The sequence below is a fragment of the Sabulicella flocculans genome (genome assembly GCF_045449635.1).
Lineage (GTDB): Bacteria > Pseudomonadota > Alphaproteobacteria > Acetobacterales > Acetobacteraceae > Roseococcus.
Genome location: NZ_JBJJBR010000019.1, coordinates 1 through 55,047 on the forward strand (window position 1 = coordinate 1; position 55,047 = coordinate 55,047).

The following is a 55,047-nucleotide window of genomic DNA, read 5'->3' on the forward strand; positions in this document are numbered from 1 at the left end:
GCCGCGCCGCCCAGGCCGCCGCCGCCGCTGCCGCCGCAGCGGCCGCCGCCGCCGCCGCCCAGGCCGCGCCGCCCCAGCCCGTCGCCCCGCCCGAGCCGGTGCAGACCACCGGCCCGGTCACCGGCCTGCCCCTGCCGCGCTTCTCCGCCCTGCGCTCCAACGACGTGAACCTGCGCGTGGGGCCGGAGCGGCGCTTTCCGGTGGAATGGCGCTACCAGCGCTCCGACCTGCCGGTGCAGATCGTGCGCGAGCACGACCAGTGGCGCCGCATCCGCGACCCCGAGGGGGCGGAGGGCTGGGTGCATTCCTCCAACCTGCAGCCCGGCCGCCGCACCTTCATGGTCCGCGCCGAGGGGGGCGCGGAGGTGCCGCTGCGCCGCCGGCCGGAGGACGCCGCCGCCCCGGTGGCGCGGCTGAAGCCCGGCGTGATCGGCCGGGTGCGCGGCTGCGACGCCGGCTCGCCCTGGTGCGAGGTGCAGGTGCAGGACCGCCGCGGCTACATCAAGCGCACGGAGATCTTCGGCGTGATGCCGGAGGAGGAGATCCGATGACCGACCTGCCCCTGCAGCACGACCTGGGCGGCCACCCGCGCTTCCGCTGCACGGCGGTGGAGCCCGCGGACGACGCCCCGCCCAGCGCCTTCGACAAGCGGGTGGACGCGGTGCGCGCCCTGCTGCGCGAGAAGGGCCTGTTCACCGTGGACGAGATGCGCCTGAACATCGAGCGCCTGCACGAGACGGAGTATTTCGGCCTCACCTACTACGAGAAGTGGCTGCGCTCCGTGGTGGCGGTGATGGTGGCCAAGGGCGTGGTGACGTGGGAGGACCTGGCGTGAACGCCGCTGCAGGCAGCGGCTTGGGCATGAACGCCGCTGCAGGCAGCGGCTTGGGCGTGAACGCCGCCACGGGCGCCGGCGCGGGCGTGAACGCCGCCGCGCCCCTGGCCCCCGGCACGCGCGTGCGCGTGCGCGGCGCCTGGCCGGAGCGCCACGCGCCCATGCACATCCGCACCCCGCACTACCTGCGCGGGCGCCAGGGCACGGTGGCCCGCCACCTGGGCAGCTTCCCCAACCCCGAGGCCATCGCCTTCGGCCGCCCCGGCGAGCCGCGCGACCTGTACCACGTGGTGTTCGACCAGCCCGCCCTGTGGAACGAGGGCACGGCCGGCGACACGGTGATGGTGGAGGTCTTCTCCCACTGGCTCGAGGAGGCCTGACGGTGGCCGGCACCCCCACCCCGGAGAGCGAGGCCCTGCTGGAGAAGCTGGTGGCCGCCCTGGTGCGCGGCGGCGTGATGACGGAGGCGGAGATCGCCGCCAAGGCCGCCGCCACTGACCGCGCCTCGCCCGAGACCGGGGCGCGCATGGTGGCCCGCGCCTGGGTGGACCCCGCCTTCCGCGCCCTGCTGCTGCGCGACGGCACCGCGGCGGCCGAGGCCTTCGGCGTGGCCATGGCCGGCCAGCCGCCGCTGGGCGTGCTGGAGGACACGGAGCGCCTGCACCACCTGGTGGTCTGCACCCTGTGCTCCTGCTACCCGCGCGCCGTGCTGGGCTATCCGCCGCACTGGTACAAGTCCGCCGCCTACCGCGCGCGGGCGGTGCGCGAGCCGCGCGCCGTGCTGGCCGAGTTCGGCACCGTGCTGCCCGCGGGGGTGCAGGTGCGCGTGGTGGACAGCACGGCGGACTTCCGCTGGATGGTACTGCCCGCGCGCCCCGCCGCCACCGAGGGCTGGCCGGAGGACCGGCTGGCCGCGCTGGTGCGGCGCGACCACCTCATCGGCGTCGCCCTGCCGCACGTGGCGTGAGCGGCGCGGCGACGGACGGCCTGCCGCCCGGCCGCCGGGCGCTCGCGGCCGTCGCCATCGCCGCGGCCATCGCGGTGACGGTGCTGGACGCCGCCATGATCAACATCGCCCTGCCCGAGGCGGCGCGCGCCCTGCGGCTGCGCCCGGCGGAATCGGTGTGGGTGGTCAACGCCTACCAGATCGCGGTGGTGGGGCTGCTGATCCCCATGGCCGCCCTGGGCGAGATCGCGGGCTTCCGCCGCGTCTGGGCCGGGGGGCTGCTGGTGTTCTCGGCCTGCGCGGCGCTGTGCGCCCTGGCGCCCGCCTTCGAGTGGCTGCTGCTGGCGCGCGTGGCGCAGGGCGCGGGCGGGGCGGCGGTGATGGCGCTGACGGCGGGGCTGGTGCGCCACACCTACCCGCAGGCCATGCTGGGCCGCGCCATCGGCACCAACGCCATGACGGTGGCGGCGTGCTCGGCGCTGGCGCCCTCGCTGGGGGCGGCGGTGCTGACGGTGGCGCCCTGGCCGGCGGTGTTCGTGGCGCACCTGCCGGTCGGGCTGGCGGCGCTGCTGCTGGGCTGGCGCGTGCTGCCCCGCGTGCCCCGCCAGGCGCGCGCCTTCGACGGCGCGGCGGCGGCGCTGAACGTGCTGGCCTTCGGCGCGCTGTTCCTGGGGCTGGACCTGCTGCTGCACGCCCCCCTGCCGGCGCTGCCCTGCCTGGCGCTGGCGGCGCTGGCCCTGTGGGCGCTGGTGCGGCGGGAACTGGGCCGGCCGGTGCCCATGCTGCCGCTGGACCTGCTGCGCCTGCGCGAGGTGCGGCTGGCCGTCTGCGCCTCGGCCTGCATGTTCGGGGCGCACATGGCCTGCGTCATCGCGCTGCCCTTCCACCTGCATGCCGCCGGCATGCCGGTGTGGCAGGTGGGGCTGGTGATGACGCCCTATCCCATCGTGCTGGGGGTGCTGGCGCCGCTGGCCGGGCGCTGGGCGGACCGCGGCGGCGCCTCGGCCTGGCCCTGCGCGCTGGGCGGGGTGCTGCTGGCGCTGGCGATGGCCGGGCTGGCGCTGTGGCGGCCGGAGGGCCCGCTGGCGGCCGGCGCGCTGCTGGCCCTGGCCGGGCTGGGCTTCGGCTGCTTCCAGTCGCCCAACAACCGCACCATGCTGGCCTCCGCCCCGCGGGCGCGGGCCGGCGGCGCGGGGGGGATGCAGGCCACCGCCCGCGTGCTGGGGCAGAGCCTGGGCGCCACCCTGGCGGCGGCGGGCTTCACCCTGGCCGGGCCCTGGCTGGCCTTCGCCGCCGCGGCGGGGCTCGCGCTGGGCGGGGCCCTGTTCAGCGCGCTGCGCCGTTGAACCGCGCCGGCGGCGGGGCCATGTGCAGCGGCGTCGCAACAGAGCGGCCCGCCTGCCGCGCCCCGGGCATGCCGCCCGGGCCGGCCCGCGCGCCCGAACCGAAAGGAGGTGATCCGGTGTCTCATCACTCGTCCAGCCTGACCCTGTCCCGCACCGGCACCGCCGCCCGCAAGGCGGCCCGCTGAGGCGCATCCGGGCCAGGCCCGATTGATGCGGGGCCCCGCCGGGAACGGCGGGGCCCTTTTTCATGGGCGCCCCTACCGCAGCAGGATCGGCGTCAGCCCGTGCCGCGCCGCCGCGCGGGCCAGGGTGCCATCGGCGCGCGAGGCGGACTGGAAGTTGTTCACCTCGGCCAGCCAGGCGGGGTCGTGCAGGGGCAGGGCCCAGCCGTACAGCGTCTCGCCGAAGCGGTCGGGCGGCTCGATCACCACGGCCCAGTCGTGCTCGTGCACCAGGCGGCGGGTGTAGGGGAAGTCGCTCATGAAGACGTCCGCCCGGCCGGCCAGCAGCTCGGCCTCGCGCGTGCGGGGCGGCGTCACCACCATCAACTCGGCCCGGCGCAGGGTGCGGTTCATCAGCGGCTCCATCACCGTGCCGGCCGCCACTGCCACCACGTTGCCGGGGTGGTCGATGTCGGCCCAGGCGCGCACGCGGGTGTTGCCGCGCTGCGTCACCGCGAAGACCGGGCTGGCCATGTAGGGCCGGCTGAAGGCCACCCGCTGGGCGCGCGCCCGGGTGATGCCCACCGCCATCATCGCGATGTCGCACGCCCCGGCCTCCAGCAGGTCCATGAAGCCGGCGAAGCTGGTCTCCACGAAGGTGGGCCGCAGGCCCAGCCGCTGCGCCAGGGCGCGGGCCATGTCCACGTCCATGCCCTCCAGCTCGTTGGTGCGGGGGTTGCGGAAGGTGACGGCGAAGTAGTCCGGCCAGATGCACACCCGCAGCTCGCCCCGCGCGCGCATCGCCTCCAGGCGCGGCGGCTGCGGCGTCGGCGGCGGCGACTGCGCCGGGGAGTCGCCTATCCCGCCCAGGGCTGCGATGATGGCCGCCGCCATGCTGAGAAACCTGCGCGCCAGCATCGTCACCTCCGAACCTTCCCTTCCCGGCGCGGCCGCGGGGGCGCCCGCCGCCATGGCCGGGCCGCGCTCCTGGCGGCCCTATGCCGCCGTCGCCGGCCTGGTGCTCCTCTGCCTCGTCGCGGTGTTCGCCATGGTGATGCGGCGCAGCGAGGCGGAGGCGGTCGCCGGGACCGAGCGCCTGGTGCAGTCTGTGGCCGACGCCCTTGCCGATCAATTGACGCGTGCGGCCCAGACGGTGGACGTGGTGCTGCTGGACATGGGCGAGCGCGCCCTGGCCCGGCGCGCCGAGGCCTTCGACAGCCAGATGCAGGGCGTGCTGCGCGACGTGTCCCACCTGCGCGCCGTGTTGCTGCTGGATGCGCGGGGCGTCGTCGTGCAGTCCAGCGTGGAGGGCCTGGTGGGCGCGAACCTGGGCGACCGGGACTGGTTCCGCCAGCTGCGCCTGGGCGGCAGCCAGCTGCGGCTGGGCGCGCCGGAGGCCGGGCGCTTCCTGGCCAGCGACCCGCCGCGCCCCATCGGCGAGACCGGGCTGTGGTCCATCCCGATGGCGCGCGGCCTGCGCGGCCCGCGCGGCGAGTTCGAGGGCGCGGCGGTGGCGCTGCTGAACCCGGACTACCTGGTGGCCATCTCCCGCCGGCAGGCCGAGGCCTTCGGCGCCACCATCCGGCTGCACGGCCTCAACGGCGCGCTGCTCGCGCGCTCGGATGGCGGGCGGCAGGGCATCGGGCTGATCCACCCCAACGCCTGGCCGTTCCGCAACTTCCTGCCGCGGCAGGAGCGCGGGACCTTCCAGGGCACCGACCAGGACGGCGTGCCGGCCATCGGCGGCTTCGCCGTCACCCGCCAGGGGCTGTTCGTGGTGGAGGCGGTGCGCGCGCGCGACGACGCGCTGGCGCCGGTGCGCGCCCTCGCCCTCGTGCTCGGCCTGTCCATGGGGGCGGCGGCGCTGTTCATCCTGGCCGCGCTGGGGCTGCTGCTGCGCCAGGCCCAGGCGCTGCGCCGCCAGGGGCAGCGCCTGGCGGGGTCGGAGGCCGCGGCCCACGCCGCCTCGCGCGCCAAGGAGGACTTCCTGGCCTCCATGAGCCACGAGATCCGCACGCCGATGAACGGCGTCATCGGCATGACCGGGCTGCTGCTGGACACCCGGCTGGAGCCCATCCAGCGCCGCTACGCCGAGACCATCCAGAACAGCGCCGAGCACCTGCTGATGGTGCTCAACGACATCCTCGACTTCTCCAAGCTGGAGGCCGGCGCGGTCGAGCTGGAATCGCTGCCCTTCGTGCTGGAAAGCGAGATCGCCACCATCGTGGAGCTGTTCGCCCCGAAGGCGGCGGCGCGCGGGGTGGAGATCATCGTCTCGCTGCCGCCCGGCCTGCCGCCGCGCGTGGTGGGCGACCCCGGGCGCTTCCGCCAGGTGCTGTTCAACCTGGTGGGCAACGCGGTCAAGTTCACCGAGGCCGGCTGGATCCAGCTGCGGCTGGAGGCGGAGGCCCTGGGGCCCCAGCCCAGCCCCCGGCGCGGCTGGCTGCTGTCCTGCCACGTGGAGGACACTGGCATCGGCATCGAGCCCGCCCAGGTGCCCCACCTGTTCGAGCGCTTCACCCAGGCCGACGCCTCCACCCGCCGCAAGTTCGGCGGCACCGGGCTGGGGCTGGCCATCTGCCGGCGGCTGGCGGAGGAGATGGGCGGCGGCATCGAGGCCGGCCCGCGCGACCCGGAGAAGCCGCGCGGCGGCGGGGCGCGCTTCACCTTCCGCGTCCGGCTGGCCGCCCCCGCCGGCCCGGCCGAGGCCCCCGCCGGCCCCGCCCTGGCCGGCACCCGCGTGCTGGTGGTGGACGACCTCTCCCTCAACCGGGAAATCCTGGCCCGCCAATTGGCGGCGATGGGCGCCGAAGCGGTGACGGCGCCCGACGGGCCGATGGGGCTGGGCCAGCTGATGGCGGCGGCGGCGGAAGGCCGGCCCTTCGCCGCCGCCGTGCTGGACGGCCAGCTGCCCGAGGGCACGGGGGTGGAGCTGGCGCGGCGCATCCGCGCCACCGCCGGGCTGCCGCAGCCCGCGCTGGTGCTGTGCACCTCCGGCGCCGGGCTGTCGCGCGCGCGGCCGGAGCCGGGGCTGGTGCAGGCCACCCTGCTGAAGCCCGCCCTGCCGGCGCGGCTGCGCGACGCCATCCTGCATGCCCTGGCCCCGCCCGCCGCCGAGCCGGAGCAGCCCGCCCCCGCCCCCATGCCCGCCGCCACCGGCGAGCCGGTGCGCCGCGTGCTGCTGGTGGAGGACAACGCCACCAACCAGCTGGTGATGAAGACCATCCTGGCCCGCGCCAACTGCCACGTGGACGTGGCCGCCGACGGCCAGGAAGGCGTGGGCGAGGCGCAGGCGCGCCCCTACGACGTCATCCTGATGGATCTGCAGATGCCGGTGATGGACGGCCTGGAGGCGACGCGCCGCATCCGCGCCGGCCAGGGCCCCAACCGGCGCACCCGCATCATCGGGCTGACGGCCGCCGTCGGCCCGGTGTTCGAGCAGCAATGCCGCGCCGCGGGCATGGACGACTACCTGGGCAAGCCGGTGCAGCGCGCCGCCCTGCTGGAACGGCTGGGGCTGGCGCTACCCCCCGTGGCCTGACACCGCCATCACCGCCGCCGCCAGGTCCTCGCCGGCCCAGCCGACCGACTTGAACAGCGTCACCTCCTCCGCGCGCGTGCGGCCGGGATGCGCGCCGCGGCACAGATCCGCCAGTTCCGCCGCCACCTGCGCCTCGGTCACCGCGCCCTCGGCGATGGCCTGGACCACGTCGCCGCCCTCGGCCAGCACGCCGGCGCGGGTGTCGGCCACCACCAGGGCGCGCGCCACCGCCGCCGCGTCGGCCTCGCGCATGCGGGCGGTGAAGGCGCCCACCAGGTCCAGGTGCTGGCCGGGCGCCAGGTCCTGGCCGCGGATGATGGGCTGCGTGGCCAGGGTGGCGCTGCTGACGATGTCGAACCCCGTCGGGTCGGGCGTGGCGGCGGCGCGGGCCGGCACGCCGTGCGCGGCCAGGCGGCGCGCCAGCGCCTCCGCCTGTTCGGCCCGGCGCGCCCAGATCGCGACCTCGGCGAGGCCGAAATGCGCGTGGTGCGCCTCGGCCAGGGCGGCCGCCACCTTGCCCGCGCCCAGCACCAGCAGCCGGCGCGAATCCCCGCGCGCGAGGAAGGAGGCGGCGAGCACGGAGGCCGCGGCGGTGCGCCGGTCCGTCAGCTCGCCGCCGTCGAGCAGGGCGATGGGCACGCCGGTGCGCGAATCCGAGAGCAGGTAGCTGGCCGCCACCGCCGGCAGCCCGCGCGACGTGTTGGCCGGCGCCACGTGCACCAGCTTCACCCCGGCATGGGTGTCGTTCCAGGCGGGCATCAGCAGCAGGGTGCCGCCCTCGGGCATCGGGTGGCGGTGGCGCAGCGGCGCGTGACAGCCGGCGGCGAAGGTGGCGCGCAAAGCGGCAACCAGCCCGCCCCAGGGCAGCGCCGCCGCCACCGCCGCTCCGTCCAGGTGTCGCATCCCCGCACTCCCCCATTGCAAGATTGATCCCCTGTCGGTCATAGCGCAGCATCATGCGGCGAACGACCGGCCCGGCGACGGGACGGCTTCGAAACGGATACTGGGGAGACTTCAAACGTGACGACGCCCAAGCGGCCCATTTCCAAGCAACGCCTCCTGGCCGGCGCCTTCGGCGCGGCCGCCATCCTCGCCACCACGCTGCCCGCGGGCGCGCAGACCACGCCGGCGCGCCCGGCCGCGCCCGCCACGCCGGCGCCCGCCGCCGCGCCCGCCGCCGCGCCGGTCAGCGGCTCCACGCTGGACGCCATCCGCTCGCGCGGGACGCTGATCTGCGGCGTGAACACCGGCCTGGCCGGCTTCGCGGCGCCCAACAGCCAGGGCGTGTGGCAGGGCTTCGACGTGGACTACTGCCGCGCGCTGGCCATCGCCATCTTCAACGACGCCAGCAAGGTGCGCTACGTGCCGACCACGGCGCAGAACCGCTTCACCGCGCTGCAGTCGGGCGAGGTGGACATCCTCAGCCGCAACACGACCTGGACGCTGTCGCGCGACACCTCGCTGGGCTTCGACTTCGCGGCCACCAACTTCTATGACGGCCAGGGCTTCATGGTGAAGCGCAGTCTGAACGTGAACAACGCCAACCAGCTGGACGGCGCCACGGTGTGCGTGCAGCCCGGCACGACGACCGAGCAGAACCTGGCCGACTGGGCGCGCGGCGCGCGCATCCAGATCCGCCCGGTGGTGATCGAGCGGCTGGAGGACAACATCGCCGCCTACATCGCCGGCCGCTGCGACGCCTACACCACCGACGTCTCGGGCCTCGCCGCCACGCGCGCCGTGCAGCAGAACCCGAACGACCACGTGATCCTGCCGCAGGTGATCAGCAAGGAGCCGCTGGGCCCGCTGTTCCGCCACGGCGACCAGCGCTTCGGCGACCTGGTGCGCTGGCTGCACTTCGGCCTGGTCGGCGCCGAGGAGTTCGGCATCACCACCGCCAACGTGGACCAGATGCTGGCCAACGACCCGCGGCCGGAGGTGCAGCGCATGCTGGGCCGCACCGGCGGGCTGGGCCAGATGCTGGGCGTGGACAACGCCTGGATGGTCAACGTGCTGAAGGGCGTGGGCAACTACGGCGAGATCTTCCAGCGCAACCTGGCGCCCATCGGGCTGCAGCGCGGCCCGAACGCGCTGTGGACGCAGCCCGGCGGGCAGCAGTACGCGCCGCCCTTCCGGTGAGCCTTCCCCGGGCCGCGCGGCGCCGCGCGGCCCGGACCCACCCCGGGCCGCCGGGCAAGAACGAGACACAGGGACAGGCTGGACAACATGTCGGATTCCACCGCCGATCCGCGCTTCGCCCGCAAGGCCCCGGGCCGGCCGCTGCGCCTGTCGTGGTCGGACGAGCGCGTGCGCAACATCGTGTGGCAGGTGCTGGTGGTCGGCGCCATCCTGTCCGTTTTCTGGTGGCTGTACCGCAACACCTCCTACAACCTGGAGGTCCGGCGCATCGCCACCGGCTTCGGCTTCCTGCAGCGCGAGGCGGGGCTGCCGATCGCGGAATCGCTGATCGAGTACGACCCTTCCATGACCTACCTCCGCGCGCTGACCGTCGGCGTGCTGAACACGCTGAAGGTCGCTGTGGTGGGCATCGTGCTGGCCACCATCCTGGGCACGCTGCTGGGCATCGCGCGGCTGTCGCGCAACTGGCTGCTGGCGCGCATCGCCGGCGCCTATGTCGAGCTGGTGCGCGACCTGCCGCTGCTGCTGCAGCTGCTGTTCTGGTACGCGCTGCTGCAGGCCCTGCCGGGGCCGCGGCAGGCGATCAACCCGATGGACGGCGTGTTCCTGTCCAACCGCGGCCTGAAGCTGCCGTGGTTCCAGTGGGAGCACGCGCATTCGATGGCGCTGCTGGCCTTCGCCGTGGGCGCCATCGCGTTCTGGCTGCTGCGCCGGGCGGCGCGCGCGAAGCAGATGGCCGACGGCCAGCCGCGCAAGGTGTGGCCCGCCGGGGTGGGGCTGATGCTGGCCCTGCCGCTGGCGGTGTGGGCGGCGCTGGGCGCGCCCTTCACGCCCGACGTGCCCTTCCTGCGCGGCTTCAACTTCCAGGGCGGCCTCACCGTCAGCCCGGAGTTCTTCGCGCTGCTGCTGGGTCTGACGCTCTACACCGCCGGCTTCATCGCCGAGATCGTGCGCGCGGGCATCCTGGCGGTGAACCAGGGCCAGTGGGAGGCGGCGCAGGCGCTGGGCCTGCCGCGCGGGCGCGTGATGTCGCTGGTGGTGCTGCCGCAGGCGCTGCGCGTCATCATCCCGCCGATGACCAGCCAGTTCCTGAACATCACCAAGAACTCCTCGCTGGCGGTGGCCATCGGCTACCAGGACATCGTGAGCATCGCCAACACCACGCTGAACCAGACCGGCCAGGCCATCGAGGGCATCGCCATCATCATGCTGGTCTACCTGACGATCAGCCTGAGCATCAGCCTGTTCATGAACTGGTACAATTCCAAGATCGCCCTGGTGGAGCGCTGAGGCCATGAGCATCACCGCCGAGAACGCCGCCAAGATCCCCGACGACGCCCTGCCGCGCACCGCGCCGCGGCGGCTGGTGGGGCCCACGGCCTGGGCACGCGAGAACCTGTTCGCCAACTGGTGGTCCACCGCCATCACCCTGGCGCTGGGCTACCTGCTGGTGCGCTACGCCCTGTCCTTCGTGGACTGGGCCTTCATCAACGCCGTCTGGACCGTGCCGCACAACGCCGCCGGCCAGCCCGACACCACCGCCTGCCGCGAGGCCAAGGGCGTGGGCGCCTGCTGGGCCGTGGTGACGGAGAAGCACCGCTTCATCCTGTTCGGCACCTACCCCTTCGAGGAGCACTGGCGGCCGCTGGTGGTCTGCCTGCTGTTCATCGGCCTCTACGTCGTCTCCGCCATGCGGCGCTTCTGGAACTGGCGGCTGGCGGTGATCTGGGCGGTGGTGCTGACGGTGATCGGCGTGCTGATGTGGGGCGGCGTGCTGGGCCTCAGCTACGTCCCGCAGGAGAAGTGGGGCGGGCTGCCCATCACGCTGATCCTGTCCACCTTCGGGCTGGCCTTCGCCTTCCCGCTGGCCATCCTGGTGGCGCTGGGGCGGCGCTCCAGGCTGCCGGCCATCAAGGCGATCTGCGTGCTCTACGTGGAGCTGATCCGCGGCGTGCCGCTGATCTCGCTGCTGTTCATGGCCTCCGTCATGTTCCCGCTGTTCCTTCCCGAAGGCGTGAACATCGACAAGCTGCTGCGCGCGCAGGTGGCCATCATCCTGTTCGCCGGCGCCTACCTGGCGGAAGTCGTGCGCGCCGGGCTGCAGGCGCTGCCCAAGGGCCAGTACGAGGCCGCGGACGCGCTGGGGCTGAGCTACTGGAAGAAGACCGGCCTCATCATCCTGCCCCAGGCGCTGCGGCTGGTGATCCCGCCGCTGGTCAACACCTTCATCGGCTTCTTCAAGGACACCTCGCTGGTGCTGATCATCGGCATCTTCGACCTGCTGACCGCGGGCAAGACCGCCATCATCGAGCCGATGTGGCAGGGCTTCGGCGTGGAGGTCTACATCACGCTCGCGCTGATCTACTTCTGCTTCTGCTTCGCCATGTCCAAGTACAGCGCGGGGCTCGAGCGCGAATTCAACGCGCACCGCCGGCGGTAAGACCGGGACCCGCGGCCGGCGCCCCCGGCCGCGACGACGCAGGCAAAGGCACGCAACGCAACCGCTGGGAGACTTGAGAACAATGTCCGCCGCCGCCGAGACCCTTTCCTCCGCCGTCCGGGCCGACGCCCCGCCGGCCATCAGCCTGCAGAAGGTCAACAAGTGGTACGGCTCGCTGCACGTGCTGCGCGACGTCTCGCTGGACGTGGCGCTGGGCGAGCGCGTGGTGGTCTGCGGCCCCTCGGGCTCGGGCAAGTCCACCCTGATCCGCTGCATCAACCGGCTGGAGGAGCACCAGGAGGGGCGCATCGTGGTGGACGGCATCGAGCTGTCCGACGACGTCAAGGCGCTGGACTCCATCCGCCGCGAGGTCGGCATGGTGTTCCAGAGCTTCAACCTGTTCCCGCACCTCACCATCCTCGAGAACTGCACCCTGGCGCCCATCTGGGTCCGCAAGATGCCCAAGAAGCAGGCCGAGGAGCTGGCGATGGAGTACCTGACGCGGGTGCGCATCCCCGAGCAGGCGGGCAAGTATCCCGGCCAGCTCTCGGGCGGGCAGCAGCAGCGCGTCGCCATCGCCCGCGCCCTGTGCATGCAGCCCAAGATCATGCTGTTCGACGAGCCGACCAGCGCCCTGGACCCGGAGATGATCAAGGAGGTGCTGGACACCATGGTGATGCTGGCCGACACCGGCATGACCATGATCTGCGTGACGCACGAGATGGGCTTCGCCCGCCAGGTGGCCGACCGCGTGGTGTTCATGGACCGCGGCGAGGTGGTGGAGCAGGGCGTGCCCGAGACCATCTTCGAGAACCCGCAGACCGACCGCCTGAAGCTGTTCCTGTCCCAGATCCTCCGCGGGCATTGAGCAAACGCAACCCTGACCCGCGCCGGCCGCTGCTAGAAGCGGGGACGGCGCGGGACTAACCCGCGCCGTCCCGACCCCCCCCCGACGAGGCGCCGCGTGTCCGCCGACCCCCCACGGAAAATCACCCTGGCCGCGCTGATCGGCGTGCTCGGCGTCGTCTATGGCGACATCGGCACCTCGCCGCTCTACGCGCTCAAGGCCGCGCTGCTGCACTTCGACGAGGGCGGCATCGCCGACTGGGAGGTGCTGGGGATCATCTCCCTCATCTTCTGGTCGCTCATGCTCACCGTCACGGTGAAGTACGTGCTGTTCGTCATGCGCGCCGACAACCGGGGCGAGGGCGGCATCATGGCGCTGATGGCGCTGGCCCAGCGCACGGCCGAGACGCCGCGCGGCCGCATGGCGCTGGCGATGATCGGCATCGCCGGCGCCGCCCTGTTCCTGGGCGACGGCATGATCACGCCCGCCATCTCCGTGCTCTCGGCCGTCGAGGGGCTGGAGGTGATCGAGCCCGGCTTCCGCGCCGCCGTCATCCCCATCACCCTGGGCGTGCTGCTGGCGCTGTTCCTGGTGCAGTGGCGCGGCACCGGCGCCATGGGCGCCTTCTTCGGGCCCATCTGCGCCATCTGGTTCGGCACGCTGGGCGTGCTGGGGCTGGCGGAGGCGCTGCACAACCCGGCGGTCTTCGCCGCCGTCTCGCCCTGGTACGCCATCAACTTCTGCATCCACTACCACCTGGCCGCCTTCATCGCGATGGGCTCCGTCGTGCTGGCGGTGACGGGGGCGGAGGCGCTGTACGCCGACATGGGGCATTTCGGCCGCAAGCCCATCCAGCTGGCCTGGGTGGCCTTCGTGCTGCCGGCGCTGGCGCTGAACTACATGGGCCAGGGCGCGCTGCTGCTGCGCGACCCCGCGGCGATCGAGAACCCCTTCTACCTGCTGGCGCCCGAGTGGTTCCGCCCCATCCTGGTGGTGCTGGCCACGGCGGCGACCATCATCGCCTCCCAGGCGATGATCTCGGGCGCCTTCTCCATCGCGCGGCAATGCGTGCAGCTGGGCTTCTCGCCGCGGCTGGAGGTGCGCCACACCTCCGCGACCGAGGAAGGGCAGATCTACATGCCGCAGGTGAACGCCGCGCTGCTGATCGGCGTGGTGATCCTGGTGCTGGAGTTCCACACCTCCGAGGCGCTGGCCGCCGCCTACGGGCTGGCGGTGACCGGCACCTTCCTGTGCACCACGCTGCTGGCCTTCGTGGTGTTCCGCCGCCAGTTCGGCTGGGGGCGGGCGAAGCTGGCGGTGGTCTTCGTGCCGCTGCTACTGCTCGACCTTTCCTACTTCATCGCCACCGCGCTGAAGATCCCCGAGGGCGGCTACGTCCCCATCCTCATCGGCGCGGTGGCCTTCGCGCTGATGTACGTGTGGTACCAGGGCCGGCAGCTGCTGTTCGCGCGCATCCGCGCCGACGGGCTGCCGCTGCGCTCCTTCCTGGCGCGGCTGCCGCAGTCGCGCACCACGCGGGTGCCGGGCATCGCGGTGTTCATGACCGGCCAGGCGGACTACCTGCCCGGCGCGCTGCTGCACAACCTCAAGCACAACAAGGTGCTGCACGAGAAGGTGCTGTTCGTCACCGTGCTGAACGAGGACATCCCGGCCGTGGGTGCCGAGCGCCGCGCCGAGGTGCAGGAGCTGGCCGAGGGCATCCGGCGCGTCATCCTGCGCTACGGCTTCCAAGAAAGCCCGGACATCCCGCGCGAGCTGGAGCGCCTGGCCGCCGCCGGCCTCATCGCCTACGAGCCGATGCAGGCCTCCTACTTCCTGGGGCGCGAGACCATCGTGGCGGCGGCGGTGCCCAAGATGGCGGGCTGGCAGCAGTGGCTCTACACGCTGATGAGCCGCAATTCCCTGCCCGCCACCGAGTTCTTCCGCATCCCCTCCGACCGGGTGGTGGAGCTGGGGGTGCGCATAGCCATCTAGGCGGCCAGCCGCGCCCGCAGCCCTTCCAGCCCGGCCTGCCCGGCGGCGAAGACCAGCCGCACCCGGCCGGGGGCGAGGCGGGCGGTGGCCTCCAGCGCCGGCAGTCCGGGCAGGGCCAGCCGCAGCCGCGCGCCCTCGGCCACGCCCTCCACCGGCTCCAGCGCCGCGCCGCCGGGCGAAAGGTCGGTCACCAGCACCTCCAGCCCCGCCGCCGGCAGGCCGGGGCCCGAGAGGCGCGCCGGCTGGCGCACCGCCAGCCGGGGCTCCCCGCGGCGGTCCACTTCCGGCGCGGCCTGGCGCACCACCTTCACCAGCACGCCGCGCAGGGCCGACACCGCCTCGCTCGCCGCCTGGGTGCCCTGCTGCACATGGGCGGCGCGGGCGCCGGTGCGCTCCGTCTCCTCCGCCACGGTGGCGATGCGCTCCGACACCGCCGCCGCCGCGCCCGCGGCCTCGCCCACCGCGCGGGCGATCTCCTGCGTGGCGGCGCTCTGCTCCTCCATGGCGGAGGCGATGGCGGCGGTGGCCTCGTTCACCTCGGCCACGGCGTCGGCCATCTGCGCCACGTTGCGCACCGCCTCCTCCGTCGCGCCGGCCATCTCCTGCACCTGGCGGCCGATCTCCTCCGTGGCGCGGGCGGTCTGCGCGGCCAGCGCCTTCACCTCCCCCGCCACCACGGCGAAGCCCTTGCCGGCCTCGCCGGCCCGCGCCGCCTCGATGGTGGCGTTCAGCGCCAGCAGGTTGGTCTGCGCCGCGATGCCCGCGATCATGCGCGCCACGTTGCCGATGCGCTCCATCTCGGCGGACAGGCGGGCGATCTGCGCGCGGCTTTCCTCGCCCTGGCCGGCGGCGCGCCGGGTGGCGCCGCCCGCCCCGGCGATGCGGGCGGTGATCTCGCGGATGGAGGCGCCGAGTTCCTCCGTGGCGGAGGCGACGGTCTGCACGTTGCGCATCGCCTCCTCCGCCGCGGCGGTGACGCCCGCGCTGTCGGCGCGCACCTGGGCGGCGCTGGCGGCCATGGCCACCGCGTCCTCGGCCATGCGGCCCATGCCCTCGGCCACGGCGCCCACGGCGCGGCCGGCCTCCTCCTCCACGCGGGCGGCCATCTCGCGCAGCATGGCCTGGCGCTCCTCCGCCACGCGGGCGCGCTCGGCCTCGCGGGCGGCGCGGGCGGCCCCGGCCTCCCGCAGGCCGTCGCGCAGCACCACCAGGGCGCGCGCCATCTCGCCGATCTCGTCGCCGCGCGCGCCGCCCGGCACCTCGCGCTCCAGCTCGCCGGCGGCGATGCCGGCCATGGCGCCGGTCAGCCCGGCCATCGGCCGCGTCACCCGCCGCACCACCAGCAGCGCGGAGGCGAGCAGCAGCAGCGCCGTCAGCCCCGCCAGCGCGTGCAGGCGCCACAGCGCCGCCGCCGCGGCCTCCCCCGCCGCCGCCACCTGCGCCCCGGCCGCGGCGATCTGCGCGTCCAGCACGGCGCCGATGGCTTCAGTCAGCGGGTCGATGGCAGGGTACAGGCGCCCTCGCACCACGGCGTCCAGGGCGCGGGGATCCTCCGCGCGCATGGCGGCCTGCAGGGCGCGCAGCACTTCCCAGGCGGCGGCCTCGCGCGCGCGGGCGGCCGCCATCTGGGCCTGGGCCGCGGGCGCCAGCGCGGCGCCGCGCAGGGCGTCCAGCGCGCGCAGGATGATGCCCTCGGCCTCGGCCAGGGCGCGGCGCCCCTCCTCCCAGCGGAAGTTGCCGTTGCGCACCTTGTGCGAGGCGTCCACCACCGAGACGGCGAAGGCGTCCGACACCGCCTTCAGCTCGCCCATCGGGCGGACGGAGGAGGATTGGAGGTCGCGCAGCGCGCCCTCCATCGCCCGCAGCGAACGCACGCCCTGCAGCGTGGCGGCGCCGCTGGCCAGGCCGCCCGCGGCCAGCAGGCCCAGCAGCACCGGCGCGATGCGCAGCGCCCGGGCGCGCGCTTGGGGGTTGGGCATCGAAGGATTCCGTTTCTCTCCGGGCCGAGGCTGCAACCGCACAGCTTGCTTTTCCCTTATCGGTGCGGCGTCTCCCGGCCGCCGCGCCGGCGTGCTAACCGATGCCTCCGCCGCCACCCGCGCCACGAGGCCCATCCCCACCCATGCCCCCCAGTCCCGCGACGCCTTTCCCGGATCCCGCGGCCGGCGGCGGCATGGGCGCGCGCATCCGCGACCTGGACTGGGCGGCCACGCCGCTCGGCCCGGCGGCGGGCTGGCCGACGGAGCTGCGCACGCTGCTGGGCGTCATGCTCGGCTCCAACCAGCCGATGTTCGTGGCCTGGGGGCCGGGGCGCACCCTGCTCTACAACGACGCCTACGCCGAGGTGCTGGCCGGCAAGCACCCCGCCGCCCTGGGGCGCGACTTCCTGGAGGTGTGGCACGAGATCCGCGCCGACCTCACGCCCATCGTCGCCGCCGCCTATGCGGGCCAGCCGGTGCACATGGACGACATCACCCTGTCCATGCAGCGCCGCGGCTTCCGCGAGGAGACGCACTTCGCCTTCTCCTACACGCCGATGCGCGACGGCACCGGGGCGGTGGCCGGCTTCTTCTGCGCCTGCACCGAGATCACCGGCCAGGTGACGGCCGAGCGCGCGCTGCGCGCCGAGCGCCAGCGCCTGCGCGAGGTGCTGGACGGCATGGGCGAGGCCTTCGGCATCCTGGGCCACGACTTCACCATCCTCGACCTCAACGCCGAGGCGCTGCGCCTGGACGGCCGCCCGCGCGAGGCGCTGGTCGGGCGCGACTACTTCGCCGCCCATCCGCAGATGCGCGACGGCGAGCCGGGCCGGCTGCTGCGCCACGCCATGCAGGCGCGCGAGGCGGTGGCGCTGGAGCACCGCCGCCGCGGCCCCGACGGGCAGGACGCCTGGATGGACCTGCGCGCCTTCCCGGTGGAGGAAGGCCTGGCGATGTTCTGGCGCGACGTCACCGCCGGGCGCGCCGCCGAGCGCACCGCGCGGGACGCCGCCGAGCGCGTGGAGCTGGCGCTGGATTCCGGCGCCATCATCGGCACCTGGGTGTGGGACATCCCGCACAACCGCCTGACCGCCGACGCCCGCTTCGCGCGCTCCTTCGGCCTCGACCCCGCGCGCTGCCGCGCCGGGCTGACGCTGGAGGACGTGACCGCCTCCATCCACCCCGAGGACCTGCCCCGGGTGCAGGCCGCCATCGGCGAGGCGCTGGCGGCCGGCGGCCCCTACCGCTCCGAGTACCGGGTCCGCCCGCGCGAGGGCGGCTGGCGCTGGATCGCCGCCTCCGGCCGGGTGGAGAAGGACGCCGCCGGCGCGCCGCTGCGCTTCCCCGGCGTGCTGCTGGACATCCACGAGCGCCGCGCCGCCGAGGAGGCGCTGCGCGAGGCGGAGGAGCGGCTGCGCCTGTCCACCGAGCTGTCCGACGTGGGCTTCTGGGACGTGGACCCGGCGACGGAATCCATCGTCTGGCCGGCGCGGGTGAAGGCCATGTTCGGCATCACCCACGCCGGCGCCATCACCATGGACGACTTCCGCGCCGGGCTGCACCCGGAGGACGCGCCCGCCGTGCTGGCCGCCTTCGCGGCGGCGATGGACCCGGCCCGCCGCGCCCTCTACGACGCCGAGTACCGCACGGTGGGGCTGGAGGACGGCAAGCTGCGCTGGGTGGCGGCCAAGGGGCGCGGCCTGTTCGACGCCGCCGGCCGCTGCACCCGCGTGCTGGGCACCGCGGTGGACATCACCGCCCGCAAGGCGAGCGAGGGCCGGCTGCGCCGCGTGCTGGACGGGCTGTTCGCCTTCGTCGGCCTGCTGGAGCGCGACGGCACCCTGCTCGAGATCAACCAGGCCCCGCTGCGCGCCGCGGCGCTGACGCCGGCCGACGTGCTGGGCCGCCCCTACTGGGAGGCGCCCTGGTGGTCGCACGATGCCGCGGTGCAGGCGCGGCTGCGCGACGCCGTGGCGCGTGCGGCCGCGGGCGAGACGGTGCGCTTCGACGTGCCGGTGCAGGTGGCCGGCGGCGCGCTGCTGACGCTGGACTTCCAGATGGCGCCCCTGCGCGACGAGGCCGGGGCCGTCACCCACCTCGTGCCCTCCGGCGTCGTGGTGGAGGAGCGCGTGCAGGCCGAGCGATCCCTGCGCGAGCTGAACGCCACGCTGGAGCGCCGGGTGGAGGAGGCGCTGGCGGCCCGGCGCGAGGTGGAGGACGCGCTGCGCCAGGCGCAGAAGATGGAGGCGGTGGGCCAGCTGACCGGCGGCGTGGCGCACGACTTCAACAACCTGCTGACGGTGGTGAAGGGCAACCTGGACATGGCCCTGCGCGCCCTGGAGGGCGCGGGCGTGCAGGAGGCGCGCGCCCTGCGCGCCCTGGGCAACGCCATGAAGGGCGCCGAGCGCGCCGCGGCGCTGACGCAGCGCCTGCTCGCCTTCTCGCGCCGGCAGCCGCTGGCGCCCAAGCCCATCGACGTGGACCGGCTGGTGCGCGGCATGAGCGACATGCTCAACCGCTCGCTGGGCGAGACGGTGCGGCTGGAGATCGTCACCTCGCCGGGGCTGTGGCGGGTGGAGGCGGACCCCAACCAGCTGGAAAGCGCCATCCTCAACCTGGCGCTGAACGCGCGCGACGCGCTGCCGCGCGGCGGCACGCTGACCATCGAGACGGCGAACGCCCACCTGGACGCCGGCTACGCCACCCAGCACGCCGAGGTGGCGCCCGGCCAGTACGTGGTGCTGGCCGTGACCGACACCGGCACCGGCATGCCGCGCGAGGTGATGGCCCGCGTGTTCGAGCCCTTCTTCACCACCAAGGAGCCGGGCCACGGCACCGGGCTCGGCCTCTCGCAGGTGTACGGCTTCACCAAGCAGTCCGGCGGGCACGTGAAGCTGTACTCGGAGGAGGGGCAGGGCACCACGGTGAAGATCTACCTGCCCCGCCTGCAGGCCGAGGCGACGGCGGAGGAGGAGGAGGCGGCCCGCGCCGCCGGGCTGGAGCGCGCCGGCCTGCAGGAGGTCATCCTGGCGGTGGAGGACGACGACGACGTGCGCGCCTACACCGTGGAAAGCCTGCGCGAGCTGGGCTACCGCGTGCTGGAGGCGCATGACGGCGCCTCCGCCCTGCGGCTGCTGGAGCGGCACGGCCACCCGGTGGACCTGCTGTTCACCGACGTGGTGATGCCCGGCCTGTCGGGCAGGGAGCTGGCGGACGCCGCCCGGCAGCGCCAGCCCGACCTGCGGGTGCTCTACACCTCGGGCTACACCCGCAACGCCATCGTGCATGGCGGGCGGCTGGACGCGGGGGTGGAGATGCTGCCCAAGCCCTTCACCCTGGCCGCGCTGGGCCAGGCGGTGCGCGACGCGCTGGACCGCGGCCGCACCCGGCGCGTGCTGCTGGCCGCCGCCGACCCCGCCCTGCGGCTGCGCGCCGCCGAGGCGCTGGCCGGCGGCGGCTGGGCCGCCGAGGAAGCCGGCACCGCGGCGGAGACGCTGGCCCGGGCGCGCAGCGCCCGCGGCACCTACGATGCCGTGGTGCTGGCCGGCCCGCTGCCCGACAAGCCGGCGGCCGCGCTGGCGGCCGAGCTGCGCGCCACCTTCGCCCACCTGCCGGTGATGCTGCCGGAGGGCGAGCAGCCGGCGGAGGATGATCCCTGCATCGCCGCACCCCCGCCCGGCACCGCCCTGGCGGCGGCGCTGCGCGCCCTGCTGCGGCGCTGCGCCGGCTGGACGACGGCCGAACCGCCGACCGGGTGACGCGCGTGCAACCACACGGAACGTCGCGCTTTCGCCACGGAATGATGACGTCAGACGACATGGCAGGCCTGCCCTCCACGGCGACGGATGCGGAAATCAGCGGCGTCGCGGCGCAGCTCGGTCCGGCATCGGGCTTCACCGACCCGTTCTCGGTGGCGGTGCGGATCACCCGCATGCCGATGGTCATCAGCGACCCGCGCCTGCCGGACAACCCGATCGTCTTCGTCAACGACAGCTTCTGCCGCCTTTCCGGCTATGCGCGCGAGGAGATCCTGGGCCGCAACTGCCGCTTCCTGCAGGGCCCGGACACCGACCCGGCGGCCCGGGCGGCGATCCGCGAGGCGGTGCGGGCCGGCCGGCCGATCGAGGCCGACCTCAAGAACTACCGCAAGGATGGCTCGCCGTTCTGGAACCGGCTGATGATGGTGCCGGTGCGGGCGCCGGACGGCGCGGTGACGCATTTCGTCGCCTCCCAGGTGGATGTCACGCTCGAGCGCGAGCGGATGGCGGGGCTGGAGGAGAGCAATGCCGCGCTGCTGGCGGAGCTGGCCGACCGCAACCGCCGGCACGAGGCGGATGCGGCGCGGCTGCGCCTGGCGGTGGATGCCGGGCAGCTCGGCGAATGGGAGCTCGACCTCGCGACCGACCGCTCGGTGCGCGCGCCGCGGCACGACGCCATCTTCGGCTATGCCGGGCCGGTGGCCGAGTGGGGATTCGCGCGCTTCCTGGCGCATGTCCTGCCCGAGGACCGCGCCGTGGTGGAGGAGAGCTTCGCCGCCGCGGTGCGGTCCGCCCGGCCATGGCGGTTCGAATGCCGCATCCGCCGCGCCGACAATGGCGAGACGCGGTGGATCCGCGTGCAGGGCGCCCCGGTGGCCGGCGCCGATGGACGACCCACCAAGCTGGTCGGCCTGGTGCAGGACGTGACGGAGCAGCACGAGGCGCAGGAGGCGCTGCGCCACCTCAACCGCACGCTGGAGGCGCGGGTGGGCGCCGCCCTGGCCGAGCGCAAGCTGCTGGCCGATATCCTGGAGGGCAACAGCGCCTTCGTGCAGGTGGTGGGCCGCGACTGGCGCTTCCTGGCGCTGAATCGCGCCGTGGTCGGCGAGTACGAGCGCGTCTTTGGCGTCCGCCCCCGCGTGGGCGATGACCTGCGCGAAGTGCTGGCCCACCTGCCGGCCGAGAGCGATGGCGCGCTGGCCCTGTGGAGCCGCGCCCTGGCCGGCGAGGAGTTCACGGCGACGACCGAGTTCGGCGACCCCGGGCGCGCGCGCCGCACCTACGAGATGAGCTTCAGCACGCTGCGCGACGCCGAGGGCCGCTTCATCGGCGCCTACCAGTTCTCCAGCGACGTCACCGACCGCCTGCGCGACACCGAGCGGCTGGCCCAGGCGGAGGAAAGCCTGCGCCAGAGCCAGAAGATGGAGGCGTTGGGCCAGCTCACCGGCGGCATCGCGCACGACTTCAACAACATGCTGCAGGCGGTGATGGCCGCGCTCCAGCTCATGCAGCGCCGCATCGAGACCGGGCGGGCGGAGGAGGCGGTGCGCTTCGTCGAGGCGGCGCAGCAGCAGGTGACGCGCGCCGCCGGTATCACCCACCGCCTGCTGTCCTTCGCCCGGCGCCAGGCGCTGTCGCCCGAGCGGGTCAACCTGGATGCGCTGGTGCGCGGCCTGGAGGACCTGCTGCGGCAGACGGTCGGCCCTTCCATCCGCCTCGACATCGCGCTGCACGATGGCGTCTGGCCGGTGCGCTGCGATTCCAACGGGCTGGAGAACGCGCTGCTCAACCTCGTCATCAACGCGCGCGACGCCATGCCCGGCGGCGGCACCTTGCGCATCACCACCGCGCATGAGGTGCTGCCGGAGGGCCTGCCGGACGCGCCGGCGGCAGGGGAATACGTGCGCCTCTCGGTGCAGGATGACGGCCTGGGGATGGATGCGGAGGTGCTGCGCCACGCCTTCGAGCCCTTCTTCACCACCAAGCCGGCCGGCAAGGGCACCGGGCTGGGGCTGAGCCAGGTCTATGGCTTCGCGCGGCAATCGGGCGGCACGGCGCGGCTGGAAAGCGCCCCGGGCCGTGGCACCAGCGTGCACCTGCTGCTGGCGCGCGCGCCCGCCGAGGCCCGCCCGCCGCCCGTGCCCGCCGGGACGGGCACGCCGGGCACCGCCGCCGCGGCGACGGTGCTGCTGGTGGAGGATGAGCCCGACATCCGCGCCTTCGCCGCCCAGGCGCTGCGCGACCACGGGCTGCAGGTGATCGAGGCCGCGGACGGGCGCGCGGCGCTGTCGCTGCTGCGCGGCGGCGGCGTGGCGCCGATGCGCCGGCCCGACCTGCTGTTGGCCGATGTGGGGCTGCCAGGCGGCCTGAACGGCCGCCAACTGGCCGAGGCGGTGCGCGAGCACCTGCCCGGCCTGCCGGTGCTGCTGATCACCGGCTATGCCGGCGGCGCCATCCCCGGCGACGACCTGCCCGAGGGTTTCGAGGTGCTGCCCAAGCCCTTCACCCTCGACCTGCTGCTGGAGCGCGTGCGGGAGGCGCTGCGGCGCTGACGCCCGCCTCCCGCGCGCGGGTGGCCAGCACGTCGGCGCGCTCGTTCATCGGGTCGCCGGCATGGCCGCGCACCCAGGTCCATTCGATGCGGTGCGGCTTGGCGGCGGCCAGCAGGCGCTGCCAGAGGTCGTAGTTCTTCACCGGCTCCTTCGCCGCGTTGCGCCAGTTGTTGCGCACCCAGCCCTTCACCCAGCGCTCCATGCCGTTGCGCAGGTATTCGCTGTCGGTGTGCAGCACCACGGCGCAGGGGCGCGTCAGCGCCTCCAGCGCGGCGCAGGCGGCCGTCAGCTCCATCTGGTTGTTGGTGGTGGCGGGGCTGTAGCCGCTGAGTTCCTTTTCCGTGCCGCCGAAGCGCAGGATGGCGGCCCAGCCGCCCGGGCCGGGATTGGGCTTGCAGCCGCCATCGGTCCAGATGAGGACCTTGCCGGGGTCGTCAGCCACCGATCGCCTCCGGCGTCGTCGCCTCGCGGAAGAAGCGCAGCTTGTGCAGGTATTCCATCGGGTCCTTGCGCGTCACCATCGCGCCCGCCGGCGTGTTCACCCAGTCGAACAGGCGGGTCAGCAGGAAGCGGATCGCCGCCCCCTGGCACAGCACCGGCAGCGCCGCGCGCTCGGCCGCGGAAAGCGGGCGGCGCGATTCGTAGCCGCGCAGCAGGGCGCGCGCCTTGGTGACGTTGAAGCTCCGCGCCTCCTCGAAGCACCAGGCGTTCAGGCAGATGGCGACGTCATAGGCCAGCAGGTCGGTGCAGGCGAAGTAGAAGTCGATGAGGCCGGAGACGCGCTGCCGCCGCCCATCCTCCAGGAAGAAGGCGTTGTCCGGGAACAGGTCGGCATGGATGTGCCCCGTGGCCAGCCCGGCCGGCCAGGCGGCGAGGATGGCGGCCAGGGCCTCATCCAGCTCGGCCACCAGCGCGGCATCGGCATCCGGCCGGCAGCGTTCCAGCAGCGGCGCCCAGGCGGCGGGGCCGAGGCCGTTGGCGCGCATCAGCCGGAAGCCCTCGCCCGCCAGGTGCAGCGCGCCCAGCGCCTCGCCCAGCGGCTCGCAATGCGAGGGGCGGATGCGCCGGGGCCAGACGCCGGGCAGGAAGGTGCAGATGGCGGCCGGCCGCCCGGCGAGGGAACGCAGCGCCACGCCGTCGCGCGCCGGCACCGGCTGCGGGCAGGACAGGCCGCGCCCGGCCAGGTGCTGCATGAGGCCGAGGAAATAGGGCAGCTCCGCCGGGTCCACCCGCTTCTCGTAGAGGGTGAGGATGAAGTCGCCCTGCTCGGTCTTCAGCGCGTAGTTGCTGTTCTCCACCCCCTCCGCGATGCCGCGGAAGGCCAGCAGCCCACCCAGGGCGTAGTCGGCCAGGAAGGCGCGCAGCGCCTCGTCCGTCACCTCGGTGTAGACGGCCATCAGGCTTGCTGGGGCGCCGCGGCGGTGAGGGCGGCGGGCAGCTTGAAGATGATCTTCTCCTCCGCCACCACGATCTCCTCCGTGGTGACGGGGCCGCGCTCACGCAGGCGGGCCAGCACCTCCTCCACCAGCACCTCGGGGGCGGAGGCGCCGGCGGTGACGCCGATGCGCGACACGCCGTCGAGCAGCGCCAGGTCCAGGTCGCGGCCGCGCTGCACCATCACGGCGCGCGGGCAGCCGGCGCGCAGCGCCACCTCCTTCAGCCGCACCGAGTTGGAGGAGTTGGGCGCGCCCACCACCACCATCAGTTCCACCTGCGGCGCGATGGCCTTCACCGCCGCCTGGCGGTTGGTGGTGGCGTAGCAGATGTCCTCCTTCGCCGGCGCCGCCATGCCCGGGAAGCGGGATTGCAGGATGGCCAGGATCTCCGCCGTGTCGTCCACCGACAGCGTGGTCTGGGTGATGAAGGCCAGCGCGGCGCCGGGCGGCGGCTGCACGGCGCGGGCATCGGCCTCGTCCTCCACCAGCGTCACCGCGCCGGGCGGCAGCTGGCCCATGGTGCCCACCACCTCCGGGTGGCCGGCATGGCCGATCAGGAACATGTGGCGGCCGCGGGCGTGGTGTTGCTCGGCCTCGCGGTGGACCTTGCTCACCAGGGGGCAGGTGGCGTCGAGAAAGAACATGCGCCGCGCCTCGGCCGCCGCGGGCACCGCCTTGGGCACGCCATGGGCGCTGAACACCACCGGCTGGCCGTCATCGGGGATCTCGTCCAGCTCCTCGACGAAGACGGCGCCCTGGCGCTCCAGGTTCTGCACCACGAAGCGGTTGTGCACGATCTCGTGCCGGACGTAGACCGGCGCGCCGTATTGCCGCAGCGCCTCCTCCACGATCTTGATCGCGCGGTCCACCCCGGCGCAGAAGCCGCGCGGGCCGGCGAGGAGGACGTGGATCGGGGCGGCGTCGGCCATGGGGGTTCCTGGGGGTCCGGCGGGGTTCGCCCGCTCTCTATCGCTTCGGGCGGTTTGGTGCAAAACAACCGGGCCATGAAGGCCCCCTCGCTCGCCCTCCTGCCCGTCCTGCTGCTCGCCGCCTGCGCGCCCCAGCGCATGGAGGACCGGCTGGTGGCCTGCCCGCAGCTCTCCCTGCCCGCCGACGTGGCGGACCTGACGCGCCACCTGCCCGGCGCCGCGCCCGACCTCTCGACCCTGGTGCTGGACGCGCGGGTGAGCGCGGTGGACGGCGATTGCCGCCGCGGCCGGCGCGACCAGTCGGTGGAGGTGGCGGTGGGGCTGCGCCTGCGGGTGGACCGCGGCCCGGCGGCCACCGGGCGCGGGGCGCAGATCCCCTGGTTCATCGCGGTGCTGGACGGCGAGGAGATCCTGTCGCGGCAGTCCTTCGTGCTGCCCGTCGCCTTCGCGCCCAACACCACCCGCGCCGAGGTGGCGACGCCCAGGGTGGACATCTCCTTTCCCGCCCGCCCGGGCCGGCGCATCCAGGACCTGCGCATCATCACCGGCCTGCAGCCCTCCCCCGGGGAGCTGGAGCTGAACCGCCGCCGCGGCCCGCGCTGAGGCTCAGGGTTCGCCCCACCCTTGCAACCTTGCCAGACCGGACCATTTCGGCTCCGCAAAGGGCAGGGGAACGCCGATGCCGGACCTGGGAATGGGGCTGTCGCACGAGGAGATGCGCCGGCGCGCCCTCCATGCGCTGGACGAGCTGGCCGACGGCTCCTTCGCCGAGCGGATGCGGGTGGAGGCGGCGGCGCGCATCATCGTCACGCTGCGCCGGGTGGCGGTGCTGGCGGCCGGCGGCGAGTTCGGCGGCGCCACCCCCTCGGGCCCGCTGGCCGAGCTGGCGGCGCGCTGGGACGCCACCGCCACCACCGCCAGCGAGTTCGCCGGGGCGCTGACCCCCGCCGAGCTGTCCCTGCTGACGGAAGGCGCGCCCCCCTGGGCCGAGGCGCAGCGCGCCCGGGGGTAGCCCGCCCGGGCGGGACGTGGCATGGCCCGCCCGCCCCATGCTGCCCCTCCTCCTCCTCGCGCCGGCCCTGGCGCTCGTCTCGGCGCTCGCGGTGCGCGCGATGATCGCGCGGCCCATCCTGGACCACCCGAACCACCGTTCCGCCCACCTGCGGCCCACCCCCAAGGGCGGCGGGCTGGGGCCGGTGCTGGCCTTCGCCCTGGGCATGGGGGCGGTCTACCTCGCCACGCCCTTCGCCCCGCTGGCGGAGGGGCGCTACGTCGGCGTGGTGCTGGCGGCGCTGGCCATGGCCGGCGTGGCCCTGGCGGACGACCTGCGCGACTTCCGCTTCGGGGTGAAGCTGGCGGCGCAGGCCGGCGCGGCGCTGGTGGCCATCGGCGCCGGCCTGGTGCTGACCCGCCTGGCCCTGCCCGGGATGGGCGAGGTGGAGCTGGGCGCGCTGGGCGTGGCGGCGACGCTGTTCTGGATGGTGGGCTGCACCAACGCGGTGAACTTCATGGACGGGCTGGACGGGCTGGTGGGCGGGGTGGTGGTGGTGGCCGCCGCGGCGCTGGCGCTGCTGGGCGCGGTGCAGGGCAGCCCCTTCGTGGCCGCCGCCGCCCTGTGCCTGGGGGCGGGCTTCGCCGGCTTCCTGCCCTTCAACATCGCCCCCGCGCGCATCTTCATGGGCGATGTCGGCTCGCAGTTCGCCGGCTTCCTGCTGGCGGTGCTGGGGGTGGCGGCGGCGGGGTTCGACGCCGGGCAGGTGTCCTTCCTGGTGGTGCCGCTGCTGCTGAACGGGCTGCTGTGGGACGCCGCCTTCACCCTGGCCCGCCGCGCCCTGGCGGGCGAGCGGGTGAGCGAGGCGCACCGCTCGCACCTCTACCAGATGGCGCAGCGCGCCGGGGTGCCGACGCGCGCGGTGGCGGCGGCGCACTGGGGCTTCGCCGGCTTCGGCGCGGCGCTGGCCTTCGCCTTCCTGGCGCTGCCGGCGGCGCAGAAGCCGCTGGTGGTGCTGCCCGCCCTGCTGGTGCAGCTGGGCTGGACGGCCTGGGTGGTGCGGCGGATGCGCCGCGCCGGGCTGGGCTGGCGCTGAGCGCGGCGGTCCGGGCTGGCGCTGGCGCGCCGGGCGTCAGTGCGGCTTGCCGCCCTCGCGCTCGCCCTCGCGCTCGCGCAGCCAGTCCTCCGTGGTCTTGACCAGGGGGCGCTCGCCGGCGGCGTAGGGGTCCATGCGGCTCTCGGTGGCTTCCACCACGCGGCAATCCTCGCACAGCTCCAGCGCGCGCAGCCGGGCCGGGTCCTGGAACATCCAGTGGCCGGAGGACACCAGCTTGGCCTTCACCCGCGCGATGGAGGACTTCATGCCGAAGGGCTTGGCGCAGCGCAGGCAGGCGGCCGGCTCCTCCTCCTTCACCACCCGCGCCTCGGCGGCCTCGGGGCGCAGGTCCAGGCGGGGCTCCAGGGTGATGACCTGCTCGGGGCAGGTGGCGGCGCACAGGCCGCACTGCACGCAGGCCTCCTCCAGGAAGCGGAGCTGCGGCGTCTCCGGGTTGGCGGAGAAGGCGCCGGTGGGGCAGACCATGGTGCAGGCCAGGCACAGGGTGCAGCCCTCGGTGGCCACCGCGGCGACGCCGAAGGGCGCGCGCTCCGGCATCGGCACCACCGGGCTGCCGCCGGCCGCCGCGTGCAGCGCCTTGAAAGCCTGGCGCATCACCTCGCGCGGGGCGCCCAGGGGCAGGAAGCCGTCCGGCTGCCACTGGGTGCGCAGCGGCCGGGCGGCGCGCAGCTGCTCGCCCAGGGTGAAGGGGTCGTCGGTCTCGATGGCGGCCGCCCGGGCGCCGGCGATGCCGAAGCCGGCCAGGGCGGCCTCCAGGTAGCCCAGGTTGCGGAACACCCCCTCCGCGCCGTGCGGGCGGCGGGCGGGCAGCAGCAGCCGCACCGCCGCCGCGCCCCAGGCGAAGGCGCCGGCCAGCAGCGAGAGGTCGAGCTGCGACACCTCGTTCACCTTCAGCGGCAGCACGCGGGCGGGCAGCCCCTCGCCGTGGCGGGCCAGCGCCTCGATCAGCGCCTCGCCGTGCGCTTCGTCGTGGAACAGCACCACGGGGTCGCGCCCGCCGGCCTGGGCGAAGGCCAGCAGGGCGGCGCGCATCCGCCGGGCCAGGGCGTCGGCCGTGGGCAGGGCGTAGGTGATGGCCCCGGTGGGGCAGACCGCGGCGCAGGCGCCGCAGCCGGCGCAGATTTCCGCCGAGACGAGGACGTGGTCCTTGCCCGAGGGGGTGATGGCGCCGGTCGGGCACAGCTCCAGGCAGCGGGTGCAGCCGGTCTTCCTGTTGCGGGAATGGGCGCACAGCCCTTCCTCCAGCTGCACGAAGCGCGGCTTGTCGAAGGTGCCGACCAGGGCGGAGGCCGCCGCCACCGCGCGGGCCACCGCCGCGGCGTCCCCCGGGGCGGCGCGCAGGTAGCCCTGGCGCAGCTCATGGGTGGGGAACAGCGGCGCGCCGCCCGTCAGGTCGAGGATGAGGTCGCATTCGCTCGCCGCGCCGTCCTTGCCCGGCCCCCAGCGATAGGCGGCGCGGGAGGAAGGGGCGGGGGCGGCGTAGCCGTCCACCATCACCCGGAAGGCGCCCAGGAAGCCGGTGGCGGTGCGCGCCCGGCCCCGCGCCACGGGGAACTCGGCGCGGCGCAGCGGCTCCACCTCCGCCTCGCCCGAGAGCAGCACCGTCACGTCCAGCGTCGCGGCCAGGGCCTTGGCGGCTTCCAGCGCCGTCTCGTCGCGGCCCAGCACCAGGGCCACGCCGCGGCTTTCCAGCGTCACCAGCCTGGTGGGCGGCATCGGCACCGCCGCGCCGGCCAGCAGGGCGGCCATCTTCGGCCCGGCCTCGCGCCCCTCGGAGGACCAGCCGCCATTCTCCCGCACGTTCACGAAGTCCAGCGGGCGGGCGAAGCCGGCCTCCTCCGCCTCCTGCGCGAACAGCGGCGCCTCCTGGGTGCAGGCGACGGTGACGGGCCGCCCCTCGCCCAGGGCGGACAGGAAGCGGTCCAGCTGGGCGCGGCACAGCTGCTCGGCCAGCCGCGCCTCGCCGCCGCAGCCGCGCGCGATGGCCTTGCCGTCGAGGCTCATGGTGTCCTCGCAGGAGCAGACGAAGGCGATTCTCTCGGCGGTCATGGCGGCGTCTTTCTTCCCGGCGGCGTTGCGCGCGCTTATATCCCCCGGCGCAACCGGGAACAGATGGGGGTTCCATCGTGCAGGTCGAAGGGCTTCCGCCGCTGCCCACCGTGTTTTCCCCCCTGCGCCTGCGCGAGGGGGCGGACGCGCTGGACCGCGCCGTGGAACTCGCGCCCGCGAAGGGCGGCGGGCTGCTGTGCTGGGCGGGCTCGCTGGTGCGGGCCGAGGCGGCGCTGGTGCTGGAGCCCGACCGGCCGCTGGGCCCGGCGCGGCTGGCGGTGCTGGCCGCCGCCAACGCCCTCGCCGACGCCATGGCCCCCATGGCCCCGCCCGAGCTGCCGGTGCGCTGGCACTGGCCGCTGACGCTGTCGGTGAATGGCGGCGTGGTGGGCGGCCTGCGCTGGCGGGTGCCGGCCGGCACGGCGGAGGATTCGGTGCCCGAATGGCTGGCCGTGGGCTTCGCGCTGCGCCTGCGCTGGCCCGAGGGCACCGTGACCGGCGAGCGCCCCGGCGAGACGGCCCTGGAGGAGGAAGGCTTCGAGGACGCCACCCCCGCCGGGCTGACCGAGGCCTGGGCCCGCCACCTGATGGCCCACCTGGACGAATGGGGCGCGCGCGGCCACCGCCGCGTCACCGACCGCTTCCTGGCCCGGCTGGCGGATGGCGAGGGCGCCAGGCGCGGCATCATCCCCGACAGCGGCGCCCTGGCCATCGAGCGCGACGGCGCGCGCGAGGTGCGGCCGCTGTGAGCCTGCTGCTGCGCACCCTGCGGCTGGACGCCACGGACACCCTGGTGTTCCCCCTGGCCGCCGCGCCAGGCGAATGGGCGGTGCCCGGCGGCTTCGCCTTCTGGGACGACGCGCCGGGCAGCCTGTCGGGCAAGCGCCAGCAGGCCTTCCGCGCCGGCTTCCTGGGGCTGGGCTCCTTCGGCTGGTCCACCCTGGTGGAGGTGGCGGCCTGCGGCGCGGCGGCGCGCGAGGAGGCCGTGGCCGCGCTGGCGGCCCACATCCGGGCCGCATACGGCGCGCCCGACGACGCCGCGGCGCGGGCGGCGGCGGAGGAGGAGCTGGCCTTCGCCGAATCCCTGTGCGCCGGCCAGGCCCCCGGCACCGTGCTGGCGCTGCACCGCTCCCACGACGAGGCGGGGGCGCAGCGCGAGGCCTTCCGCACCCTGCACCGGCGCGAGGCGCCGCACCGCGACTTCGGCGCCCTTCCGGTGTTCGCCATCGCCGAGGTGACGGAGGAGGAGCCGCAGGACTCCCCCGACCTCGCCGCCCTGCTGAAAGCCCCGCGATGACCCTGTCCCCCGGCGATTTCTGGGTCGCCTCCGGCCATCACCTCTGCGACTGGGACGAGGAGGGGCGGCTGCGCGCCACCCCCGACCTGTGGCGCGCCTTCCTGGCCCGGCCGGAGCTGCTGCCGCCGCCCGAGGCCTGCGACGCCGAGCGCCGCCTGCACGGCGCGCTGCTGGCCGACCCGCTGGCGAAGCTGGACGCCGCCGGCCTGGCCGACCCCGACGCGGTGGAGAACTGGGCCCTGTTCCTGAGCTTCCGGGACAAGGTGATGGCGCAGCCGACGCTGGAGGCCGCCTGGCTGGCGCTGTACCGCGGCGGCGTGCAGGGCGTGCCGCCGCTGTTCCTGCAGATGCTGACGCACCTGGTGGCCCGCGCCGCCATGGAGGGGGAGGGCGACGCCTTCGCCCTGCGCGCGGCGGAGCTGTTCTTCCGCACCCAGCGCGCCGCCGTCACCCAGGGCGCCACCCTGCTGGCGGACGAGGAGGTGGTGGACGCCCGCCACGCCGACGGCGACCTGGGCGCGCTGGGCCGGCTGCTGAGCGAGGCCGGCGCCCCACCGCGCGAGGTGGAGCTGGACGTGCTGAACGAGGCCGGCGCCCCGGGCTACTTCGCGCGCTCCGACGCGCATGACCTGGCGCTGGACATCGCGGAGGACCGCCCCGGCCAGCACGGGCTGGCCCGCGCGCTGGAGCGCTTCATCCGCCACGTGACCGGCGAGGCGGTGAGCATCCGGCCCGTGCCGGTGATCGAGGACGCCAACTGGACCTGGCATGTCGGGCTGGACGCCGAGGCGACGCGCATCGCCAACGCCCTGTGGGACGGCAGGAAGGTGAAGCAGGCGGACCTCGCGCGCATCCTGTGGCTGGGCGTGCTGGAGTTCGCCGACCCCACCCGGGTGCTGCCGCGCGCCAAGGGCCGCCCGGTCTACCTGGCGCTGGCGATGGACGCCGCCCAGCGGGTGCGGATGAAGCCGCAGAACCTGCCGCTGAACCTGCCGCTGACCGAGCGGGAGAAGGCCGCATGATCCCGCCGGAGCTGACCCTTCCCGTCGCGGTGCTGGTGGAGTCGCGCCCCGGCGCGACGGTCTGGCAGGACCGGGTGTGGCGCCCGCTGTCCGTGCAGGAGGAGGCGCCGCCGGTGCCCGCCTGGACCAAGCTGCGCGAGGAGGAGGGGCGCGAGACCTGGTTCGCCGGCGAGGCGACGCTGACCCTGCACCGCACCGACACCCCCAACTACCGCGACAACCTGGCCGCCGCCGCGCCGCGCCTGTGGGTGCTGCTGCGCCCGGCCGGGGAGGGGGTGGAGCTGGCCGGCGCCACGGTGGACCCCGGCGAGGCCGAGATCTGGACCGAAGGCCCCCGCGACATCCTGGAGGCGCTGCCGATGCCGGCGGGCATCCGCGCCCTGCTGGAAGCCTTCGTGGCCGAGCACCATGTCGAGCAGGTGTTCCACAAGCGCAAGCGCGACCGCCTGGACCCGGAGGCGCTGAGCCGGCGTTCCCGCGCATGAGCGGCTTCCTGTCCCGCTGGAGCCAGCGCAAGCTGGCGGAGAAGGAGGCGCCGCCGGAGCCGGAGGCCCCACCGCCGCCCGAAACGGCCGCGACGCCGGCCCCCGCCCCGGAGGCCCCGCCCGCCCCGCTGGCCGACGCCCCGCTGGCCGAGGCCCCGCCGTCGCCGGCCGAGGCCGAGCCGGAGTTCGACCTGGCCAGCCTGCCGCCGCTGGACACGCTGCACGCCGGCAGCGACTTCACCCTGTTCCTGCGCAAGGGCGTGCCGGAGGGGCTGCGCCAGGCGGCGCTGCGCCGCGCCTGGGTGGCCGACCCGCTGATCCGCGACCACGTCTCGCCGCTGGACTACGCCTGGGACTTCAACAGCCCGGGCGGCCTGCCCGGCGGCTTCGCCCACACGCTGGGCGAGGTGGGGGAGCGGCTGGAGGCGCTGATCCGCCAAGCGGTGGGCGAGCGCCCGCCCGAGGAGCCAGGGCCAGCCGGCACCGAGCCAACGGACCCCGCGCCGGAGGACCCGCCGCTGCTGGTGGCGGAAGCCCCGCCGCCCGAGTCCGCCGCGGAGCCGGAGCCGGTGCCGGAAGAACCGCCGGAGCCCCAGCCGACCCGGCGCCATGGCGGCGCCCTACCCGTTTGAGATTGCGTCGCAATTGCAGATAAGCCGTTGAAATCCTTGAAGGTTTCCTGTCCGTCATCTTGACGGAGTGCAAGATTTCTGCATAACCTTACGCATGGGTCGGGAATTGCCAGGAAAGCAGCCTTCGGGCGCAGGCTTGGATGATGCCATTGCCGCCGCGGGCGGGATGGAGGGGTTCCAGGCTGCCCTCGGCGTGGCCCGGCGCACGGTGTTCCTGTGGAAGCAATCCGGCATCCCGGCCGAGCGCGTGCCGGAGATCGAGGCCGCCACCGGCGTTTCCCGCCACCGCCTGCGCCCTGATCTGTGGCCCGAGGCCGCCAGCGTCGCGCTGGACCCGGTCACCGAGGGGCGGGCCAACCTGTATGCGCTGCTGGGCCACCTGCTGGGCGGCGTGCCCGACGCGGCAATGCTGCGCCGCCTGGCGGCCCTGCCGGGCGACGCCACCCCGGTCGGCGCCGCGCTGGGCGCCCTGGCCGCCGCCGCCCGCGCCGCCACGCCCGATGCGCTGGAGCGCGAGCACCACGACCTGTTCATCGGCGTGGGACGCGGCGAGCTGCTGCCCTTCGCCTCCTACTACCTGACCGGCTTCCTCCATGAGCGGCCGCTGGCCGAGCTGCGGGCCGATCTGGCGAAGCTGGGCCTGTCGCGCGCCGAGGGCGTGCACGAGCCGGAGGACCACATCGCCTTCATCTGCGAGGCGATGGCCCGGCTGCTGCGCGCCGGCGAGGCCGCGGAGGCGGAGCGCCTGCTGGCCCGCCACCTGAAGCCGTGGGCGGGCCGTTTCTTCACCGACCTGGAAGGGGCCAAGGCGGCGGTGTTCCACCGCGCCGTGGGCCGGCTGGGCCGGGAATTCCTGGATGTGGAGCTGGCGGCTGCCGAGCTGCCGGCCTGAGCTTTCGAGAGGGTGAACGCCATGTCGAACGAGAACGACACCGCCAGCCGGCGCCGCGGCTTCCTGAAGACGCTGGGCTTCGGCACCGCCGCGGCCGCCGCGGCGACGACGCCGGCCCTGGCGGCCAGCCCGCGCGCCGACGCCGTGCCGGCGCGCGACGCCCGCAAGGAGGACGCCCAGGCCCGCACCGCCACCCGCTACAAGGCGGACAGCGCGCATGTGCAGGCCTTCTACCGCACCAACCGCTACGAGCAGTAAGGGGACCGCGCCGATGCTCATCAAGCGCTCCGATGGCCGCGCCGCGCGCCAGCGCCTCGCCGCCGCCTATGCCGGCCTCTCCTCCGGCGGGCTGGACCGCCGCGCCTTCCTGAAGAATGCCGGCCTGGCCGGCGCGGGCGTGGCCGCCCTGGCCGGCATCGCGCCGCGCATGGCCGATGCCCAGCACATGCGCGTGGGCGCCGCGGGCGGCGTGGCGGACGTCTCGCGCCCGATCCAGCGCATCAAGAACATCTGCACCCACTGCTCCGTCGGCTGCACCGTCACCGCCGAGGTGCAGAACGGCGTGTGGGTGGGGCAGGAGCCCTCCTGGGAATCGCCCATCAACCGCGGCACCCACTGCGCCAAGGGCGCGAGCGTGCGCGAGCTGGTGCACGGCGACCGGCGCATCAAGTACCCGATGAAGCTGGTGGGCGGCCGCTGGCAGCGCATCTCCTGGGACGTGGCGATGACGGAGATCGCCGACCGGATGATGGACATCCGCCAGCGCTCCGGCGCCGATTCGGTGTTCTGGCTGGGCTCGGCCAAGTTCTCCAACGAGGGCGCCTACCTGTACCGCAAGATGGCGGCCTTCTGGGGCACCAACTCGGTGGACCACCAGGCGCGCATCTGCCACTCCACCACGGTGGCGGGCGTCGCCAACACCTGGGGCTACGGCGCGCAGACCAACTCCTACAACGACATCCGCAACGCCCGGACCATGATCATCATGGGCGGCAACCCGGCGGAGGCGCACCCGGTCTCGCTCCAGCACGTGCTATCGGGCAAGGAGGCCAACCGCGCCAACCTGATCGTCATCGACCCGCGCTTCACCCGCACCGCGGCCCACGCCACCGACTACGTGCGCATCCGCCCCGGCACGGACATCCCCGTGATCTGGGGCATGCTGTGGCACATCTTCCAGAACGGCTGGGAGGACAAGGACTTCATCCGCCAGCGCGTGCACGGCATGGACCAGATCCGCGCCGAGGTCGCGAAGTGGACCCCGGCCGAGGTGGAGCGCGTGTCCGGCGTGCCGGAGGCGCAGCTCAAGCGCGTGGCGCAGATCTTCGCCACCCAGAAGCCCTCCACGCTGATCTGGTGCATGGGCGCCACGCAGAAGACGGTGGGCACGGCCAACGTGCGCGCCTACTGCATCCTGCTGCTGGCCACGGGCAATGTCGGCGCCGACGGCACCGGGGCCAACATCTTCCGCGGCCACTGCAACGTGCAGGGCGCCTCCGACTTCGGCCTCGATGTCGCCACCCTGCCGGCCTACTACGGCATCGACGAGACGGCGTGGCGGCACTGGAGCCGCGTCTGGAACGTGAGCTTCGAATCCATGCGCGCGCGCTTCGACACGCCGCAGATGATGCACACGCCCGGCATCCCCACCACGCGCTACATGGACGCCATCCTGCTGCCGCGCGACCAGGTGCAGCAGCGTGACAACACCAAGGGCATGCTGGTGTTCGGCCACGGCGCCAACACCGTGACCCGCATGCCCGAGGCGCAGAAGGCGCTGGAGGCGCTGGAGCTGCTGGTGGTGGCCGACCCGCACCCCACCACCTTCGCCGCCCTGCCCAACCGGCGCGAGAACACCTACCTGCTGCCCATCGCGACGCAGTTCGAGTGCTCGGGATCGCGCACCTCCTCCAACCGCTCCATCCAGTGGGGCGAGAAGATCGTGGACCCGATCTTCGAGAGCCGCACCGACTACCGCGTCATGTACGACCTGTCCCGCGCGATGGACGCCGCGGCGCAGCGCCGCAACATGACCATCCGCTTCACCGAGGACCTGTTCCGCCCCTACCAGATCGTGAACGGGGAGCCGACGGCCGAGAGCATCCTGCGCGAGATCAACCGCGGCGCCTGGGGCTCGGGCTACACGGGCGTGAGCCCGGAGCGGCTGAAGCTGCACATGCAGCACCAGGACAAGTTCGACCTGGTGACGCTGCGCGCCAAGCCCGACGCCCCGGCCGAGATCCGCGGCGACTACTACGGCCTGCCCTGGCCGTGCTGGGGCACGCCGGAGCAGCGCCACCCGGGCTGCCACATCCTGTACAACACCAACCTGCACGTGAAGGAGGGCGGCGGCACCTTCCGCGCCCGCTTTGGCGTGGAGCGCGAGGGCCAGACCCTGCTGGCCGAGGGCTCCTTCTCCCGCGGGTCGGACATCCGCGACGGCTACCCCGAGTTCACCGTGGCGGTGCTCAAGCGCCTGGGCTGGTTCGACGAGCTGACGGCGGCCGAGAAGGCGGAGATCACCGAGGCCGGGCGCCACTACGGCGGCGAGGACCGCGTGAGCTGGATGACCGACCTGTCGGGCGGCATCATCCGCGTGGCGCTGGAGCACGGCTGCTCGCCCTTCGGCAACGCCAAGGCGCGCGCCGTGGCCTGGAACCTGCCGGACCCGGTGCCGGTGCACCGCGAGCCCATCTACACCCCGCGCACCGACCTGCTGGCCCAGTACCCGACCCTGCCCGACCGGCGCGGCTTCCGCGTGCCGCACCTGGGCCAGTCGGTGCAGGCGCGGTCCAACCAGGTGTCGCGCGACTTCCCGATCATCCTCACCTCCGGCCGCCTGGTGGAGTACGAGGGCGGCGGCGAGGAGACGCGCTCCAACAAGTGGCTGGCCGAGCTGCAGCAGGACATGTTCGTGGAGATCAACCCGGCCGACGCCGCCGCCCGCGGCATCCGCGACGGCGGCTGGGTCTGGGTCTCCGGGCCGGAGAACAGCGCCCGCACCCGCGTCAAGGCGCTGGTGACGGAGCGCGTCGGCCAGGGCGTGGCCTTCATGCCCTTCCACTTCGCCGGCTGGTTCATGGGCGAGGACCAGCGGAGCAAGTACCCGCAGGGCACCGACCCCATCGTGCTGGGCGAATCGGTGAACGCGGTGACCACCTACGGGTATGACCCGGTGACCTTCATGCAGGAAACCAAGGTCACCCTCTGCCAGATCCGCGCGGCGTAAGGAGAGACCACCATGGCCCGCATGAAGTTCCTCTGCGACGCCGAGCGCTGCATCGAGTGCAACGCCTGCGTCACCGCCTGCAAGAACGAGCACGAGGTGCCCTGGGGCATCAACCGCCGGCGCGTCGTCACCATCAACGACGGCAAGCCGGGCGAGCGCTCCATCTCCATGGCGTGCATGCACTGCACGGACGCGCCCTGCGCCGCGGTGTGCCCGACCTCGTGCTTCTACACGACGGCGGACGCCATCGTGCTGCACGACAAGGACACCTGCATCGGCTGCGGCTACTGCTTCTACGCCTGCCCGTTCGGCGCGCCGCAGTACCCGCGCGTCGGCAACTTCGGCGGCCGCGGCAAGATGGACAAGTGCACCTACTGCGCCGGCGGCCCGCAGGCCGATGGCTCGGCGGCGGAGTACATCCAGTACGGCTCCAACCGCATCGCCGAGGGCAAGCTGCCGCTCTGCGCCGAGATGTGCTCCACCAAGGCGCTGCTGGCCGGCGACGGCGACATGATCGCGCAGATCTACCGCGAGCGCGTGCAGCGCCGCGGCTACGGCTCCGGCGCCTGGGGCTGGCGCACCGCCTACCGCCAGACGGTGGGGGCGTGATGCGCCGCCTCCTCCTCGCGCTCGCGCTGCTGGCGCCGCTCTCGGCGGCGGCGCAGCAGGCGGTGCCGCCTTCCCCGGCCATGCCGGCGCCGACCGGCCAGCCCAATCCGGGCCGGCCGGACGTGCAGGGCGGCGTGCCCGAGATGGGCGCCGGCCGCGGGCCGATGCCCGGCGGCAACCCGCCCACCACGACGGAGCGCGCCCCGCCCACCGGCGAGGCCACCGCGCCGGTGCCGCGCGCCGCGGCCCCCACCCCGGTGGCGCCCATCCCGGCGCCGCCGCCCTTCACCGACCGCAACCTGCCCGACGCGGAGGAGATGGAGCTGCAGCGCATCCTCCAGGGCGGTCGCATCGAGGGGCGCGTCTCCATCCCCGACCAGCGCTCGGCCAACCTGGTGCAGCCGCAGGGCCGCGAGTGGCGCGAGTTCCACAACGTGACGCTGGCCTGGATCGGCGGCATCGCGGTGGGCGGCATGCTGCTGGTGCTGGCGGCCTTCTTCCTGGGCCGCGGGCGCATCCGCATGGAGCACGGCTATGCCGGGCGCACCATCCAGCGCTTCAACCTGCTGGAGCGCGCCAACCACTGGATGGTCGCCACCTCCTTCATCATCCTCGGCCTGTCGGGGCTGAACCTCACCTTCGGGCGGCACATCCTGCTGCCGGTGATCGGGCCCTACGCCTTCGCCAGCGTCAGCAGCTGGGGCAAGGTCGCACACAACTTCCTGGCCTTCCCCTTCACCCTGGGCCTCGTGCTGATGCTGCTGCTGTGGGTGAAGGACAACATCCCCAACCGCCGCGACATCGAGTGGTTCAAGATGGGTGGCGGACTCATCGGCAAGGGGCACCCGCAGGCGGGGCGCTTCAACGCCGGGCAGAAGGTGGTGTTCTGGATCACGGTGCTGGGCGGCGCGCTGGTGGCGGTGTCCGGCTACTTCCTGATCTTCCCCTTCTGGGGCGGCACCAGCGTCAACGACATGCAGCTGGCGCACATCGTGCACAGCGCCCTGTCGGTGCTGATGATCGCGGCGATGCTGGCGCACATCTACATCGGCTCGATCGGCATGGAAGGGGCGTTCGACGCCATGGGCTCCGGCCAGGTGGACCTCAACTGGGCCAAAGAGCACCACGCCCTGTGGGTGGAGGAGGAGATGGCCAAGGCGCGCCAGGCCGTCGTCCCGCCCGGGGCGCGCCCCGCCGGCGACTGACACGGAAGGGGGCCTGCGGGCCCCCTTTCCTTTTGCCGCCCCCCGCCCCTAATGGCAGCCATGCGGATCATCGGCCTGGCGGGATGGAGCGGCGCGGGCAAGACCACGCTGCTGACCCGGATCATCCCCGTCCTCGTCGCGCGCGGCGTGCGGGTCGCCACGCTGAAGCACGCCCACCACGCCTTCGACGTGGACCAGCCGGGCAAGGACAGCCACACCCACCGGCAGGCCGGCGCCGCGCAGGTGCTGGTGGCCTCCGCCGCGCGCTGGGTGTTGATGACGGAGCTGCGCGGGGCGCCGGAGCCCGGGCTGCGCGACCTGCTGGCCCGGCTGGACCCCGCCGACCTGGTGCTGGTGGAAGGCTTCAAGCGCGAAGCGCACGCCAAGATCGAGGTGCACCGCGCCGCCAACGGCAAGGGCTGGCTGCACGAAGGGGACCCGCGCATCCTGGCGGTGGCCAGCGACGTGCCGCCGCCCCCCGGCGCGCCGCCCCACCTGCCGCTGGACGATGCGCCCGCCATCGCCGACGCCGCGCTGCGCCTGGCGGAGCCGTTCTGAGGTGGCCCAGCTCTCCGACGACTGCTTCGCCTTCGGCGGCGCGCTGCTGCCGGTGGAGCAGGCACAGGCGCTGATCCTGGCGCGGGTGGCGCCGCTGGGCGGCGAGGAGGCGGTGGCGCTGCCCGCCGCGCGCGGCCGGGTGCTGGCGCGGCCGCTGCGGGCGCGCACGCCGCTGCCGCCCTTCTTCAACGCCGCGGTGGACGGCTACGCCTTCCGCCACGCCGACCTGCGCCCCGGCGAGGAAACGCCGCTGCCGCTGGAAGGGCGCGTGCCGGCCGGCGCGGCGGCGGCGCCGCTGCGCCCCGGCACCGCCGCGCGCATCTTCACCGGCGCCCCCATGCCCGCCGGCGCCGACACGGTGCTGATGCAGGAGGACGCGCGCACCGAAGGCGCGACGCTGTGGGTGCCGCCCGGCCTGAAGCCCGGCGCCAATGCCCGCCCGGCCGGCGAGGACGTCCCGGCCGGCGCCGAGGCGCTGCCCGAGGGCACACGGCTGCGCGCGCCGGAGATTGGCCTGGCCGCGGCGCTGGGCTTCGCCACGCTGCCGGTGCGGCCGCTGCTGCGGGTGGGCGTGTTCTCCACCGGGGATGAGCTGGCCTCGCCCGGGGCGGCGCTGGGGCCGGCGCAGACGCATGACAGCAACCGCTTCACCCTGATGGCGCTGCTGGCCGGCCTGCCCTGCACGGTGACCGACCTGGGCATCCTGCCGGATGACCGCGCCCGCACTGCCGCGGCGCTGCGCGACGCCGCGGCGGGCCAGGACCTGCTGCTGACCAGCGGCGGCGTCTCGACCGGGGAGGAGGACCACGTCCGCGCCGCCATCGAGGGCGCCGGGCGGCTGGTGTTCTGGCGGCTGGGCATCAAGCCCGGGCGCCCGGCGGCGATGGGCGTGATCGGCGGGACGCCGATGGTGGGGCTGCCGGGCAACCCGGTGGCCGCCGTGGTCACCTTCCTGCACTTGGCGCGGCCGTTGATTTTGCGTCTCGGAGGCGCGCAGCAGGAAAACCTGCGGCGATACCGCGCCGTGGCCGGCTTCGATTACCGCAAGAAGGCCGGGCGGCGCGAATACGTGCGCGTCACCTTGTCTTCCGGCGAAGATGGCCTGCGGGCGGAAAAATTCCCGCGCGAGGGCGCGGGGCTGCTGTCCTCCCTCACCCTGTCCCACGCCTTCGCCGAGCTGCCGGAGGACGCCACGCGGGTTGCGCCCGGCGACGGCATCGCCATCCTGCCCTTCGAAGGATTGTTCTGAGGGAGGAAGACGATGGCGGTGCGGGTGGAAGCCAACGGGGCGGTGCGCGTGCTGCGCCTGGACCGGCCGGAAAAGAAGAACGCCCTGACCCAGGCGATGTACGCCGCGCTGTCCGCCGGGCTGGACGCGGCCGAGGCCGACCCGGCGGTGCGCGTGGCCGTGCTGGCCGGCGGCGCCGACTTCACCGCCGGCAACGACCTGGCGGACTTCGCCGGCGGCCGCGGCGAGGGCCCCTCGGAGGCGTTCCGCTTCCTGCAGGCGCTGCGGCGCTTCGGCAAGCCGCTGGTGGCGGCGGTGCGCGGCCACGCGGTGGGCATCGGCACCACGCTGCTGCTGCATTGCGACGCCGCGGTGGCGGCGGAGGAGGCCCGCCTGCTGATGCCCTTCACCCGGCTGGGGCTGGTGCCGGAGGGCGGCTCCTCCCTGCTGCTGGCCCGGCGCGTCGGCGCGGCGCGGGCGCGCTGGTGGCTGATGGCCGCCGCGCCCATCGCGGGGCGCGAGGCCGCCGAGGCCGGGCTGGTGACGCGCGCCGTGCCCGACGCGGAGGTGGAGGAAACGGCGATGGCCATGGCCGAGGCGCTGGCCGCCCTGCCGCCCGAGGCGCTGCGCGAGACCAAGCGCCTGCTGCGCGCCCCGGACGAGGCGGCGCTGGACGCCGCGATGGAGGCCGAGTTCAGCGCCTTCTCCGCCCGGCTGAACAGCGAGGAGGCGCAGGCGATCTTCCGCGCCTTCCTCAGCCGGAAGGGGTGATCACCACGCGGCCGGCGGAGCGGCGGGAGGCGACCTCCTCCATCGCCTCGCGGAACTGCGCCAGGCCGTAGTGGGCGTGCACCATGGGGCGCAGGTGTCCCTCCGCCCACCAGCCGGCCAGCTGCCCCCACAGGGCGCGCACGCGCGGCGCGTGCCCCTGTCGCCCGTCGCCCGGCGACCAGCCGATGTAGGTGCCCCAGTTCAGCCCGGCGACGGCGATGTTCTTCAGCAGCAGGATGTTGGCCGGCACGGCGGGGATGCCGCCCTCCACGTAGCCCAGCGTCACCAGCGTGCCGCCATCGCCCAGGCAGCGCAGCGACTCGTCGAAGCTGCCGCCGCCCAGCACGTCCAGCACGCATTGCACCCCGCCGGTGGCCGCGCGCACCGCCTCGCGGAAGGGCAGGGCGCTGTCCAGCACCACCTCGGCGCCGCGCGCGTGCAGCAGGGCATGCTTGGCCAGGGCGGCGCGGGCGACGACGCGGCAGCCCAGCGCCTTCGCCACCTCCACCCCCGCCAGCCCGACGCCGCCGGCCGCGCCGTGCACCAGCACCCAGTCGCCCGGCCTCACCCGCCCGCGCCACATCAGCGCCGCCGCCGCGGTGGGGTAGGAGATGGCCATGGCCACGCCCGCCAGAGGGTCCGCCACGCCCTCGGGGATGGGCATGCAATGGATGGCGTCGCACACCGCCTCCTCGGCCAGGCCGCCCCAGTCCAGCGCGGCGAACACGCGCGTCCCGGCGGGGATGGGGCCTTCCAGCACCGTGCCCACCACCTCGGTGCCCGGCGAGAAGGGCAGGGGCGGCCGGCGCTGGTACTTGCCCTGCACCACCAGCTGCGCGGCGAAGGAAACGCCCACCGCCTCCACCCGCAGCCGCACCTGGCCGGGGCCGGGCCGCGGGGGCGGCACCTCGCGCAGCTCCATCTCCGCCCAGGGGCGCCAGGATTCGCAGACCACCGCCTTCATGCGCGCAACGCTCCCTTGCCGGGGCCGAGCAATGCCAGGGCCACCAGCGCCAAGGTCCAGAAGGCCGGGTATTCCCAGCCGCCATTGGGGTAGGTGTACAGCCAGCCATTGGGGAACTGGTGCCAGGTGATGCCGGCCATCAGCACCGCCAGGGCCGGCGCCACCAGCCGCACCCGCCAGCCCAGCAGCAGCAGGAGCCCGCCCAGGCTCTCGGCGCCGATCACCGCCCAGCCGAACCACCCCGGGTAGCCCTGCGACACGAACCACGGGATCACGTGCCCCGGCCCGGCCTGCACCAGCTTCCACAGCACGCCATGGGCCAGGAACATCACCCCCATCGCCAACCGCAGCAGGGTGGCGGCCCAGGCGGCGCCGTCCGTCATTCGCCCTTGATCCCCGCCTCGCGCACCAGCCGGCCCCAGCGGTCGGACTCCGCCTGCACGAAGCGGGCGAACCCGGCGGGCGGCGGCACGGTGCGGATGGCGCCCATCGCCGCCAGCCGCGCGGCGTGCTCCGGCTGGGCCAGCCCGGCGGCCAGCGCCGCCTGCATCCGCCCCGCCGCCGCCGCCGGCAGGCCGCGCGGTCCCCACAGCCCGTACCAGGTGGTGATCTCGTAGCCCGGGACCCCGGCCTCGCTCACCGTCGGCCAGTCCGGGTGCTCCGGCAGGCGCTGGGCGGTGGTGACGGCCAGCGCCCGCAGCCGCCCCTCGCGGATGTGGCCGGCGCTGCTGGCCAGGCTGTCGAACATCACGTTCACCCGGTCGGCCAGCAAATCCGTCAGCGCGGGGCCGGAGCCGCGATAGGGCACGTGCGTCAGCTCGACCCGGCCCAGCAGCTTGAACAGCTCGCCCGCCAGGTGCGGCGCGCCGCCGATGGAGGAGGAGGCGTAGGTCAGCGGCCGCTGGCGCGCCGCCGCCAGCAGGGCGGCGACGTCGCGGATGGGCGAGGCGGCGGGCACCACCACCACCAGCGGCACCTTGGCCAGCTCCGTCACCGGGGTGAAGTCGGCCAGCGCGTCGAAGGGCTGCGGCTGCAGGTGCGGCACGATGACGTGGGCGGAGGCGTTGACCAGGAAGGTGGTGCCATCGGGCGCGGCCCGCGCCACCTCGCCGGCGCCGATGGCGCCTGAGGCGCCGGCGCGGTTCTCCACCACCGCCGGCACCGGCGGCGCACCCTCGCCGGCGCGTCCGCCCGCCAGGGCGGCGGCCGACCCTTCGCTGGCGCGTCCGCTCGCCAAGGCGGCGGCCGCGACGCGCCCCACCAGGTCGGTCGGCCCGCCGGGCGGGTAGGGCACAACGAAGCGGATGGGACGGCTAGGCCATTCGGTGCCCGCGGCCGCCCCCTGCGCCCGCGCCGGCAGGGGCAGGGCCAGCGGCAGCAGCAGCGCCGCGCGTCGCGTCGGTCGCATGGACATCCCTCCGTTTCGCGGCAGGATAGGGGGGAGGAAAGGGACACGTCCATGCCAGGACCCTATGCGGGCCTCTTCGTGCTGGATGCCGCGCAGGGCATCGCCGGGCCGCTCTGCGGCATGCTGCTGGCGCAGGGCGGCGCGCGGGTGGTGAAGCTGGAGCCGCCCAAGGGCGACTGGTCGCGCGGGCTGACGGCGCGCGAGGGCACGCACAGCGTCATGCACACCGCCTTCAACCGCGGCAAGGATTCCGTGGTGCTGGACCTGGGCACCCCGGAAGGCCAGGCCCAGGCCGCCCGGCTGGCGGCGCGGGCCGACGTGCTGCTGGAGGCCTTCCGCCCCGGCGTGGCCGCGCGCATCGGCCTGGGGCCGGAGGCGGCGAAGGCGGATGCCGTCTGCGTCTCGGTGTCGGGCTTCGGGCAGGCGGGGCCGCTGCGGGAACGGCCCTGCACGGATGGCGTGGCGCAGGCCTTCGCCGGCATCGCCGCCTGCAACCTGGGCGCGGACGGCATCCCGCACCGCCTGCCCACCCTGCCGGTGGACATCTTCACCGGCATGTCCGCCTTTGCCGCCTGCCAGTCCGCCCTGGCCGAGCAGGCGCGCGACCGGCGGGAAGGCGCGCCGCCGCGGCGGCGGCACCTGGACGTGTCGCTGATCGCCGGGGCGGCGCAGCTGCTGGCGGTGCCGCTGGCGGAATCCGGCCTGCTGGGCCGCCTGCCCGGGGAGCTGAACGTGCCCGCCGGCACCTACCAAGGCAGCTGCGGCGGCTGGTTCATGCTGGCCCTGGTGCGCGAGGAGGAGTGGCAGGCCTTCTGCCGCGCCGTCGGCCGCCCCGGATGGCTGGAGGATCCGCGCTTCGCCCGCTTCGCCGACCGCGCGGCGCACAAGCCGGCGCTGATGGCGGAGCTGCGCCCGCACCTGGCCAGCCGCCCGGCCGCCGAGTGGGTGGCGCTGCTGCAGGGAGCGCGCCTGCTGGCCGACCGGGTGAACACCCCGCTGGACTTCCTGGCGGAGCCCCAGGTGGAGGCGACGGGCATCGCCCCGCGCATGCGCCAGCCCGGCCTGGGCGAGCTGCCGGTGCCGGCCATGCCCGGCCTGGGCGCCTGGACCGCCCCCGCCCCGGCCCTGGGCGAGCACACGGCGGGGGTGATGGCGGAATTCGCGCTGGCGGAGGGGCGGCCCGGCGGCGCATAAGGGGGCGATGTCCCGTTCCCCCCGCAATCCCTACGCCTGGTTCGCCGAGGCCGGCTGGGTCTTCATGGCGCACAGCACGCAGATGATGCTGAACCCCCTGGGCGCCGCCGCGCGCCTGACCGCGCTGGGCGCCGAGAAGCAGGCCGCCTTCGCCGAGGGCGCGGTGAAGGCCGGCCTGGCGGCGATGACCGGCGCCAGCCCGGAGAAGGTGGCCGCCGCCGCCATGGCCCCGGCGCGCCGCGCCGTGCGCGCCAACGCCCGCAAGATCAGGAAGGGCTGACGCCCCGCGGCCGGTGCCCGGACACCGCCGCCCCCGCCCCGCGCGGCAGCGCCAGGAAGCCCGGCACCGCGCACAGCACCACCAGCGCCGCCGCCACGAAGGCCGCGGTGAAGTCCGCCGGAGCCAGGGCGGCGCCGCCGCGCCAGTGGCGCGCCGCCTCCAGGCTGGCGGTGGCCAGCACCACCGCCACCGCGCCGGGCATCTGCTGCGCCATGCCGTAGAAGCCGGTGCCGGCCGACAGCTTCTCCTTCGGCAAGTCGGCGAAGGCCAGGGTGTTCAGCGCCGTGAAGTTGAGGGAGCGCGACAGCCCGCCCAGCGCCAGCACCGCGAACATGGCCGCCACCGGCCAGGCCGGGGTGAACAGCGCCCCCGCCGCCACGCCCAGCGCCGCCAGCACCGTGTTGGCCGCCAGCGCGGTGCGGAAGCCCAGGCGGCGCAGCAGGGGCCGCGCCAGCGGCTTCATGGCGAAGGCGCCCAGCGCGGTGGCGAAGGTGACGAAGCCGCTTTCCGTGGCGCCCCAGCCGAAGCCCACCTGCAGCAGCATCGGCACCAGGAAGGGCACCGCCCCCGCCCCGGTGCGGAACAGCGAGCCCGCCAGGGTGGCGGCGCGGAAGCCGGGCTCGCGCAGCAGGGCCAGCTCCAGCGCCGGGCGGGACGCGCGGCGCAGGTGGCGCAGCGCCAGCGCGCCCAGCGCCAGCCCGGCCAGCAGCAGCGCCTCGGGCCACCAGGGCGGCAGCACGCCGCGCCCCACCGTCTCCAGCCCCGCCATGAAGGCGGCCAGGGCGCCGCCCAGCAGCAGCAGGCCCTTGATGTCCGGCGGGCCGGGGTCCCGCCGCTCGGAGGGGGGGATCTTCCAGGCCACCAGCGCCAGGCCCAGCAGCGCCACCGGCACGTTGATGAAGAACACGGAGCGCCAGCCCAGCAGGTCGGTCAGCAGCCCGCCCAGCGGCGGGCCGGAGATGGGGCCCAGCATGGCCGGCATGGTCAGCCAGGTCATCGCCGTCAGCATCTCCTCCTTGCGGATGGAGGAGAGCAGCAGCAGCCGGCCCACCGGCACCATCATCGCCCCGCCCAGCCCCTGCGCCACCCGCCACAGCACCAGCTCGCCCAGCCCGTCCGACAGGCCGCACAGGGCGGAGGAGGCGCCGAAGATGGCGATGGCCAGCAGGAACACCCGCTTGGCGCCGAAGCGGTCGGCGATGAAGCCGGACAGCGGGATGAACACCGTCAGCGCCACCAGGTAGGCGGTGATGGCCACGCCCAGCCGGGCCGGGTCCTCGCCCAGGTCGCGCGCCATGGCGGGCAGCGCCGTCACCACCGCCGAGCTGTCGAGGTTCTGCATGAACAGGGCGGAGGCCACGATGGCGGCGGTGGCGCGCGTGCTGGGCATGGCGGCGAGCCTAGCGCCGCGCCCGCCGCGCCGTCAGGGCGCGCGGCGTTACGTCGTTGCAAGGCGCGGCGTTTCCGGGCAAGCGCCGCCGCATGATCCTGCTGACCCCCGGCCCCGTGCAGACCCACCCCGACGTGCGCGCGGCGATGGACGCCGACGTGGCGCCCTGGAACGCCGGCTTCCGCCCGGTGTACGAGCGCATCCGCCGCCGCCTGCTGGCCATCGGCGGCGGGGTGGAGGGCACCCACGCCGCCCTGCCGCTGCAAGGCGCCGGCCACATGCTGCTGGAGGCGGCGCTGCGCACCTTCCTGCCCGAAGGCGGGACGGTGCTGGTGCCGGTGAACGGGGAATACGCCCGCCGCCTGGCCCGGCTGGCGCGCGAGAGCGGCCGCGAGGTGGTGGAGCTGCCGCTGCCCGACACCCGCGGCGCCCGGGCCGACGAGGTGGCGGCCGCGCTGGCCGCGCACCCCCAGGCGACCCACCTCGCCCTGGTGCAGAGCGAGACCGGCAGCGGCATCGTCAACGACCCCGCCGCCATCGGCGCCGCCGTGCGCGCGGCCGGGCGGCGCATGATCGTGGATTGCGTGTCGGCCTTCGGGGCGCTGCCGCTGGACCTGGCGGCGATGCCCGAGGTGGACGCGGCCTGCTTCACCTCCAACAAGTGCCTGGAGGGCGTGCCGGGCTTCGGCTTCGCCCTGGCGCGGCTGGACCGGCTGGCGGCCTGCGAGGGCAACGCGCGGTCGTGGTCGCTGGACCTGTGCGACGTGTGGCGCCACACGGAGGCGAATGGCTGGGGCTCGCTGCGCTTCACCGGGCCGGTGCAGGCGCTGCTGGCGCTGGACGTGGCGCTGGAGCGCCTCGCCGCCGAGGGCGGGCGCGCCGCCCGGCTGGCGCGCTACGCCGCCAGCGCCGCGCGGCTGCACCGCGGCGTGGCGGCGCTGGGGGTGCGGCCCTACCTGGACGAGGCCGAGCAGGGGCCGGTCGTCGTCACCTTCCACCAGCCGCCGGGGCTGGATTTCGACGCCTTCCTGCAGGCGCTGGCGCGGCACGGGCTGACCATCAGCGCCTACTGGACCACGGAGGCGCCGACCTTCCGCGTCGGCGCCATCGGCTGCGTCGGCCCGGCGGAGATGGAAGGCGCCATCGCCGCCATCGGCGCCGCCCTGCGGGAGCTGGGGCTGGCCCGCGCGGCGTGACGGGGCCGCGCCGGGGCGCTCAGGCGGCCTCGGCGCGCATCAGCACCCCGGCCACCTCCTCGCCCTTCTCCGTGCGCAGCGCGGCCTCCTGCTGGGCGGTCACCCGCAGCCCGGCCGCCTCGGCCAGGGCGGCGGCGTGGGCGGGGGCGTGGCGGAAGCGCAGCCCGCCATGCAGCGCCACCGGGGCCTCGCCCTTCTCCAGGCTCCAGGCGGCCACGCCGCCGCCCTTCAGCGCGGCGCGGATGGCGGCGAAGGCCGGGGCCAGGTCACCCAGGTAGTTCAGCACGTCCGCCGCCGCCACGGCGTCGAAGGCCGCGGCGCGCCGGGGCAGGAACTCCAGCAGGTCGCCCTCGTGCAGGGCGTCGTAGTGGCCGGTGGCGCGGGCGCGGGCCAGCATGCGCGGCGACAGGTCCAGCCCTTCCAGCCGCGCGGCCAGCGGGCGCAGCGCCGCGCCGGACAGGCCGGTGCCGCAGCCCAGGTCCAGCAGGCGGGCGAAGGGGCCGGGGCCCAGCAGCGCCGCCAGCAGGGCGGGGGTGCGGTAGGCCAGCGCCCCGGTCAGCTCGGCGTCGAAGCGCGGGGCGAAGGCGTCGAACAGGTCGCGCACGTAGGCGGCGGGGGCGCGGTCGGGGGCCTCGCCGTCCAGCGCGGCCAGCAGGAAGCGGGCATGCCCGGCCAGCGGGCCGGTCACCCGGGCGGCGGCGGCGCGGGCCTCCTCCGTCGCGCCGGCCTCCTTCGCGGCGTGGGCGAGGGACAGCAGGACCTCCGGCGCCGGGGCCAGGCGGGCGGCCTCGCGCAGGGCGGGCAGGGCATCGGCGGGGCGGCCGGCGGCGGTCAGCGCCTGGCCGAAGTTGCGCAGGCTCACCACGTCGTCCGGGCGCAGGCGCAGCGTGCGCTCCAGCACCGCCAGCGCGGGGCCCAGCTGCCCGGCCTCGGCCAGGGCGGCGCCCTGGTTGGCCAGGAACACCGGGCTGTCCGGCGCCTGGGCCACCGCCTTCGCGGCCAGTTCCAGCGCCGTGTCCAGGTCGCCGCGCATCCGCGCCGCCACCCCCAGCAGGTTCAGCGCGTCCGGGTGGTGCGGGGCCAGGCGCAGGGCGCGGCGGTAGTGGCTCTCGGCCCCGTCCAGGTCGCCGGCGCGGTGGCGCTCGGCACCGCGGCGGATGAGGTCTTCGGCGGTGATGGTCATGGCCCGGGGGGTATGGCGAAGCCCGCCGGTTGACGCCAGGGGGAGGGACGGCGATAGCCCGCGAAACGCCACGCACACGGATACCGCGCCATGACGCTCGCCTTCGTCTTCCCGGGCCAGGGTTCCCAGGCCCCCGGCATGGGCCGCGACCTCGCCGACGCCTTCCCCGCCGCGCGCGAGGTGTTCGGCGAGGTGGACGAGGCGCTGAAGCAGAACCTGTCGCGCCTGATGTTTGAGGGCCCGGCGGAGGAGCTGACCCTGACGGCCAACGCCCAGCCGGCGCTGATGGCCGTCTCCGTCGCCGTGTGCCGGGTGCTGGCGGCGGAGGGCGGCTTCGAGCTGGGGCGCCGCGTCTCCCTGGTGGCCGGGCATTCCCTGGGCGAGTACTCCGCCCTGACGGCGGCCGGCGCCTTCGACCTGCCGACCGCCGCCCGCCTGCTGCGCCTGCGCGGCGAGGCGATGCAGCGCGCGGTGCGCCCCGGCGAGGGCGCCATGGCCGCCCTGCTGGGCGCCGAGGCCGCCCAGGCCCAGGCCATCTGCGAGGCCGCCGCCCAGGGAGAGGTGGTGGAGGTCGCCAACGACAATGGCGGCGGGCAGGTGGTGGTCAGCGGCGCCCGCGCGGCGGTGGAGCGCGCCATCGAGGGCGCCAAGGCCGCCGGCATCAAGCGCGCCATGCTGCTGCCGGTGTCCGCGCCCTTCCACTGCTCCCTGATGGCCCCGGCGGCCGAGGCGATGCGCGAGGCGCTGGGCAAGGCGGCGCTGGCGGTGCCGGCCGCGCCGGTGGTGGCCAACGTCACCGCCGCGCCGGTGGGCGATCCCGACGCCATCCGCGACCTGCTGGTGCTGCAGGTGACGGGCACGGTGCGCTGGCGCGAATGCGTGGCCGCCATGGTCGCCGCCGGCTGCACCCGCTTCGCCGAGGTGGGCGCGGGCAAGGTGCTGACCGGGCTGATGAAGCGCAACGCCCCCGAGGCGCAGGCGCTGACGGTCGGCACGCCCGCGGAGGTCGAGGCCTTCCTGAAGGCGCTCTGAGATGGCGCACGTCACCCTGTCCGAGCAGCACGACGACCCGGCGGGCCGGGCGGCGCTGGAAGGGCTGACGGCCTTCAACCTGCCCTTCGTCGGCGAGCACGGCTACAAGCCGCTGTCCCTGGTGGTGCGGCGCGAGGCGGGGGGCGAGCCGGTCGGCGGCGCCTTCGGCTGGTGCTACGGCGCGTGGTTCTTCCTGCACTACCTGTTCCTGCCGGAGGACCTGCGCGGCGAGGGGCTGGGCGCGCGGCTGCTGGCGCGGCTGGAGGCGGAGGCGAAGGCGCGCGGCTGTATCGGCGCCTGGGTGGACACCTTCTCCTTCCAGGCGCGGCCCTTCTACGAGGCGCAGGGCTACCGCGTCTTCGGCACCATCCCCGACCACCCGCCGGGCCATGCCCGGTTCTTCCTGATGAAGCGCCTCGACGGAGAAACCCATGTTCCAGCTTGACGGCAAGATCGCCCTCGTCACCGGCGCCTCCTCCGGCATCGGCGTCGCCATCGCCCAGGCGCTGCATGCGCAGGGCGCCACGGTGGTGCTGACCGGCCGGCGCGAGGCCGAGCTGCGCGCCGTGGCGGAGGGGCTGGGCGAGCGCGCTTCCGTGCAGGTGGCCGACCTGAATGACCCCGCAGCCCCCGCCGCGCTGGTGGAGGCGGTGGAGGCCGCGCATGGCCGCCTGGACATCCTGGTGAACAACGCCGGCTTCACCCGCGACATGCTGGCCCTGCGCATGGGCGACGAGGACTGGAACGCCGTGCTGGAGGTGGACCTGAACGCCCCCTTCCGCCTGGCCCGCGCCGCGCTGCGCGGCATGATGAAGCGCCGCGCCGGGCGCATCGTCTCCATCGCCTCCATCGTCGGCGTCACCGGCAACGCCGGGCAGGCGAACTACGCCGCCGCCAAGGCCGGCCTGATCGGCATGAGCAAGGCGCTGGCGCAGGAGGTGGCGCCGCGCGGCGTGACGGTGAACGTGGTGGCGCCCGGCTTCATCGCCACCCCGATGACCGACAAGCTGAACGAGGCGCAGCGGGCGGCGCTGCTGGGCCGCATCCCCCTGGCCCGCATGGGCGAGGGCAAGGACGTGGCCGCCGCCGTGGCCTTCCTGGCCTCCGACGCCGCCGCCTGGGTGACCGGCGCCACGCTGCACGTGAACGGCGGCATGCTGATGGCCTGAACCCGTGCTAGGGGTGGCGGCGTGAGCGCCACCACCCCCATGCGCGGCCGCGCCAACCGCCCCGACAAGCGCCTGCTGCGCCGGCTGGGCGCCCTGCTGCCGCGCGGCCTGTTCGCCCGCACCCTGCTGATCCTGCTGCTGCCCATGGTCATCGTGCAGGGCATCGCGCTGCAGCTGTTCTACGGCGGGCACCTGGACGTCATCTCGCGCCGGCTGTCCGGCGGGCTGGCGGGCGACGTCGCCTTCGTGGCGCACCTGCTGGAGCACGCGCCCCCCTCCGCGCACGCCGACATCCTGCGCGAGGGCAATTTCCGCCTGGGCCTGGCCCTGGGGTGGGAGCCGGGCGGCAGCCTGGGCCCGGTGCCGCAGCGCCCGGCCTGGATGCCCCTGCTGCCGCTGGAGGGCGACCTGGACCGCTCCCTGCGCGAGCGCATGCCGTTTCCCTTCGACGCCGACTGGCAGAGCGACCCGCAGGCCATCGTCATCCGCGTGCAGGTGCCCTCGGGCGTGCTGAGCGTGGAGGCGCCGCGCAAGCGGCTGTTCTCCACCACCCTCTACGTGTTCGTGCTGTGGCTGGTGGGCTCGGCGCTGCTGGTGGGGGTGGTATCGGTGCTGTTCCTCAAGAACCAGGTGCGCGCCATCCGCCGCCTGGCCGGGGCGGCGGAGGATTTCGGCCTGGGCCGCGACTCGGGCCCCATCAAGCCCGAGGGCGCGCGGGAGGTGCGGCAGGCCGCCATCGCCTTCAACGCCATGCAGGGCCGCATCCTGCGCTTCGTCGCCCAGCGCACGGAGATGCTGGCCGGCATCTCCCACGATTTGCGCACGCCGCTGACGCGCATGCGCCTGACCCTGGCGATGCTGCCCCCCGACCCCGAGACGGAGGAGGACCTGGCCGCCCTGGCCGAGGACGTGGGCGAGATGGAGCGGCTGGTGGAGACCTACCTGGCCTTCGCCCGCGGCGAGGGCACGGAGCAGCCCCGCCCCACCGACCTGCCCGCCCTGGTGGCCGAGGTGGCGGAGAAGGCCCGCCGCTCGGGCGCGAAGGTGGCGGTCAGCGCCCCGCCGGCCCTGACCCTGCCCGCCCGCGCCGAGGCGCTGCAGCGCGCCCTGGGCAACCTGCTGGACAACGCCCGCCGCCACGCCGGCCGCATCGAGCTGGGGCTGGCCGCGACGGAGGAAGGCGGCCGCCCCTGGGCCGAGATCACCGTGGACGACGACGGGCCGGGCATCCCCGCGGCGCGGCGGGCCGAGGCGTTCCGCCCCTTCGCCTCCGGCTCGGCCTCCGGCACCGGGCTGGGGCTGGCCATCGCGCGCGACATCGTGCGCGCCCATGGCGGCGAGATCCTGCTGGAGGAAAGCCCGATGCGGGGCCTGCGGGCGCGCATCCGCCTGCCGGTGTGACCCGCCCACCCTTGATTTGGCGCAAGGATGCGGCGATGGTGGGGGCCTCCGCACGGCGCCGTCGCGCCGGGCGCACAACGTTCAGGACGCGTGATGGCCGGCACTGCCTCCGAGGGGGGTTCCCCCTACAAGCACCCCTACCACCTGGTGGACCCCTCGCCCTGGCCGCTGCTCTCGGCCTTCGCGGCCGGCGGGCTGGTCTCGGGCATCGTCGTGGCGGCCCATGGCGGCGGCAAGTGGCTGCTGGCGCTGGGCGCCGTGGCCGTGCTGGCCTGCATGTTCGCCTGGTGGCGGGACGTGCTGCGGGAAAGCCGCACCCCCGGCCTGCATTCCCCGGTGGTGCGCCTGGGCCTGCGCTACGGCATGATCCTGTTCATCGCCTCCGAGGTGATGTTCTTCGTGGCCTTCTTCTGGGCCTATTTCCACTTCGCCCTCTACCCCGAGCACGTCTCGGGCGCCGAGACGGCGATCTGGCCGCCCAAGGGCATCTACACCTTCGACCCCTGGCACCTGCCCTTCCTGAACACGCTGATCCTGCTGCTGTCGGGCTGCACCGTCACCTGGGCGCACCACGCCCTGCTGGAGAACGACCGCAAGGGCCTGGTCACCGGGCTGGCGCTGACCGTCGGGCTGGGGATGCTGTTCACCGCGCTGCAGGCCTACGAGTACGCGACGGCGCCCTTCCCGTTCCACGGCGGCGGCGTCTATCCCTCCGTGTTCTACCTGGCCACCGGCTTCCACGGCTTCCACGTCATCGTGGGCACCATCTTCCTGGCGGTGATGCTGGTGCGCGCCATCCGCGGCTCCCTGACGCCGGAGAAGCATTTCGGCTTCGAGGCCGCCGCCTGGTACTGGCACTTCGTGGACGTAGTGTGGCTGTTCCTGTTCGTCTCCATCTACTGGTGGGGCGCGGGCACCATCGCCCATCACTGAGCCCCATCACTGAGCCCCGGGGCGGCGGCCCGGCGCCGCCGCGCCTCCGCCCCCTGGGCGGCGCGGCGCCGGCCATCCCGCAGGCGGCGGAGGCCATGTTGATGGCGGCCAGATCCCCATGAGGCCCCCGATGTCCGGTGAAGGCGAGGCCGGACGGGCGGGGCGCCCCTGGCGGGCGCTGATCCTGCCCTCCTTCCTCGCGCTGCCGGTGCTGGCGCTGCTGCTGGGGCTGGGCGCGTGGCAGGTGCAGCGCCTGCACTGGAAGAACGGCGTGCTGGCCGCGCTGGCCGCCGCCCAGGCCCTGCCGCCCAGCGAGGCCGGCCCCGACCCCGTGCCCTTCGCCCCCATCACCGCCACCGGGCGCTTCCGCCCCGGCGCCGAGGGCTTCCTGGGGCTGGAGGTGCGCGGCAGCGCCCTGGGCGGCACGCTGGTGGCCGTGCTGGACCGCGCCGGCGCGCCGCCCCTGCTGGTGCTGCGCGGCTGGGCGCCCTTCGAGGGCGGGCGCGTCGAGCGCCCGGAAGGCCCCGTCATCCTGTCCGGCTACGCCCGCCCGGCCGACCGCCGCAACCCCTTCGCCCCGGCCGACGACCCGGCGGCCCGACGCTTCTACCAGTTCGACCCCGCGCGCATCGCCGCCGCCCTGGGCGCGCCGGACGCCCCGCCCTATGCCCTGGCCGTGGTGCTGCCCGGCCGCGCCGTACCCGGCGGCTTCGGCGCCGCCCCCGCCCCGGCCCGCGCCGCCCTGCCCGACCCGGCCACCGGTATCCCCGCGCCGAACAACCCCCACCTGGGCTACGCGCTGACTTGGTTCGGCCTGGCGCTGGGCTGGGTCGCCATCTTCCTTCTCTGGTGCCGCCGCCGCCTCCGGGAGCCCGCATGAACCCCGCCTATGCCCGCCTGAAGACCCGCTTCGCCCGCCTGGGCGCGCTGAACGAGGCCGGCGCCGTGCTGGGCTGGGACGCCTCGGCCATGATGCCGCGCGGCGGTGGCGCCGCGCGCGGCGAGCAGATGGCCGCCCTGGCCGGCCTGTCGCACGAGCTGCTGACCGCGCCCGAACTGGCCGACGACCTGCTGGAGGCCGAGGCGGCGGGCGGGTGGGACGCCGCCAACCTGGGGCTGATGCGCCGCGCCCACCAGCGCGCCACCGCCCTGCCCACCGCCCTGGTGGAGGCGAGCACCCTGGCCAATTCCGCCTGCGAGAAGGTGTGGCGCGACGCCAGGCCGCGCGCCGACTTCGCCGCGGTGCGCCCCCACCTGGAGGAGGTGCTGCGCCTGCAGCGCCTGATCGCCGGCGCGCTGTCCGCCGCCACCTCCCTGTCGCCCTACGACGCGCTGATGGACGGCTTCCAGCCCGGGGTGACGGCCGGCGAGGTGGAGCCGGTGTTCGACGCCTACGCCGCCTGGCTGCGCGACGCCCTGCCGCGGGCGGAGGAACTCCAGGCCCGCCGCCCGGCCCCGGTGCCGCTGCGCGGCCCCTTCCCGGTGGCGGCGCAGCGGGCGCTGTGCCGCGCCATGTCGGTGCGGCTGGGGCTGGAGGAGGAGCATTCGCGCCTGGACGAATCCGCCCATCCCTTCTGCGGCGGCACCCCCACCGACGTGCGCATCACCACCCGCTACGACGAGGCCGACCCGGCGCGCGCCCTGCTGGGCGTGCTGCACGAGACCGGGCACGCGCTGTACGAGCGCGGCTTGCCCGCCGCCTTCGCCCGCCAGCCGGTGGGCGAGGCCGCCGGCATGGCCGCCCACGAATCGCAGAGCCTGCTGATGGAGATGCAGGCCTGCCGCTCCGACGCCTTCCTGCGTTTCCTGTCGGGTGAGCTGGCGACCGCCTTCGGCCCCGACCCGGCGCAGGACCCCGCCAACCTGGCCCGGCTGTGGCGGCGGGTGGAGCGCGGCTTCATCCGCGTG

The 55,047-nt window shown here is 74.8% G+C and carries 51 protein-coding genes (1 of these 51 only partly in view); 39 read left to right on the forward strand and 12 right to left on the reverse strand.

The window, feature by feature from the left end; genetic code table 11:
• The 5 genes from ACI6QG_RS15280 to ACI6QG_RS15300 form a co-directional block, all read left to right on the forward strand.
• Positions 1-551 (forward strand): SH3 domain-containing protein (locus ACI6QG_RS15280; protein ID WP_407025443.1); only part of this gene is annotated, 551 nt, incomplete at its 5' end.
• Positions 548-835 (forward strand): nitrile hydratase, encoded by a 288-nt coding sequence (locus ACI6QG_RS15285; protein WP_407025444.1) that lies wholly within the window; start codon positions 548-550, stop codon positions 833-835. The genes ACI6QG_RS15280 and ACI6QG_RS15285, both read left to right, overlap by 4 nt.
• A 26-nt stretch (positions 836-861) precedes the next feature.
• Positions 862-1,215, forward strand: coding sequence for an SH3-like domain-containing protein (locus ACI6QG_RS15290; RefSeq protein ID WP_407025445.1), 354 nt, complete (start codon positions 862-864; stop codon positions 1,213-1,215).
• A 2-nt stretch (positions 1,216-1,217) separates the two neighbouring features.
• Positions 1,218-1,802, forward strand: coding sequence for a nitrile hydratase subunit alpha (locus ACI6QG_RS15295; RefSeq protein WP_407025446.1), 585 nt, complete (start codon positions 1,218-1,220; stop codon positions 1,800-1,802).
• Complete coding sequence (locus tag ACI6QG_RS15300; protein ID WP_407025447.1) at positions 1,799-3,127, forward strand: MFS transporter; 1,329 nt, start codon at positions 1,799-1,801, stop codon at positions 3,125-3,127. The genes ACI6QG_RS15295 and ACI6QG_RS15300 overlap by 4 nt, the downstream gene beginning before the upstream one ends.
• A gap of 257 nt (positions 3,128-3,384) precedes the next feature.
• Here ACI6QG_RS15300 and ACI6QG_RS15305 read toward each other — a convergent pair whose 3' ends face one another.
• A complete protein-coding gene (locus tag ACI6QG_RS15305) occupies positions 3,385-4,182 on the reverse strand; it encodes an ABC transporter substrate-binding protein (RefSeq protein WP_407025448.1) in 798 nt (265 codons plus the stop codon).
• Between ACI6QG_RS15305 and ACI6QG_RS15310 the strand changes: the two genes are divergently transcribed.
• Positions 4,181-6,829, forward strand: a complete 2,649-nt coding sequence (locus ACI6QG_RS15310) for a hybrid sensor histidine kinase/response regulator (protein WP_407025449.1) — start codon at positions 4,181-4,183, stop codon at positions 6,827-6,829. The two genes, ACI6QG_RS15305 and ACI6QG_RS15310, sit on opposite strands and share 2 nt — an antisense overlap.
• Here ACI6QG_RS15310 and lhpI read toward each other — a convergent pair.
• Positions 6,812-7,732, reverse strand: a complete 921-nt coding sequence (lhpI, locus tag ACI6QG_RS15315) for a bifunctional Delta(1)-pyrroline-2-carboxylate/Delta(1)-piperideine-2-carboxylate reductase (protein WP_407025450.1) — start codon at positions 7,730-7,732, stop codon at positions 6,812-6,814. The genes ACI6QG_RS15310 and lhpI overlap by 18 nt on opposite strands.
• A gap of 117 nt (positions 7,733-7,849) precedes the next feature.
• Between lhpI and ACI6QG_RS15320 the strand changes: the two genes are divergently transcribed.
• From ACI6QG_RS15320 to ACI6QG_RS15340, 5 genes are all read left to right on the forward strand, one after another.
• The gene (locus ACI6QG_RS15320; protein ID WP_491630742.1) at positions 7,850-8,968 is read left to right on the forward strand and encodes an amino acid ABC transporter substrate-binding protein; all 1,119 of its coding nucleotides are present in this window, start codon (positions 7,850-7,852) and stop codon (positions 8,966-8,968) included.
• Between the two features lie 87 nt (positions 8,969-9,055).
• The gene (locus ACI6QG_RS15325; protein WP_407025451.1) at positions 9,056-10,258 is read left to right on the forward strand and encodes an amino acid ABC transporter permease; all 1,203 of its coding nucleotides are present in this window, start codon (positions 9,056-9,058) and stop codon (positions 10,256-10,258) included.
• A gap of 4 nt (positions 10,259-10,262) precedes the next feature.
• Positions 10,263-11,408, forward strand: a complete 1,146-nt coding sequence (locus ACI6QG_RS15330; RefSeq protein ID WP_407025452.1) for an amino acid ABC transporter permease — start codon at positions 10,263-10,265, stop codon at positions 11,406-11,408.
• An 82-nt stretch (positions 11,409-11,490) separates the two neighbouring features.
• Positions 11,491-12,276, forward strand: coding sequence for an amino acid ABC transporter ATP-binding protein (locus ACI6QG_RS15335; protein ID WP_407025453.1), 786 nt, complete (start codon positions 11,491-11,493; stop codon positions 12,274-12,276).
• 96 nt (positions 12,277-12,372) lie between these two features.
• Positions 12,373-14,250: a potassium transporter Kup gene (locus ACI6QG_RS15340; RefSeq protein WP_407025454.1), complete on the forward strand. Its 1,878-nt coding sequence runs from the start codon at positions 12,373-12,375 to the stop codon at positions 14,248-14,250.
• Here the strand turns inward: ACI6QG_RS15340 and ACI6QG_RS15345 are convergent.
• Complete coding sequence (locus tag ACI6QG_RS15345) at positions 14,247-16,229, reverse strand: methyl-accepting chemotaxis protein (RefSeq protein ID WP_407025455.1); 1,983 nt, start codon at positions 16,227-16,229, stop codon at positions 14,247-14,249. The genes ACI6QG_RS15340 and ACI6QG_RS15345 overlap by 4 nt on opposite strands.
• Positions 16,230-16,423: 194 nt before the next feature.
• Here ACI6QG_RS15345 and ACI6QG_RS15350 point away from each other — a divergent pair, with 194 nt between their 5' ends.
• Both ACI6QG_RS15350 and ACI6QG_RS15355 read left to right on the forward strand, forming a co-directional pair.
• Positions 16,424-19,987: a PAS domain-containing protein gene (locus tag ACI6QG_RS15350; protein WP_407025456.1), complete on the forward strand. Its 3,564-nt coding sequence runs from the start codon at positions 16,424-16,426 to the stop codon at positions 19,985-19,987.
• Positions 19,988-20,046: 59 nt separating this feature from the next.
• Positions 20,047-22,539, forward strand: coding sequence for a PAS domain-containing protein (locus tag ACI6QG_RS15355; protein WP_407025457.1), 2,493 nt, complete (start codon positions 20,047-20,049; stop codon positions 22,537-22,539).
• On the opposite strand, the gene rnhA is transcribed toward ACI6QG_RS15355, so the two are convergent.
• The 3 genes from rnhA to ispH are packed head-to-tail and all read right to left on the reverse strand — an operon-like array spanning position 22,490 to position 24,904.
• Positions 22,490-22,981: a ribonuclease HI gene (gene rnhA / locus ACI6QG_RS15360; RefSeq protein ID WP_407025458.1), complete on the reverse strand. Its 492-nt coding sequence runs from the start codon at positions 22,979-22,981 to the stop codon at positions 22,490-22,492. The two genes, ACI6QG_RS15355 and rnhA, sit on opposite strands and share 50 nt — an antisense overlap.
• Positions 22,974-23,936: a homoserine kinase gene (locus tag ACI6QG_RS15365; RefSeq protein WP_407025459.1), complete on the reverse strand. Its 963-nt coding sequence runs from the start codon at positions 23,934-23,936 to the stop codon at positions 22,974-22,976. Before ACI6QG_RS15365 ends, rnhA begins: the two co-directional genes overlap by 8 nt.
• On the reverse strand, positions 23,936-24,904 hold the full coding sequence (gene ispH, locus ACI6QG_RS15370) for a 4-hydroxy-3-methylbut-2-enyl diphosphate reductase (protein ID WP_407025460.1): 969 nt from the start codon (positions 24,902-24,904) through the stop codon (positions 23,936-23,938). Before ispH ends, ACI6QG_RS15365 begins: the two co-directional genes overlap by 1 nt.
• Before the next feature lie 75 nt (positions 24,905-24,979).
• On the opposite strand from ispH, the gene ACI6QG_RS15375 reads away from it, so the two are divergent.
• From ACI6QG_RS15375 to ACI6QG_RS15385, 3 genes are all read left to right on the forward strand, one after another.
• Complete coding sequence (locus tag ACI6QG_RS15375) at positions 24,980-25,507, forward strand: hypothetical protein (RefSeq protein ID WP_407025461.1); 528 nt, start codon at positions 24,980-24,982, stop codon at positions 25,505-25,507.
• A 76-nt stretch (positions 25,508-25,583) separates the two neighbouring features.
• The gene (locus ACI6QG_RS15380; protein WP_407025462.1) at positions 25,584-25,916 is read left to right on the forward strand and encodes a hypothetical protein; all 333 of its coding nucleotides are present in this window, start codon (positions 25,584-25,586) and stop codon (positions 25,914-25,916) included.
• A gap of 37 nt (positions 25,917-25,953) precedes the next feature.
• Entirely contained in the window at positions 25,954-26,991 is a 1,038-nt protein-coding gene (locus tag ACI6QG_RS15385; RefSeq protein ID WP_407025463.1) for an MraY family glycosyltransferase, read from the forward strand.
• Positions 26,992-27,027: 36 nt separating this feature from the next.
• Here ACI6QG_RS15385 and ACI6QG_RS15390 read toward each other — a convergent pair whose 3' ends face one another.
• Positions 27,028-29,061, reverse strand: coding sequence for a 4Fe-4S dicluster domain-containing protein (locus tag ACI6QG_RS15390; protein ID WP_407025464.1), 2,034 nt, complete (start codon positions 29,059-29,061; stop codon positions 27,028-27,030).
• Positions 29,062-29,138: 77 nt separating this feature from the next.
• On the opposite strand from ACI6QG_RS15390, the gene ACI6QG_RS15395 reads away from it, so the two are divergent.
• The 13 genes from ACI6QG_RS15395 to ACI6QG_RS15455 all read left to right on the forward strand — a co-directional run bounded on the left by ACI6QG_RS15395 (position 29,139) and on the right by ACI6QG_RS15455 (position 40,989).
• Positions 29,139-29,810, forward strand: a complete 672-nt coding sequence (locus tag ACI6QG_RS15395) for a biotin/lipoate--protein ligase family protein (protein WP_407025465.1) — start codon at positions 29,139-29,141, stop codon at positions 29,808-29,810.
• A complete protein-coding gene (locus ACI6QG_RS15400; protein WP_407025466.1) occupies positions 29,807-30,358 on the forward strand; it encodes a DUF6505 family protein in 552 nt (183 codons plus the stop codon). The genes ACI6QG_RS15395 and ACI6QG_RS15400 overlap by 4 nt, the downstream gene beginning before the upstream one ends.
• A complete protein-coding gene (locus ACI6QG_RS15405; protein ID WP_407025467.1) occupies positions 30,355-31,380 on the forward strand; it encodes a DUF6352 family protein in 1,026 nt (341 codons plus the stop codon). Before ACI6QG_RS15400 ends, ACI6QG_RS15405 begins: the two co-directional genes overlap by 4 nt.
• Entirely contained in the window at positions 31,377-31,865 is a 489-nt protein-coding gene (locus ACI6QG_RS15410; RefSeq protein ID WP_407025468.1) for a DUF3305 domain-containing protein, read from the forward strand. The genes ACI6QG_RS15405 and ACI6QG_RS15410 overlap by 4 nt, the downstream gene beginning before the upstream one ends.
• A complete protein-coding gene (locus tag ACI6QG_RS15415; RefSeq protein ID WP_407025469.1) occupies positions 31,862-32,497 on the forward strand; it encodes a DUF3306 domain-containing protein in 636 nt (211 codons plus the stop codon). Before ACI6QG_RS15410 ends, ACI6QG_RS15415 begins: the two co-directional genes overlap by 4 nt.
• Positions 32,498-32,633: 136 nt before the next feature.
• Positions 32,634-33,389 carry a molecular chaperone TorD family protein gene (locus tag ACI6QG_RS15420; protein WP_407025470.1) on the forward strand — a complete coding sequence of 252 codons (756 nt, stop codon included), beginning with the start codon at positions 32,634-32,636 and terminating at the stop codon, positions 33,387-33,389.
• Positions 33,390-33,410: 21 nt separating this feature from the next.
• Positions 33,411-33,647: a twin-arginine translocation signal domain-containing protein gene (locus ACI6QG_RS15425; RefSeq protein ID WP_407025471.1), complete on the forward strand. Its 237-nt coding sequence runs from the start codon at positions 33,411-33,413 to the stop codon at positions 33,645-33,647.
• 13 nt (positions 33,648-33,660) lie between these two features.
• Entirely contained in the window at positions 33,661-36,618 is a 2,958-nt protein-coding gene (locus ACI6QG_RS15430; protein ID WP_407025472.1) for a formate dehydrogenase subunit alpha, read from the forward strand.
• A 12-nt stretch (positions 36,619-36,630) separates the two neighbouring features.
• Positions 36,631-37,227, forward strand: a complete 597-nt coding sequence (gene fdh3B / locus ACI6QG_RS15435) for a formate dehydrogenase FDH3 subunit beta (protein ID WP_407025473.1) — start codon at positions 36,631-36,633, stop codon at positions 37,225-37,227.
• Entirely contained in the window at positions 37,227-38,432 is a 1,206-nt protein-coding gene (locus tag ACI6QG_RS15440) for a formate dehydrogenase subunit gamma (protein WP_407025474.1), read from the forward strand. Before fdh3B ends, ACI6QG_RS15440 begins: the two co-directional genes overlap by 1 nt.
• Before the next feature lie 60 nt (positions 38,433-38,492).
• A complete protein-coding gene (gene mobB / locus ACI6QG_RS15445; protein ID WP_407025475.1) occupies positions 38,493-38,990 on the forward strand; it encodes a molybdopterin-guanine dinucleotide biosynthesis protein B in 498 nt (165 codons plus the stop codon).
• 1 nt (position 38,991) lies between these two features.
• Positions 38,992-40,239 (forward strand): molybdopterin molybdotransferase MoeA, encoded by a 1,248-nt coding sequence (locus ACI6QG_RS15450; protein WP_407025476.1) that lies wholly within the window; start codon positions 38,992-38,994, stop codon positions 40,237-40,239.
• A 12-nt stretch (positions 40,240-40,251) separates the two neighbouring features.
• Positions 40,252-40,989 carry an enoyl-CoA hydratase-related protein gene (locus tag ACI6QG_RS15455; RefSeq protein ID WP_407025477.1) on the forward strand — a complete coding sequence of 246 codons (738 nt, stop codon included), beginning with the start codon at positions 40,252-40,254 and terminating at the stop codon, positions 40,987-40,989.
• Here the strand turns inward: ACI6QG_RS15455 and ACI6QG_RS15460 are convergent.
• Genes ACI6QG_RS15460 through ACI6QG_RS15470 form a run of 3 tightly spaced genes read right to left on the reverse strand, consistent with a single transcriptional unit; the run spans position 40,973 to position 43,361 of the window.
• Positions 40,973-41,953, reverse strand: coding sequence for an NADPH:quinone oxidoreductase family protein (locus ACI6QG_RS15460; protein ID WP_407025478.1), 981 nt, complete (start codon positions 41,951-41,953; stop codon positions 40,973-40,975). The genes ACI6QG_RS15455 and ACI6QG_RS15460 overlap by 17 nt on opposite strands.
• The gene (locus ACI6QG_RS15465; protein WP_407025479.1) at positions 41,950-42,336 is read right to left on the reverse strand and encodes a DoxX family protein; all 387 of its coding nucleotides are present in this window, start codon (positions 42,334-42,336) and stop codon (positions 41,950-41,952) included. The genes ACI6QG_RS15460 and ACI6QG_RS15465 overlap by 4 nt, the downstream gene beginning before the upstream one ends.
• The gene (locus tag ACI6QG_RS15470; RefSeq protein WP_407025480.1) at positions 42,333-43,361 is read right to left on the reverse strand and encodes a tripartite tricarboxylate transporter substrate-binding protein; all 1,029 of its coding nucleotides are present in this window, start codon (positions 43,359-43,361) and stop codon (positions 42,333-42,335) included. Before ACI6QG_RS15470 ends, ACI6QG_RS15465 begins: the two co-directional genes overlap by 4 nt.
• A 51-nt stretch (positions 43,362-43,412) precedes the next feature.
• On the opposite strand from ACI6QG_RS15470, the gene ACI6QG_RS15475 reads away from it, so the two are divergent.
• On the forward strand, positions 43,413-44,555 hold the full coding sequence (locus ACI6QG_RS15475; RefSeq protein WP_407025481.1) for a CaiB/BaiF CoA transferase family protein: 1,143 nt from the start codon (positions 43,413-43,415) through the stop codon (positions 44,553-44,555).
• A gap of 7 nt (positions 44,556-44,562) precedes the next feature.
• Complete coding sequence (locus ACI6QG_RS15480; RefSeq protein WP_407025482.1) at positions 44,563-44,835, forward strand: hypothetical protein; 273 nt, start codon at positions 44,563-44,565, stop codon at positions 44,833-44,835.
• Here the strand turns inward: ACI6QG_RS15480 and ACI6QG_RS15485 are convergent.
• The gene (locus ACI6QG_RS15485) at positions 44,822-46,225 is read right to left on the reverse strand and encodes an MFS transporter (protein ID WP_407025483.1); all 1,404 of its coding nucleotides are present in this window, start codon (positions 46,223-46,225) and stop codon (positions 44,822-44,824) included. The genes ACI6QG_RS15480 and ACI6QG_RS15485 overlap by 14 nt on opposite strands.
• 92 nt (positions 46,226-46,317) lie before the next feature.
• Here ACI6QG_RS15485 and ACI6QG_RS15490 point away from each other — a divergent pair, with 92 nt between their 5' ends.
• Positions 46,318-47,421, forward strand: a complete 1,104-nt coding sequence (locus ACI6QG_RS15490; protein ID WP_407025484.1) for a 2-aminoethylphosphonate--pyruvate transaminase — start codon at positions 46,318-46,320, stop codon at positions 47,419-47,421.
• Positions 47,422-47,440: 19 nt separating this feature from the next.
• Here ACI6QG_RS15490 and ACI6QG_RS15495 read toward each other — a convergent pair whose 3' ends face one another.
• The gene (locus ACI6QG_RS15495; protein WP_407025485.1) at positions 47,441-48,604 is read right to left on the reverse strand and encodes a methyltransferase domain-containing protein; all 1,164 of its coding nucleotides are present in this window, start codon (positions 48,602-48,604) and stop codon (positions 47,441-47,443) included.
• Positions 48,605-48,694: 90 nt separating this feature from the next.
• Here ACI6QG_RS15495 and fabD point away from each other — a divergent pair, with 90 nt between their 5' ends.
• The 7 genes from fabD to ACI6QG_RS15530 all read left to right on the forward strand — a co-directional run.
• Complete coding sequence (gene fabD / locus ACI6QG_RS15500) at positions 48,695-49,636, forward strand: ACP S-malonyltransferase (protein ID WP_407025486.1); 942 nt, start codon at positions 48,695-48,697, stop codon at positions 49,634-49,636.
• 1 nt (position 49,637) lies between these two features.
• Positions 49,638-50,081, forward strand: coding sequence for a GNAT family N-acetyltransferase (locus ACI6QG_RS15505; RefSeq protein WP_407025487.1), 444 nt, complete (start codon positions 49,638-49,640; stop codon positions 50,079-50,081).
• Positions 50,068-50,805 (forward strand): 3-oxoacyl-[acyl-carrier-protein] reductase, encoded by a 738-nt coding sequence (fabG, locus tag ACI6QG_RS15510; RefSeq protein WP_407025488.1) that lies wholly within the window; start codon positions 50,068-50,070, stop codon positions 50,803-50,805. The genes ACI6QG_RS15505 and fabG overlap by 14 nt, the downstream gene beginning before the upstream one ends.
• A 39-nt stretch (positions 50,806-50,844) precedes the next feature.
• The gene (locus ACI6QG_RS15515) at positions 50,845-52,206 is read left to right on the forward strand and encodes a sensor histidine kinase (RefSeq protein ID WP_407025500.1); all 1,362 of its coding nucleotides are present in this window, start codon (positions 50,845-50,847) and stop codon (positions 52,204-52,206) included.
• Positions 52,207-52,299: 93 nt separating this feature from the next.
• On the forward strand, positions 52,300-53,139 hold the full coding sequence (locus tag ACI6QG_RS15520; protein WP_407025489.1) for a cytochrome c oxidase subunit 3: 840 nt from the start codon (positions 52,300-52,302) through the stop codon (positions 53,137-53,139).
• 130 nt (positions 53,140-53,269) lie between these two features.
• Entirely contained in the window at positions 53,270-54,019 is a 750-nt protein-coding gene (locus tag ACI6QG_RS15525; RefSeq protein WP_407025490.1) for an SURF1 family protein, read from the forward strand.
• A protein-coding gene (locus tag ACI6QG_RS15530) for a carboxypeptidase M32 (protein ID WP_407025491.1) crosses the window boundary here: on the forward strand, positions 54,016-55,047 show its 5' portion. The gene runs 447 nt beyond the window's last position; the window shows 1,032 of its 1,479 coding nt (coding positions 1-1,032); the start codon lies at positions 54,016-54,018; its stop codon lies off the right edge, out of view. Before ACI6QG_RS15525 ends, ACI6QG_RS15530 begins: the two co-directional genes overlap by 4 nt.

What these genes read in the sequence shown, in the direction of transcription:
- ACI6QG_RS15515 (WP_407025500.1), top strand. Translation starts at nt 50,845, where the DNA reads ATGCGCGGCCGCGCCAACCGCCCCGACAAGCGCCTGCTGCGCCGGCTG.
- ACI6QG_RS15465 (WP_407025479.1), bottom strand. Translation starts at nt 42,336, where the DNA reads ATGACGGACGGCGCCGCCTGGGCCGCCACCCTGCTGCGGTTGGCGATG.
- ACI6QG_RS15325 (WP_407025451.1), top strand. Translation starts at nt 9,056, where the DNA reads ATGTCGGATTCCACCGCCGATCCGCGCTTCGCCCGCAAGGCCCCGGGC.
- ACI6QG_RS15425 (WP_407025471.1), top strand. Translation starts at nt 33,411, where the DNA reads ATGTCGAACGAGAACGACACCGCCAGCCGGCGCCGCGGCTTCCTGAAG.
- mobB (WP_407025475.1), top strand. Translation starts at nt 38,493, where the DNA reads ATGCGGATCATCGGCCTGGCGGGATGGAGCGGCGCGGGCAAGACCACG.
- ACI6QG_RS15480 (WP_407025482.1), top strand. Translation starts at nt 44,563, where the DNA reads ATGTCCCGTTCCCCCCGCAATCCCTACGCCTGGTTCGCCGAGGCCGGC.
- ACI6QG_RS15525 (WP_407025490.1), top strand. Translation starts at nt 53,270, where the DNA reads ATGTCCGGTGAAGGCGAGGCCGGACGGGCGGGGCGCCCCTGGCGGGCG.
- ACI6QG_RS15505 (WP_407025487.1), top strand. Translation starts at nt 49,638, where the DNA reads ATGGCGCACGTCACCCTGTCCGAGCAGCACGACGACCCGGCGGGCCGG.
- lhpI (WP_407025450.1), bottom strand. Translation starts at nt 7,732, where the DNA reads ATGCGACACCTGGACGGAGCGGCGGTGGCGGCGGCGCTGCCCTGGGGC.
- ACI6QG_RS15520 (WP_407025489.1), top strand. Translation starts at nt 52,300, where the DNA reads ATGGCCGGCACTGCCTCCGAGGGGGGTTCCCCCTACAAGCACCCCTAC.
- ACI6QG_RS15350 (WP_407025456.1), top strand. Translation starts at nt 16,424, where the DNA reads ATGGGCGCGCGCATCCGCGACCTGGACTGGGCGGCCACGCCGCTCGGC.
- ACI6QG_RS15335 (WP_407025453.1), top strand. Translation starts at nt 11,491, where the DNA reads ATGTCCGCCGCCGCCGAGACCCTTTCCTCCGCCGTCCGGGCCGACGCC.
- ACI6QG_RS15330 (WP_407025452.1), top strand. Translation starts at nt 10,263, where the DNA reads ATGAGCATCACCGCCGAGAACGCCGCCAAGATCCCCGACGACGCCCTG.
- ACI6QG_RS15495 (WP_407025485.1), bottom strand. Translation starts at nt 48,604, where the DNA reads ATGACCATCACCGCCGAAGACCTCATCCGCCGCGGTGCCGAGCGCCAC.
- ACI6QG_RS15460 (WP_407025478.1), bottom strand. Translation starts at nt 41,953, where the DNA reads ATGAAGGCGGTGGTCTGCGAATCCTGGCGCCCCTGGGCGGAGATGGAG.
- fabG (WP_407025488.1), top strand. Translation starts at nt 50,068, where the DNA reads ATGTTCCAGCTTGACGGCAAGATCGCCCTCGTCACCGGCGCCTCCTCC.
- ACI6QG_RS15455 (WP_407025477.1), top strand. Translation starts at nt 40,252, where the DNA reads ATGGCGGTGCGGGTGGAAGCCAACGGGGCGGTGCGCGTGCTGCGCCTG.
- ACI6QG_RS15285 (WP_407025444.1), top strand. Translation starts at nt 548, where the DNA reads ATGACCGACCTGCCCCTGCAGCACGACCTGGGCGGCCACCCGCGCTTC.
- ACI6QG_RS15345 (WP_407025455.1), bottom strand. Translation starts at nt 16,229, where the DNA reads ATGCCCAACCCCCAAGCGCGCGCCCGGGCGCTGCGCATCGCGCCGGTG.
- ACI6QG_RS15470 (WP_407025480.1), bottom strand. Translation starts at nt 43,361, where the DNA reads ATGCGACCGACGCGACGCGCGGCGCTGCTGCTGCCGCTGGCCCTGCCC.
- ACI6QG_RS15490 (WP_407025484.1), top strand. Translation starts at nt 46,318, where the DNA reads ATGATCCTGCTGACCCCCGGCCCCGTGCAGACCCACCCCGACGTGCGC.
- ispH (WP_407025460.1), bottom strand. Translation starts at nt 24,904, where the DNA reads ATGGCCGACGCCGCCCCGATCCACGTCCTCCTCGCCGGCCCGCGCGGC.
- ACI6QG_RS15415 (WP_407025469.1), top strand. Translation starts at nt 31,862, where the DNA reads ATGAGCGGCTTCCTGTCCCGCTGGAGCCAGCGCAAGCTGGCGGAGAAG.
- ACI6QG_RS15355 (WP_407025457.1), top strand. Translation starts at nt 20,047, where the DNA reads ATGGCAGGCCTGCCCTCCACGGCGACGGATGCGGAAATCAGCGGCGTC.
- ACI6QG_RS15475 (WP_407025481.1), top strand. Translation starts at nt 43,413, where the DNA reads ATGCCAGGACCCTATGCGGGCCTCTTCGTGCTGGATGCCGCGCAGGGC.
- ACI6QG_RS15290 (WP_407025445.1), top strand. Translation starts at nt 862, where the DNA reads ATGAACGCCGCTGCAGGCAGCGGCTTGGGCGTGAACGCCGCCACGGGC.
- ACI6QG_RS15440 (WP_407025474.1), top strand. Translation starts at nt 37,227, where the DNA reads ATGCGCCGCCTCCTCCTCGCGCTCGCGCTGCTGGCGCCGCTCTCGGCG.
- ACI6QG_RS15385 (WP_407025463.1), top strand. Translation starts at nt 25,954, where the DNA reads ATGCTGCCCCTCCTCCTCCTCGCGCCGGCCCTGGCGCTCGTCTCGGCG.
- ACI6QG_RS15405 (WP_407025467.1), top strand. Translation starts at nt 30,355, where the DNA reads ATGACCCTGTCCCCCGGCGATTTCTGGGTCGCCTCCGGCCATCACCTC.
- fdh3B (WP_407025473.1), top strand. Translation starts at nt 36,631, where the DNA reads ATGGCCCGCATGAAGTTCCTCTGCGACGCCGAGCGCTGCATCGAGTGC.
- ACI6QG_RS15410 (WP_407025468.1), top strand. Translation starts at nt 31,377, where the DNA reads ATGATCCCGCCGGAGCTGACCCTTCCCGTCGCGGTGCTGGTGGAGTCG.
- ACI6QG_RS15375 (WP_407025461.1), top strand. Translation starts at nt 24,980, where the DNA reads ATGAAGGCCCCCTCGCTCGCCCTCCTGCCCGTCCTGCTGCTCGCCGCC.
- ACI6QG_RS15430 (WP_407025472.1), top strand. Translation starts at nt 33,661, where the DNA reads ATGCTCATCAAGCGCTCCGATGGCCGCGCCGCGCGCCAGCGCCTCGCC.
- ACI6QG_RS15380 (WP_407025462.1), top strand. Translation starts at nt 25,584, where the DNA reads ATGCCGGACCTGGGAATGGGGCTGTCGCACGAGGAGATGCGCCGGCGC.
- fabD (WP_407025486.1), top strand. Translation starts at nt 48,695, where the DNA reads ATGACGCTCGCCTTCGTCTTCCCGGGCCAGGGTTCCCAGGCCCCCGGC.
- ACI6QG_RS15390 (WP_407025464.1), bottom strand. Translation starts at nt 29,061, where the DNA reads ATGACCGCCGAGAGAATCGCCTTCGTCTGCTCCTGCGAGGACACCATG.
- ACI6QG_RS15485 (WP_407025483.1), bottom strand. Translation starts at nt 46,225, where the DNA reads ATGCCCAGCACGCGCGCCACCGCCGCCATCGTGGCCTCCGCCCTGTTC.
- ACI6QG_RS15305 (WP_407025448.1), bottom strand. Translation starts at nt 4,182, where the DNA reads ATGGCGGCGGCCATCATCGCAGCCCTGGGCGGGATAGGCGACTCCCCG.
- ACI6QG_RS15365 (WP_407025459.1), bottom strand. Translation starts at nt 23,936, where the DNA reads ATGGCCGTCTACACCGAGGTGACGGACGAGGCGCTGCGCGCCTTCCTG.
- ACI6QG_RS15310 (WP_407025449.1), top strand. Translation starts at nt 4,181, where the DNA reads ATGCTGAGAAACCTGCGCGCCAGCATCGTCACCTCCGAACCTTCCCTT.